The sequence below is a fragment of the Marinomonas sp. 5E14-1 genome (assembly GCF_039939215.1).
Taxonomy (GTDB): Bacteria; Pseudomonadota; Gammaproteobacteria; order Pseudomonadales; family Marinomonadaceae; genus Marinomonas.
The window spans coordinates 57,672-114,349 of record NZ_JBDXMW010000012.1; the positions used below are offsets into that span (position 1 = coordinate 57,672).

Consider the following 56,678-nt stretch of genomic DNA (forward strand, 5'->3'; position numbering starts at 1 on the left):
CTACGAGTACACGCTATTTGAGTACTCAAGCCGGTGTTGCGGTCGGCACTTTGTTTGTTCACTTTCCAGATAAACTCTCCCTAGTAAAAGATATTTTCTTCGATGAAATGGATACGGCCTTACGAGAAGCTGTTATGGCGCAAAAAGCTTGCGCTTCACCGATTGATTATTTGATTCAAACGGCCAAAATGTTGTTTGAGTTCTATGACGAATACGCTGAATTTACAAGACAAGTTTTATTGGACAGCTTGGCAAAAGGCGGCTTTCATACGAGTCAAATGATGGTGATTTCAGAAGGTATTAGTAAGCGTTTTAAGCAAGTTGGAGTAGATGAACAAACAGCCACTATTTTTAGTGACAATATGATTGCGAACTACTGGCATGTTTTATTAAACGGCGTGCCAAAAGGAGAGTTAGGCATGCATGCTATCGACCAACTAAAGCGCTTAAATTTGCCGTTTGAAATGTCTTACCGAAATGCCCTTAAGAGTCGAAAATCATCTGCTAATTAAGCTCATTGGCTTTTCGATAGAGGCCTTGATAATCAAATAAGCGTTCTGTTACCTGCCAATGCTGTTTTTGCTTTTTAGCGATAACGAAGTCTGGAGTGGGTAGGTAGGGTAAAAATCTTTCTACTTCTTCTAATGTATCGAATTGAATAGATTGGCTGCCATTGGCGATTCTTCTGCTGAACAGATCATTAAACGACTGGCGTGCCTTTTTATAGTTGAAACGAAAGGTTTCGGAAAGTGTCAGCCCATCTTCGTCGTGATAGGTTATTTTAAGGCTTTTTTCCTTCCATATTATTTCTGGTGTAATGTCTGCGCAGCGTAAGACTTTATTGTTTTTTAGATTTAATGCGCTTCTTAATAGATCATCTGGATCAATGAGCTTTTCTGCGCAATGTTGGCACTGTCGAGCGGCAATGTCATTTTCTTCATGGCAGTGTGGGCAGCGTTTAAAGCGAAAGCGATATGTACATTGTTCTTCGCCATCCGGTAAATTAATTAATCCGTGACAACGGCGGCCGAAGTGTTCAAGGATGTTTCCTTCTGCGTCCTTTCTTCCCCAAAATGTATTAGCGAAATCGCACACAGGGCAATGAACCTGCACAGCGACAGAGTCTTGAGTTGGTTTTTTCTCACCAATTTCAGGTTGAAATATGTTGTAGCCATTGTTGGTGTAATCCAATACCAAACAGTCCTTTTTTTCAGGGCTCAGTCTTAATCCTCGACCGACAATCTGCTGAAATAAGCTAATGGATTGTGTTGGTCGTAGAATGGCAATAACATCCACATGAGGTGCATCAAATCCAGTGGTCAGAACAGAAACATTAACAAGATATTTGATCTTCTTTGCTTTAAAAGACTCAATTAAAGCGTCTCTTTCTTTGAGCTTGGTTTTGCCTGTAATTAAAGCAGTTTCATCTGTCGGCAAGTAACCGACGATTTCTTTGGCGTGATCGATAGTGGCGGCAAAAATCATCACGCCTTGCCTGTTTTGACTAAGTTGAATGATTTGCTCTGTTACTGCTTGCGTGACTCTGGGGTGTTTATGTATCAACTCGTTGAGCGCAATGTCATCTGTGTTTTGTTCACCATCTAGGCTTTCGGTTAAAAGGCTAAAGTCATAATGAGCAACGGCGGCATCATAATGAATCGGTGGCGTTAAATAGCCATTTTTCACCATGTGCTGGAGCGGTAATTCAAAAATACATTTTTTGAAAATACTGTTAGTACATTGACGAGTGTAGCCATGATAGTGGTTTTGATAGATCCAACCAGAGCCTAAGCGATAAGGTGTTGCAGTCAGCCCAAGAATTTTTACGTTAGGGTTGAGAGCCCGAAAATGCTCCAGTGTTTTGTTGTATTGGCCGCTTTCTTCCATACCCACTCGATGGCACTCATCAATAATGATTAAGCTCATGGCTTCTTGGAAGTTCTCTAGATTTGCGGCGATAGATTGAATGCTGGCGAAGGTGGTTTTTTCTGTACTGCTTTTCTGGTTCAAGCCGGCAGAGAAAATTCCCGCAGAAAACCCTGTCGCTAAAAACTTGGTGTGATTTTGTTCTACTAGCTCTTTTACATGAGCAAGACAAAGAACACGGCCTTTGGCTAATCGACTCAACTCAGCAATCACTAAGCTTTTACCCGCGCCGGTAGGCAAAACAATGACGGCTGGATCGTCTGTATTACGAAAATGAGCAAGAGAGGATTCGACCGCTTGGTTTTGATAATCCCGTAATACAAAAGGCTGAGTCATAAGTGTTGAAATCTTAGTGTGTTAAATGAGGAGCTAAAGTAATATAACTGTCTTGTTAATTTTGCCCTTTTAGAAGTGATTAATCTATCTATGCCTGTCGACACTTGGTCAGTAAAAAAACTTTATATAGAAAACTCTATTCCGGTGTTTAGTCGAGAAGAGCCTTTTGCAAACCTCTTAATGGACTTGAGGACCAAAGGTTGGAGTATTCAGGATGATTTCTTTTCTGCGGATTTTACTCAGGCGTTAGTGGACGAGGCGGAAAACATTGAAAATGTTCAAATGCAGTTGGCAGGTGTTGGGCGCAAGCAAGATCACCAAATATTGCAAGACGCCCGACGTGATTACATTCAGTGGATCGACCCTGATAAACCGATCAGAACAGATTTCTTGAAAGTAATGGAAAGCTTGCGCGTGGTGTTAAATCGCTACCTTTTTATTGGCTTATTTGATTATGAAGCCCATTTTGCCCGTTATGAAAAAGGCGCTTTTTATGAGAAGCACGTGGATGCTTTCAAAGGCGAAAGTAACCGTGTTCTGTCTACTGTTTTGTATTTGAATGAAAATTGGCAAGAGGGTGATGGTGGTGAATTGGTGATTTACGATGAGCATAATCCCGACATCGAAGTCGGTCGCTTCTTTCCTAAAAAAGGTCGCTTGGCAATATTTCTAAGTGAATGCTTTTATCATGAAGTGGTTGTGGCGCATCGAACTCGGCACAGTATTGCGGGTTGGTTTCGGGTTAATAGCACGACAGGGAAAAGCCTCGATCCAGATCAGTAGACTCATGTTTTTGATCCTATGATGAAAATGGCAATTTTTATCAAAACAGCCTCGAAAAAACCATTATAAATCTCTATAATGCGCGCCTTGTTTAATTGCTCTGGTTTTACGTTCCAGATCGCATAGGAGATAGAAAATGTCGAAAGTTGTTGTTTGTGCCCTTTATAAATTTGTTGACCTGCCTAATTTTGAATCCATTCGTGAACCATTACAAAAAACGTTAGAAGATAATGGTATTCGTGGCACCTTGTTGCTTGCGAATGAAGGTATTAACGGTACCGTAGCAGGGTCCCGTGAAGGTATTGATATTTTGTTGGCTTGGTTAGACAAACAGCCTGGATTAGACAATATTGTGTCGAAAGAGTCTTACGACGAAGATATGCCTTTCTATCGAACAAAAGTTAAATTGAAGAAAGAAATCGTTACCATGGGCGTTGAAGGTATTGACCCAAAGCGTGTGGTTGGAACCTATGTGAAGCCGAAAGACTGGAACGATCTTATTTCAGACCCTGATGTGGTGTTGGTTGATACACGTAATGATTATGAAGTTCAGATTGGTACTTTTAAAAACGCAGTGAATCCAAAAACAGATACTTTTCGTGAGTTTCCTGACTACGTTAAAGAAAACATGGACCCACAGAAACAAAAGAAAGTGGCGATGTTTTGCACTGGCGGTATTCGTTGTGAAAAATCCACGGCTTACATGCTAGAGCAAGGTTTTGAAGAGGTGTATCACCTTGAAGGCGGCATTCTAAAATATTTAGAAGAAGTACCAAAAGAAAACACTATGTGGGAAGGAGAATGCTTTGTTTTTGATAATCGCGTCTCCGTTAACCACGATTTAGAAAAAGGCGAATACGACCAATGTCATGCTTGTCGTATGCCAATCACTGAAGAGGAAAAGCAAGACGAGTGTTACACACAAGGTGTGAGCTGCGTTCATTGTTTTGATAAGTTTACCGACGAGCAGCGTCAGCGTTTTATTGAACGCGAGCGCCAAGTTCAATTAGCTCGTTCCCGCGGTGAAGAACACATTGGTGCAGAAGTATTGAGTGCGGTAGAAAAGCATCGCCTAGAAAAAGTGCTGGAAAAAGAGCGCCAGCGTAAGATACGTGAAGCGGAAGCAAACTAGCCCTTAAAGAAATCGCTCGACCTTGTCGGGCGATTTTGGTTTAAATCCAAACTATTGATCTTTATAGTGAAATTTTCTTGTGGTTTCCTCCGAATACATGCTACACAAGATACGAAGAGTGGTTTCGAAATTGCTCGGACTACCGTACAATGAAAAATCGCTTTTTATTAGCCAGAATCCATCATGAGTTATCAAGTTTTAGCACGCAAATGGCGCCCGCAGACCTTCCTAGAAATGGCAGGGCAAGATCACGTACTTCAGGCGTTGGTGAATGCGTTGCGTCAACAGCGTTTGCATCACGCGTATTTATTTACTGGGACTCGTGGTGTTGGTAAAACCACCATTGCACGTATTTTTGCTAAATGCTTAAACTGTGAAACTAATGGAATCTCTCCAGAACCTTGTGGAACCTGTGACAGTTGCCGCGAAATAGTCGAAGGTCGATTTGTTGACTTGATTGAGGTTGATGCTGCTTCTCGTACCAAGGTTGAAGACACGCGAGAGTTATTGGAAAACGTTCAATACGCACCAACTCGTGGACGCTTTAAAGTGTACCTGATAGATGAGGTGCATATGTTATCTACTCACTCCTTTAATGCTTTATTAAAAACGTTAGAAGAGCCGCCAGAGCATGTTAAGTTTCTACTGGCGACCACAGATCCTCAGAAACTTCCTGTCACTATTTTGTCTCGCTGTTTGCAGTTCAATTTGAAGAATATGTCGCCGCAGCGAGTGGTGGATTATCTGCAAACGGTTCTGGCAACAGAGCAAGTGACGTTTGACCAACCCGCGTTGTGGCAAATTGGTCAGGCTGCCAATGGCAGTATGCGTGATGCGTTAAGTTTGACGGATCAAGCGATTGCTTTTGGTAATGGCAGTATTTCTGAGTCTGGCGTGACGTCCATGCTTGGCTTAGTGAACCAAACTCAAATATTGGATTTACTAGAAAGTGTAGCGTCTAAAAATGCCGAAGATGTTTTATCTCGAATCGAACAATTGGCGGATTACCAACCAGACTTTACGGCAATTTGCGGCAGCTTATTAGAGTGTTTGCACCGTGTCGCGATTGAGCAGCAAGTGCCAGGTGCGTTATTGGATCAGCTAGGGGATTTATCCCGAATCAAATCCATAGCGCAAAATGTGAGTTCTGAAGAGATACAGGTTATGTATCAAAGCTTGCTCATTGGTCGCCGTGACTTACATCTTGCTCATTCGGCTCGTGCAGGTTTTGAAATGCTTATGTTAAGGCTGATCGCATTTCGCCCTGCGCCGCCTATGACGGTCAGCCATGATATGTCGGCTGTTCCTGTTGTTAGTGCGCCCATGACGGGCGAAGCGGCTTCGACTTATTCAGAAGGACCTGAAACAAAAAACAGCGAAGCAGAAAAAAAAACAGCGCAAATTGAGGTAGGAACGCCTACTCAATTAGAAGAATCAGATGAGGCAGTTTCAGAAACTAGCAAGCCTGTTGAATTATCGTCAGAAGCTCGGCCGCCTTGGGAAGAGGCTCCTGAAGAATTGGACGTTGTAAACAGCGACTCTGAGTTAACAGAAGAATCAGAAATGTCAGTAGAGCCTGAAACGCCAGAAGTGCATGTTGAGCGTTCAGAGGAAATTGCTGAAGAAGAAATAACAAATGCTCAAAGCGAATCTTTAGGGCCGACAGAAGAACTCAACGAAGAGACGAACTCCGCTGACTTAGTTGAACGAGCGGTTCCAGAAACGGTCAAGTCTTTCGTTGTAAAAGAAGATGCGTTTGCGGAAGAGCCTCAAGATTTTGACGAGGAAGAAGCAGAAGAAAGAGCCATTGCAGATGTTGTAGACCCTTATAACCCAGCAGCGGAATTGGTTGATGCTTTAAGTGCTGATCCTCTTGAAACGATTGAAGAGGAAGTTCAACAAGAGCGCAACGGGCCTGACTTACGTCTGTCAAAAGTGCCAGATACAATAGCTCAGCCAGCATTGGGAATGCCGTTGCCAGAATTGAACCACTATAATGAGCTAACCATGAAACTCTGGTGGTTGGTGGCGCCGCGCCTACCTTTAACAGGATTGGTACAGAATATATTAATGAATTCCAGTTTAGTAGATGCAAGCGATCATGGTGTTCGTTTAGAAGTTCCACTGGAATATGGGCATATGTTGAATCAAACGCGTTACGAGCAAATTCAAGGTGCTCTGGGCGATTTCTTTGCTATGACAGTGCCTTTGATTATCGACACGGTTGAAGATACCACAGGTGTTACGGCAGAAGAGTTTGCAGCGAGTAAACGGGCAGAAGCCTTACAAGTTGCAATAGAACATTTGAATTCACACCCAGTTGTGCAGGCTTTATCGACAACGATGGGCGCACAATTGGTTTATGATACTGTAAAAGTTAAAGCTTAATTGGAGAGAAAGTTATGTTTAAAGGTGGTATGGGTAACATGATGCGCCAAGCGCAGCAGATGCAAGAAAACATGCAGAAAGCGCAAGAAGAAGTTGCCAATATGGAAGTGGAAGGCCAAGCCGGTGCCGGCCTTGTTAAAATCGTGATGACAGGTCGTCATGATGTAAAACGTGTTTCTATCGATGATTCTTTGTTCGAAGACGATAAAGAAATGTTAGAAGACCTAATCGCGGCGGCGGTAAACGATGCTGTACGCAACATTGAAGTTAGTCAGAAAGAAAAAATGGCAGCAGCAACAGCAGGTATGTCTTTGCCACCAGGCTTCAAAATGCCTTTCTAGGAGTTTGCTTTGTTTAGTCCCTTAATTAAAGAACTGATTGAATCATTACGTTGCTTGCCAGGAGTTGGGCCTAGATCAGCTCAGAAAATGGCGCTGTATTTATTAGAACGTGATCATCAAGGGGCAGACAGACTGGCAGAAGCATTACGAGAAGCGCTCGACAAAGTTGGGCGTTGCTCAAGCTGTCGTACATTGACAGAAGAAACGGAGTGTCAGATTTGTCAGGACACAGAACGAGATGCGACACGCCTTTGTATTGTTGAAACTCCTGCAGATGTCATAGCAATTGAGTCGGCAGGTAGTTTTTCAGGGCGTTATTTCGTTTTGCTAGGGCATTTGTCTCCGATTGATGGCATTGGCCCAGAAGAATTAGGCTTGGATCGCTTGGAAACTTTGGTTCAACACAACAAAGTAGAAGAAGTGATTATTGCCACCAACTCAACGGTAGAAGGTGAGGCGACTTGCCATTATATTGCTGAGAAACTAAAAACATTGAACATCAACGTGAGTCGTATTGCTCATGGCGTGCCTATGGGCGGCGAGTTGGAATACGTTGATGGCAACACTTTGGCGTTAGCGCTAGAGGGACGGAAAACACTTTAGTATGAATGATCAAGATGATGCTCTGAATATTATTTGGGTAGCGGATAACGAATCTCTATTGAGCTGGTGTGACTATTGGGCGCAACTGCCTGTTATTGCCGTTGATACTGAGTTCATTCGACGTTCCACTTATTTCCCCATTACAGGGCTTATTCAAATCAGTGAAGGCGACAAAGCTGTACTGATTGATCCTTTAAACATTGATGAGTGGGCGCCATTGAAAGCCTTGATGGTCAACCCAGATGTCATGAAAGTGTTCCATGCTTGTTCCGAAGATTTAGATGTATTCGACCGTTTATTAGGCGTTTTACCCATGCCTTTTTACGACACGCAAATCGGTGAAGCCTATGCGAGCGGTCAATGGTCTTTGAGTTATGTGAAGCTAATTTATGAATATTTACAGATTGAAGTAGCGAAAGATGAAACTCGTTCTGACTGGACTCAACGCCCATTAACCGATGCTCAAAAGCGTTACGCTGCTTTGGATGTTGTGTATTTAGCCAAGGTTTACCCTTTGCAAGTTGCTCGTTTACAAGAGAAGGATATGCTTGAGTGGGCCATTGAAGACGGTGAGTCTTTGAAATGGCAATACAAGATGAATTCTGATCCAGAACAAAATTGGTCGAACGTGAAGACAGCATGGCGTTTGTCTCCAGAAGGGCTGACTTTGTTGCGTTTGCTGTTTATCTGGCGAGATGAGCAAGCTCGAAAAGAAGACGTACCGAAAGGACAGATTCTGAAAGATCGCACATTATGGTCGTTGTCTAAAATTTTGCCGACTCACCATAAAGCCATTTCGGAAGCGGAAGAGCTAACTGGACGACAGCATCGTTTATATGGCGATGTTATTTTGCAAAATGTTGCTTTGGTAAAAGAGCTGTCAGAAGACGAATACCAATTGTCATTGGAAATGCCTTTGCCTTCTCAAACGGGCGAGTTAAGCAAAAAGGTTAAAGCCTTCGTTCGTGAGCGAGCAGCAGAATTACAAATCGCGCCAGAAGCAATGCTGAAGCGCAAATTACTAGATCCTTTGGTTCGTCATTTATTTGATGGTAGTGCAATGGATTGGACTAATCCGGCAATGACAGGCTGGCGTCGGGATACAATTATCAATCCAATATTAGAACAATTTAAAAAGCCCTAACATGGTGTAAGCCACCTAGAGTAAATTATGAAACAGCATTTAATAGTAGAAGTTTTTCGTTCTTCAAAGCATGACGGAATGTATCTATACGTTGAAAAAAAGGTCGGTTTGACAGATATCCCAGAAGATTTGATGGCACGCTTTGGAAAAGGCGTAAGCGCCATGACCATGCTGTTGACTAGCGAAAGTAAGCTTGCACGAACGACACCAGAAAAAGTTACTGAGGCGATTCGCGAAAAAGGTTTCTATTTGCAAATGCCTCCAGCGAAAGACGACTACTTGCTAGACTTGTATAAAACACCCACAGAATCTGTTTACTAACAGTACTTGCTAAAAACGATGGTTATTAGACATTATGATTGCAAAGCATTTTGAGCCTTTTTGGAAAACTACACTACTGGAGAATATGTCTCCAGATGAGTGGGAATCCATTTGTGATGGCTGCGGGAAGTGTTGTTTACAAAAGCTACAAGATGATGAAACAGACGAGATTTTCTATACTACACTTTCTTGTCATCAGTTAGACGTTGGCGCGAGTCAGTGTAAAGTGTATGAGACTCGTCAGTCTAAAGTGCCGGGTTGTATTACACTGACGCCAGATAAAATTGACGAATTTCAGTGGTTGCCCGATACCTGCAGCTACCGAGTTTTACATGAAACGAAAGAGTTACCGAACTGGCATCCTTTGGTTGTTGGTAACGGCAAAGAAATGCTTCGCCAAGGTTTAACTGTTCAGCATTACGCAGTGAATGAAAATACGGTCGAAGAAGAGGAGTGGGACACCTATATTATAAAATGGGTTCATGGCATGCCGGAGCCTTATGATCTAACCTAAATCAACAATGGTCACTAATGTCAGCAAAGTAGTTCAAGGAGTTCGCAAACGTGAAGTGGTTGAAAGTAAATACTGTGTTGTTTTTCTCTGCGGCCTTATTGTTTTGGGCTCCCATCAGTCAGGCTGATACGCAATTCCGTGTTATTGTTGATGCTTCTGGCAGTATGCTAATCAGTGATCCAGACAAACTTACCTCAGAAGCCTTACGCCTTATTTCCAACCTTGCTCCCGAAAAAAAAGCCACACTGGGAATTTGGCTATTTGGCGAAGTTCCTCGTGTTTTATTACCTGAATCTGTTGTCAACAAAAACACCAAAGCGAAACTGGCCAGCTATGTTGATAGTTATGTGACGCAAGACGTTCAAACTGACTTAGAAGCCATTATCAAAGAGTTGTTAGAAACACCAAGCAACAACGACCTTGAGCCAAGCTTTAATCAGCATTGGATTCTTGTGACAGACGGTATGGTGGATATCAGCCTTGATGATGCGATAAACCAAGCGTCTCGTAATCGTATTTTAAATGAACTAACCAGTGCGCTAGAGTCGCAAGGAATTCATCTTCATACTATTTCCATGACAGGCTATACGGACAAAGAACTGCTCGAAACACTTTCTCTCAAAACAGACGCAACGCACACGGAAGTAGCGATTCCTGAAGATTTATTAGACACATTCGACCGTATTTTTACGCAAGCAGCGCCTTCTGATGAGTTGCCATTCGATGGTAATCGTTTCCTTGTAGACGATGCGATTGAAGAGTTAACACTGGTTGTCTTCCACGAATATGGCATGCAGCCTCATATCTTGAAACCCAATGATCAGATTCTGTCTTTGGTAAATGGAGATGACACCTCGGTTGCCGTGTCCAATCATTATACTTTGATCACCATTACTGAACCTGATTCGGGAGAATGGCAAATCAGTAATGTGGATTTAGAGCGAAGTAGTATTCGAGTTATTACTGATTTGAGCGCACAAGTAACCAAAGTGGCTCCGGTGGTTTTTCAAAATGAGCCTATTTATTCCACAGTAGGGTTATTTCAAGACAATATATTGATTCAAGACGAAGACATATTGAATTTGCTAAGCGTTAAGCAAACTCTGTCGCGTCTAAATGGAGAAAACAAAGATGTCGTTTTTTCTAATGCTATTCCTAAAAGAAACAGCCAGTTTAAACAGAGTATCGAAGGCATTCGTGAGGCCGGAAACTATGAGTTAACCACTAAAATTGACGGAAAAACTTTTTCTCGTCAATTGACTCAATACTTTTCAGTTCATCCTGGAATTGAGTTTGAAGGCATGAATTCAGGCAGTAATTTGGTGACTTTTTCAGCAAAACCGGTGAATTTGAAGCTCAATGTGATGCGCTCCAATGTTCAGATCGAATTTACTGACGAGAGTGGTGTGATACAAACAGAGCTCATGCCGTTGATTGGCCAAGGATACTGGGAAAAAGTAGTGCCGGTTGCAGAAGACCAACATGCTAAAGTCAGAGCCAGATTGATCGGTGTGACACAAACAGGAATGCGTTTTGATTATTGGACGCCTTATTGGCATTTTGACCGAGAAGGAGAAAACGCTGCGACGGTTCAATTAGGAGACGAAGCGCTACAAGGCCTTTTAGTGACGCCTGTGCCGTCTTCTAATCGAGATGTTATGCCAATTCTTGTTCCACCTGAGATTACTGTTGTGAATGAAGTGAAAGTGGAAGGCGAAACAGAACCAACATTGCCAGATACGAATAATGAGATCACAGGAGAATTAGAAAGCGAACTAACGCAGGAAGAAGCTGGTGGATTATCCACAACAGAGTGGATGATGTATGCTGCCTTGAACTTAGGTGCCATAGTTATTATTGGTGGCGGTATTTTCTTGTACCGACTCGCGAAGAAAAATAAATCAAAAAAAGGCGATGAAGTAAACAATGTGTGAGTTATTAGGCATGAGTGCGAATGTGCCAACGGATATATGTTTTAGTTTTTCAGGGTTACGCGCGCGAGGAGGCCGAACAGGGCCGCATAAAGATGGCTGGGGAATGGCCATGTATCGTGATGGCGATGTGTGGTCAGTACACGACCCAAGACCAAGCGCTGATTCAGACATGGCAGAAATCATAAGCAGCACTTCATTAAAGTGCGATATTGTTATTAGTCACATCCGTCAAGCCAATGTTGGCGGTGTCTGCTTACTGAATACACATCCGTTTAGTCGATTGTTGTGGGGTAAAACATGGTCTTACGCTCATAACGGACAATTGGAAAATGCGGACGCATTACCAATCGCTCAACATCACCCGCTTGGCAGCACAGATTCAGAGCGAGCTTTTTGCTGGATCATAGAGCAACTGCAATCACGATTTGGTGAAAATGAACCTTCTCTAGAAATGCTCTCTGGTGCTTTATCTGAACTCGCGTTGCAACTGAAAGCTCGTGGCGTCTTCAATATGATGCTGTCCGATGGCGACAAATTATATTGCTTCTGCACCACCAAACTTCATTGGATTACCCGCCGAGCACCCTTTAAAAAAGCGACCTTATCGGACGAAGATGTCATCATCGACTTCAAAGAAGTCACTACAGACAAAGATGTCGTCACTGTCATTGCGACACAACCTCTAACCCAAGATGAAAAATGGGAACAAATGGAAGAAGGGGAGCTTTGCGTTTTCGACGGCGGGGAAGTTATCTGCCAGATTAAAGCGGAGCTTTGATTGCTCCTTTTCCATTTCTCAAAGGGAATATTTAGGAAAATGTCAGACTCCGGTTTTGAAAATATGTAAACGCGTATGTGTGCCATTTAAAGAAGCCATTTTGTGCAAACTGTAGAAAATAAGCTGCGCTTCCTCTTTTAAATAAAGACGAGGTTGGTCAAAGCTCATGAATGAATTGATCATCTCGATTAAGAGCGAATCTATTTAGAATCACCTGCGTATTGTAATTGGTAGAATAGGGTACAATTCTTCGAAATCGGATCAATGAGAATTGTTCTGCTTATTTGTGTCCTTCATTATGAAATAGACTGTTTTAAATTTTTTAAGGTATTTTCAAATTATGACTAGCAATCATGAATCAGTAGACGCTTCTAACTCAGTTGAAGATAGCTGCTGCAGTAACTCTAGTTGCTGCGCCCCTGTTGCTCCTGTTAAACGTGACCAACCAAAAATTGGCCGTAACGATCCTTGCATTTGCGGCAACGGTAAAAAATACAAAAAATGCTGTGGCAAGAGCGCCTAGCTAGCTGCTTTTAGCCCTTCTTTTTGCTTCATAAAAAGAAGGGCTTTATTCTACATTGCAGAAGACAATGACACTCCCGCCTTTATTTATAACTCCCCCCTGTAGGGAACGATTTTAAACAAGTTGTCATGCCTTTTGGCTCTGAAAGTATTATAGAAAAAGGCACGAACAGCGCATTTATCCGAACAAACCTTGATGATTATCTGCAAGAGAGAAGCATCTCGGAGGTCGTCATTGTGGAGGTGATAACAAATAACTCTGTCGAAGCGATCGCGAGAATGTCAGGTAATTTGGGTTATGAAACCTTTGTTGTTTCTGATGCTACTTGTACTTTTGATATGAAAGACTTTAGAGGTCAATTACAAACAGCGGAAACGGTTCACAATATGTCCCTTTCGAATCTACAAGGTGAGTATGCTTATATATTAAAGAGTGAAGAAGTCCTGAAGCGAATAATAAGTGGAGAGTATCAATGTACAAAGACATCATAGACTTCTGGTTTTCTGAGCTGGAGCCAAAGCACTGGTGGCAAAAAGACACTGCATTTGATGACATGATCCAAAGTCGTTTTGGTTCACTTCATGAGCAGGCCAAAGCCGGAGAGCTTTTTAGTTGGCGAGAGACAGCATTGGGTAGTCTTGCTGAAGTCATTATTCTCGATCAATTTACACGAAACATTTATCGGGATAAGTCGGAGTCCTTTGCATGTGATGCTTTAGGTTTGGCATTGGCTCAGTTTGCTATCTCGAAAGGCTTTGATACAGGGTTGGCTACAGTGGAGCGGAGCTTCTTATACATGCCCTTTATGCACAGTGAATCAAAATTGATTCATATGGAGGCCGTGACGCTGTTTGAATCATTGGGTAATGCAAGTAATTTAGAATTTGAACACAAACACAAGGTTATCATCGATAGGTTCGGTCGCTACCCTCATCGAAATGCGATTTTAGGGCGGCTATCAACACCAGAAGAAGTTGAATTTCTCAAGCAAGAAGGTTCAAGCTTTTGAGTTCATTAAGTTGCTTTTGTCGTTTTTATCACGCTTCGATTGCTGTTATCCTAGCGCCATTATTGATGTAACAGAGTAGATAGAATGATTAATGATAACGATGTGATACTGACACTCGAAGAACTTGAAGCTTTTTTACGTGTCATTGAGATGGGCACTTTAGGATTGGAAAACGTTGCAGGTGTTGCCTTAGCAAGAAGTAACAGCGATGGCCGTCCGTTTGTTGCCGTTTTAGATGATAAGCAGCAATTAGTATTGGGGCGTTGGGTAACAGAAGAAGTATTCGAGAACGGCAAAGACATGGTTCGTTACGGTACAAAGAAAATCCATTAAGCAAAAGGCTTTTACTCTTTTGCTTACAGCAAAAAATCCCGCTTAAGCTTTTGCCTAAGCGGGATTTTTGTATGTCATAAAAAGCTTTACTGAACCAGTTCGTTGTCCGTAAACTCACCTTCGAAAAGCGCAGTAGACAAATAGCGTTCACCTGAATCTGGTAATACGACGACGATTTTCTTACCTTTAAAATCGGCTTCTTGGCTTAAACGCTCTGCCGCAACAACCGCCGCACCACAAGAAATACCGCACAAGATACCTTCTTCTCGCATCAAGCGTTTTGCCATGGCGATAGCGTCTTCATTGGAGACTTGTTCAACACGGTCAACGATAGACAAATCTAGGTTTTTAGGGATGAATCCTGCACCTATGCCTTGGATTTTATGAGGCGCTGGTGTTGGATCTTCACCACTCATTGTTTGTGTAATAACAGGCGAGGTGGTTGGTTCTACCGCAACACTTGTGATGGCTTTGCCTTGTGTGTTTTTAATGTAACGACTTACGCCAGTAATGGTTCCGCCTGTTCCTACGCCAGCTACTAAAACATCAATTTCACCATTTGTGTCCTTCCAAATTTCTGGACCAGTGGTTTTTTCATGAATTTCTGGGTTTGCTGCGTTTTCAAACTGCTGAAGGTGTACGAAGTTGTCGTCTTGAGCAATTTCTTCTGCTTTCGCAATAGCGCCTTTCATGCCTTTTGCTGGCTCAGTCAAAACAATATTGGCGCCAAGTGCTTTCATGACTTGGCGACGTTCAATACTCATGCTAGATGGCATAGTAATGGTAATTGGGTAACCGCGAGACGCAGCAACGAAACATAAGGCAATGCCTGTGTTACCACTTGATGCTTCAACAATGGATTTGCCTTTGGTTAAAATGCCTTTCTTTTCAGCGTCCCAAACCATGTTTGCACCGATACGGCATTTCACAGAAAAGGCTGGGTTACGCGATTCTAGTTTCGCCCAGATGTTGCCATTACCGATGCGGTTTAAACGTACTAAAGGCGTATTGCCAATGGTAAGAGAGTTATCTTCAAATACTTGGTTAGACATACCACTTCCTTTTTTATTGGTCGTTGAATGATTGCTGCCGATGGTCGCAGCATATTGGTTTCACTATAACCTCTTGATGGGGATTAATGTTAGAATTTCCAACTATATAGATAGAAGCGACGCGCGACGCTAAGTTATTAAGCCATGCTTGTATAAAACGCAGCACTTATAAGTGAAAGTGCTCAGCGACGTAAGCGCCCAATTAGATAGGATACCTTTTTAGATACTATGGAAAATCATGCAGTGATGACTCGTGATCGTCATCTTATTGTCCGTAAAAAAGCCCAGTTAGCGAAGCGTCAAAAAGACGGTTTACCCAGCGATCGTATGGCGAATGAATTGTCTGCTATGACGGAAAAGTCGAATGCTTTATATCAAGCCAGATTGACTTGTTTACCGAAAGTCACTTATGACGAAAGTTTACCGGTTGCAGCTCGTGCTGATGAAATTATCAAGGCGATTCAAGATAACCAAGTTGTCATTATTGCGGGTGAAACAGGTTCTGGTAAAACCACTCAATTACCTAAAATGTGTCTACAAGCAGGGCGCGGTATTGCAGGTGTAATTGGTCATACTCAACCAAGACGGATTGCTGCACGCAGTGTGGCAGAGCGCATTAGTGACGAGTTGCAAGTGAAGCTTGGAGAACAAGTCGGTTTTCAAGTGCGTTTTAATGATGAGAGTAATGAAGAAACGCTCATCAAATTAATGACGGACGGTATTCTTCTCGCAGAAATTCAACAAGATAAGTTTTTATACAAATACGACACCATCATCATAGATGAAGCTCACGAACGCAGCTTAAACATCGATTTCTTGTTAGGGTATTTAAAGCAAGTATTGGCGGCTCGCCCTGATTTAAAGGTGATTGTGACGTCTGCAACCATCGACGTTGAGCGTTTTTCCGAACACTTTAATAACGCCTCAATTATTGAGGTTTCTGGTCGAACTTACCCTGTTGAAATCCGTTACCAGCCTTTATTGAGTAAGTCTGATTCCGAAGAGTTAGATGAAGACCAAAGTATGGAGCAGGGTGTGCTTGATGCGGTTGAGCTCTTGATAGCCGAAGAGCGACAATCTGGTTATCGCGGCGCGGGTGATATTTTGGTGTTTTTGCCGGGTGAACGAGAGATTCGAGAAACCGCCGAGATTTTACGCCGAGCCGAATTGCGTTCTACTGAAGTGTTGCCTTTGTACGCAAGATTAAGTACCAGCGAGCAGCAACGAATTTTTAAATCACATGGCGGGCGCCGAATTGTTTTATCAACGAACGTCGCGGAAACCTCTTTAACGGTTCCGGGCATTCGTTATGTGATTGATCCCGGTTTGGCGCGAATTAGCCGCTACAGTGTGCGTTCAAAGGTTCAGCAATTACCGATTGAAAAAGTCAGTCAAGCCAGTGCTAACCAAAGGGCTGGGCGATGTGGTCGTGTTGCCGATGGTATTTGTATTCGTCTTTATGATGAGGCGGATTTTGAAAGCCGACCAGAATTTACGGACCCAGAAATATTCCGCACTAATTTGGCGTCGGTTATTCTGCAAATGGCGAACTTGAAACTCGGTGCTGTTGAGAAATTTCCTTTTGTTGAAATGCCAGAAAAACGCATGATCAACGATGGTTATCGTGCTTTGACGGAATTGGGGGCTTTATTTAAAGATCGTTTAACGCCCATTGGTCGCCAGCTTGCTAAGTTGCCGATTGACCCAAAATTAGGACGGATCTTGATCGCAGCGGAAAAGCACAGTGTTTTAAAAGAAGTGGCGGTTATTGTCAGTGCTTTATCGGTTCCTGACCCAAGGGAGCGTCCGCAAGATAAGAAAACCCAGTCAGATCAAGCTCATGCCGTAGACAAAGACGAAGACTCGGATTTCGCGGTTTTCTTGAATTTGTGGGAGCGTTTTGAGGCTCAGCGTCAAGCTTTGTCCCAGAATCAACTTCGCCAATATTGCCGCAAGCAGTTTTTGAATTTCATGCGAATGCGAGAATGGCGCGACATTCATCGACAAATCATGATTGCTTGCAAACAACTTGGCTTTAAAGAAGTACAGCACGAAGAACGTCACTATGAAGCGATTCACCGATCTTTGTTAGCAGGTTTGTTTACGCAAGTGGCGAACAAAATGGAAGACAGCAAAGAAATGTTAGGCTGTCGCTCTCGTAAGCTATCTATCTTCCCCGGTTCTATGCTGTTCAAAAAGCCGCCTCAGTGGATTATGGCGGCAGAATTAGTAGAAACCAGTAAGCTTTATGCACGAGTCACGGCACGAATCGATCCGGCTTGGATCGAAGAATACGCTGCGCCTTTTGTGAAACGTCAATACTTTGATCCGCATTTTGAGCGTAACCAAGGTCGAATCATGGCGAGCGAGCAAGTGTCGCTTTATGGTTTGGTGATTGTGGCTAAGCGCCGAATTGATTATGGCCATGTTAACCCAGAAGAAGCTCGTGAAATATTCATTCGTTCTGGTCTGGTGGAAGGCGAATTACGGACTAAACTGGCTTTCTATCGCAAGAATAAAGCCTTGGTGGAAACACTGGAAACGCAAGAAGCCAAATTGCGTACGCGAGATATTTTAGTTGATGATGAAGTCGTGTTTGCCTTCTATGATAAGCGTTTGCCAGCGGATGTTCGTAATCTAAAAAGCTTAGAATATTTTGTTAAAAAGTCTCCCGACGCTTTAGTGATGACGCGGGAAGATTTAATCAACCAAGATGTGAATGTTGATGACGTGGCGTTTCCAGACTCCTTTGGTTTGAATGGTGTGGCGCTGCCGATTGATTATAAATTTGACCCTGGTAAAACAACCGATGGCGCGACATTGAAAGTGCCGGTTGGTTTGCTAAGACAGCTAAGTTTGGAAGATTTAGGTTGGGCGGTTCCTGGTTTTATTAAAGAAAGATGTGAAGCCTTGTTGCGCTCCTTGCCGAAAGCTTTGCGCCGTCGTTTTGTGCCGATTCCGCAGTTTGTTGACCGTGTTTACCCGAACCTCTCTAAAGACAAAGGGGATTTGTTAGAACAGTTCAGCTTACAAATTAAACGTGAAACCTTGATTGATATTCCATTGAATGAATGGAATGCGGAGAAATTGGATTCCCATCTTACTTTGAATTTAGAAGTGGTGGATGAGCGCGGGAAAATTCTTGGTGTGGGGAAAGACCTTGGGCAACTACAGAATCAGTTTAGTGATCTGGTTGAAGAGAGCTTTGCTAAGTTTGGTACTAAGCAGCATGAGCAAGAAGACTTAACTGCTTGGCCAGATCAAGACATCCCAGAGCGTCAAGAAATTAAGCAAGCGGGCATTAAAGTGACGGCGTTTCCAGCGTTAGTCGCGGATGGTGAGAAGGTTTCATTGAAAATGTTTGATGACCAAAATACCGCCATCGAAACCCACAGAAAAGGTGTGATTACTTTATTGAAGTTAACGCTTAATAAAGAAATGCGTTATTTGCAAAAAAATCTGCCGCACCTTAAAGAGTCTATGTTGATTTTTGCTCCCATCGGCAAGAAAGAACTTTTATTAGAAGACTTGTTGAATGCCATTTTAGACAAAGTGTTTTTAGATGGACGTGCTTTACCGAGGACAAAAGCTGAGTTTGAGCAAAGTGTCTCGGCCCATAAACCGAACCTGATTAGCGTAGCGAATGAGATGGCAGAGCAGCTTTATCGTGTGTTGACGTCTTATCAAGGTGTGGCGAAGAAAATGAAGGGAAGTATTCCACTACCTTGGACTCGAATTTACGGAGACATCAAACTTCAACTAGGTGAGCTGATTTACCCCGGTTTTATCGGTAATACGCCAATTTTTTGGCTTGGACAATTGCCCCGCTACTTCAAAGGAATTGAGGTGCGTTTAGAGCGTTTTCAAAATCATTTGAACAAAGAGAACGCTTATGTGTCTGAATTAGAAGGCCTTTGGCAAGCCTATATAAGACAGAAGAAAGCCCATGACGAGAAAACACTATACGACCCAGAATTAGTGAAGTACCGTTGGATGCTAGAAGAATATCGTATTTCTTTGTTTGCTCAATCTGTTGGTACATTAGAGCCTATTTCTGATAAGCGACTTTCTAAGCAGTGGCAAGAAGTGAAAAAATTGGTTTGATTTGTTGAGTGCGAAGTACTTCAAATCTGATGCTATGTGGCAAATGATGAATTAAGGGCAGTGGAATGTTTAAAGTAATAGGTTCTGTATTTTTGAGTTTTTTGTTGATGTTTTGTCAGCCGAACTTTGCTGCTTCGGAAGAAGATCCATGGGAAGGCTTCAACCGTGCCATGTTCACCTTTAACGATACTCTTGATGGTGCGATATTAAAGCCAGTTGCACAGGGTTATAAGGCTGTGACGCCAACGCCTGCCCAAAAAGGGATTACGAACTTCTTCTCGAATTTGGGAGAGATTAGCAATATCGTTAATAACTTGTTGCAAGGTAAATGGGATGGCACAGCGTCTTCTACTTGGCGCTTTGTGATTAATAGCACGGCTGGCTGGTTTGGTATTTTTGATGTGGCCAGCGAACTAGGCTTGAAAGAATACAATGAGGATTTTGGCCAGACTTTAGGTTACTGGGGTGTTTCGTCTGGACCTTATTTGGTTTTGCCATTCTTAGGGCCTTCAACATTGCGTGATGGCGCCGGTTTAGTAGTGGATTACACGGCCTATGATGACGGTGAAGAGCTGTTTTTAGATTTAACTTATAAAGAATATCTTGCTACTTTAGCGTTAGACGTTGTTCAAACTCGTGCACGTTTGCTAAGTGCTGAGTCATTAATTTTTGGTGATCGATATACCTTTATTCGAGATGTGTATTTACAGACCCGAGCTTTTGAAGTGTATGACGGCAATGTACCAGCAAAGCAAAACCAATCAACGGATGAAAGCGTTGATGATAGTTGGGGAGACGATAGCTGGGGCGATGACTCTTGGGAAGACGATGCTGGTGGAAGTTGGGCTGAGTAAGCCAATTTCAAAGCGGTGCAATTGATTGTGAAAAAGGGCCTTCTCTCAATAATGAAAGTAGGCCTCTTTTAGCTCTTTTGTTTTGGGTTCTTTTCTAAGTAAAAGCTACTTCAAAGACGCATGACTTGCTAAGGTGATCTTTAAAAGTTTCCCTGAATCTGTTCCGATATAAAGTGCACCTTCAGAATCCTGTGCAATAGAGCGAAGGCGCTCTGCTAAGTTTTCTAAGTAACGTGTTTCTGTCGTTTCACCATTTTCGGCAATTTTTACTTTATTCAAATGTCTTAATGCCAACGCCGTCGATAGAAAATCTCCATTCCAATTGGAAAACAGCATGCCTTGGTATCGAAGCAAACTACTTGGTGCGATAGAAGGAATAAACACTTTAGCTGGATTGTCTATGCCGTCTTTTGTTGTGCCTTCACCAATGCTCTCTGAGCTAGAATATTCCTTGCCATAAGACACTATTGGCCAACCATAATTCGCCGCTGGACGAATTAGGTTTATTTCATCACCGCCTTTCGGGCCATGCTCATTTGACCAAAGAGTTTGTGTGCTTTGGTCATAAAATAAACCTTGAGGGTTTCTGTGACCATAGCTCCATATCTCATTTTTGATATTAGCATGAGAGACAAATGGATTGTCTGCCGGTACTTGTCCATTTAAATTCAAACGAAGAATAGCGCCAGCGTGATTGGTTAAGTCTTGTGCGTTTTCTCGCACGCCTCTGTCACCGATAGAGAAAAACACATGGCCTTTGTCATCAAAAGCAATACGGCCGCCGTAATGCCTTGTAAATGGTGATGCGGATTCTGTTACCAGCAAATCTTCCCATTGTCTTAAGCCATTGTTCGATAAAATGGCTCTGGCTAATGTTGTTCGAGCGCCTTCGTTAGAAGGTTTAGCATAGGTGAAATACAACCAAGCCTGATTGTTAAAATCAGGCGATATAGCGACATCTAATAAACCTCCTTGACCTTTATTATCAACACTTGGTAGACCCGTAAGACGTTGTTTATTGCCTGTGCTTAAATTTACTCGATAAGCCTCACCTTTTTGTATGGTGATAATGGCTTCTTGAGCATTAAGTAGTGCAATACCCCATGGCGTGCCATCAAATTGCGTTACTTGTTTAATATTCAGTGAATCGTCAACAATGACAGCATTTGAGGCGTTAGCATTTAGCACCATGAAGCTTGCTAAAAATAGTACCCAAATTTTCATATGGCGACCTCTCCCGCGAATGTTTGTCTAGTATAGCGAAAAACACATAGGAAATAGGGCGTGGTAAAAGACTTCCTCTGCAATTGCAGATTGCTTACCTAGTTGAATGAAGTGTTCATGATGGTGGTCTGAAGTGCCTCAAATAAGCAAAAATTTGCTGTTTGTTTTTAGCCTATAAAGCATTCATTTTGCTTAACGTCACGCGTGACCACGACATTGGCACCAATAATGGCATTATCTTGTATGGTGATGCCAGGTAAAATTTTAGCGCCGCCACCAATCCAAACATTGTTGCCAATGTTAATCGGTTTTGCGGAGCAAGTGCCTGTTACACGTTGTTCTGCTTCTCTTGGGTGATCTACAGTATAAAAATGCACGCCAGGGCCGATTAGAACATTGTCGCCAATATGAATATCAGCACTGTCTAAAAAGACACAATGAAAATTAATATAAACATTCTCACCAAGGTGAATTTGAGAGCCATAATCACACTGGAAACCTGGCTCTATAACGAGGCTACCAAATTGCGCGAAGAGTCTTGTGATATGGCGTAAGTTGCCTTTGCTGGGATGGGCGTTAAATTTGGCACAGGCAAGGCGAGCCGCTTCTCTGCGCAAACGAAGGTCGGTGTCGATGCCATTGAAAGGCTCGCCAGAAACCATCTTTTCAAATTCAATCATGTCAGTTCCTATTGCTTAAATAAGACTCTCAAGTAAAAAAGCTCAAATAAAAAACGCGGTTCATTTTAAGTGAACCGCGTTCTCTAAATAGCCTGTTTATTATGCAAACGAAGCTTATAACATAGAAGCCAAAGTCACTTCTAACTTACGCTGATCAACAGCAAAGTTACGAATACCTTCAGACAGTTTCTCAGTTGCCATCGCGTCTTCATTCATTGCCCAACGAAAGGCAGCTTCTGTGATTGCCGCTGGTGCTGGTTTGATGTCAGTCGCAGGAACCAGTTTGCGTTCTAGCTTGCCTTCGTCTTTCTTCAATTCCTCAAGTAAGTTCGGGCTAATGGTTAAACGATCACAACCTGCAAGTTGTTCGATCTCACCAATGTTACGGAAGCTCGCGCCCATAACAACTGTATTGTAGCCGTGTTCTTTGTAGTAGTTGTAAATCTCAGTCACAGAAACCACACCTGGGTCGGTTTCAGCCGTATACTCTTCGCCAGTGGATTTCTTGTACCAATCAAGAATACGACCAACAAAAGGCGAGATAAGATAAACACCCGCTTCAGCACAAGCTTGCGCTTGAGCGAAAGAGAACAATAACGTTAGGTTACAGTTGATGCCTTCTTTTTCCAGCTCTTCAGCGGCTTTGATGCCTTCCCAAGTAGAAGCGGCTTTGATCAATACACGGTCACGCGAGACGCCTGCTTCTTCATACAAAGCGATCAGCTTACGCGCTTTTGCCAACGTAGCGTCTTTATCAAAAGATAAACGAGCATCCACTTCTGTAGAAATACGGCCTGGTACGTATTTAAGGATTTCAGTACCAACAATAACGGCAAGTTTGTCGCCAGCGTCTAGAATTTGTTGTTCTTTGTCGTTACTTTGCGTTTTTGCCCAAGCAACGGCTTGCTCTAGAAAAGGAGCGTATTCAGGGATTTGAGCCGCTTTCAACATCAAAGATGGATTGGTTGTTGCATCTTCTGGTAAAAAATCTTTGATTGCTGTGATATCACCTGTATCGGCCACAATGGTCGTGAATTCTTTTAACTGAGATAACTTATTACTCATTGTCTTATCCTTTGTGTTGATGATGTTTGACCAAATCAATGGCTTCTAATAATACATTAATTGTAGCATCAGCTTTATGACCTTTTTCAGACAAATATCGACGAAATTGCTTTCCGCCAGCGATTCCTTGAAAAATGCCTAAAATATGTCGAGTCAGATGCAAAAGGCGTTCGCCTTCGTTCAGTTTGCGTTCCACATAAGGAACAAATGCTTCTAACGCTTGGTAGCGATCTGTTACCAAAGGTTGACCATGAAATAACGCTTCATCAACTTGGCTTAATAGCCAAGGGTTATGGTAAGCCTCGCGACCAACCATCACGCCGTCGATCTTGGTTAATTGTTCTTGGCTTTCTTCTATGGTCTTTATGCCGCCATTTATAATGATTTCAAGGTCTGGAAAGTCCTGTTTTAGTTGATGTACATAATGATACTTCAACGGTGGTACTTCTCGGTTTTCCTTCGGGCTCAAACCTTGCAAAATGGCATTGCGCGCATGAACAATGAAAGTTGTCACGCCTGTTGTGGCGATTTCACCTACAAAGTCACGGACAAAATCATAAGACTCTTCATCGTCCAAACCTATTCGATGCTTAATAGTCACTGGTAAATCACAAGCATCTTGCATGGCTTTCATGGCATCTTTGACTTTATTAGGATGCGCCATCAAACAAGCACCAATCAAGCTGTTTTGCACTCGATCACTTGGGCAACCCGCATTTAAGTTTACTTCGTCAAAACCTGCTTGCTCGGCCATTTTTGCGCACTTGCCCAGATCATTTGCATCAGAACCGCCAAGTTGCAAAGCAATAGGGTGCTCACAGTCATCGTAGCGTAAAAAACGTTCTGGATGATTGCCATGTAACAAAGCACCTGACGTCACCATTTCAGAGTAGAGGAGAGTGTTTTTAGTTAAGGTACGAGCGAATACGCGATAATCAGATGTCGTCCAATCCATCATCGGAGCAATGGAGAAGCGTCTATCTACAGAATCGCTTGATTTTAAAGGGGTTGGGTTGTTTTCTATGACTTTATTATCTGTCATTAAATTGGTCTTTTATAGTCGAAAATACAGTTGAAAAATAATCGCTTAAGTATGCCATAAAAGCCTAGGGATTCTAAGTGGTGACGCTCGTTACTTGAGAAAGAAAAAGTAACTTCCCAGAGTTTGCTTAATGCCCCTTCAAGTATAGATCTAGATATTTCTAGTATCTGACATGTATATCAATTAATTATATGGTGAATATGCAGTGAGCATATAAAAATGTATACAAAAATACGCAATCTAAAATACAATGCACCTTTTCATGTTATGGATAGCGAGAGGTGACTATGTTACGGATTCTTAATGATTGTAGTTTAAGTGCGGTAGTCGCTGGTTTTGTTGCCGTTCTTGTAGGTTTTGCGAGTTCTGTTGCGATTGTCTTTCAAGCCGCCCAATCTGCAGGAGCAGATGCTAATGTCATTGTTTCTTGGATCATGGCACTCGGTTTTGGTATGGGAGCCACCTGTCTCTTTCTTTCCTTGTGGTATCGCGCCCCTGTTATTACTGCTTGGTCTACGCCGGGTGCTGCTTTATTGGCGACAAGCTTAGGTTCTATAAGTTATGCCGAAGCACTTGGTGTTTTTGTGTTTGCAGGTGTTCTCACTTTATTGACTGGTCTCTCTGGCTTCTTTGACAAAATGATGCGCTTAGTGCCGCTTCCTATTGCTTGCGCCATGTTGGCTGGAGTGTTGTTTCAATTTGGGTTGTCTGTTTTCGATGCTATGGGCAGTCATGTATTTCTGGTCGGAATAATGTTGATGACTTATTTAGTATGTAAGCGACTCATGCCTCGTTATGCCGTTCTTTTTGTTTTAGCAGCAGGTGTGTCATTTGTTGTAGCGGAATCAAATGGTCGTCTTTATGCTGATATTCCTTTTGAGTTAGGTGCCTTGGTTTGGGTTTGGCCTGAGTGGAATGTGAGTGCGTTAATTGGCATTGGTTTGCCTTTGTATATTGTCACCATGACGTCACAAAATGTTCCAGGCGTTGCTGTTATGCGCAGTAGTGGTTATCAAACTCCTGTTTCGCCTTTGATTAGCTGGACTGGCGTGGCGTCAATTGTTTTAGCGCCATTGGGTGGTTTTGCCTTTAATTTAGCGGCCATTACGGCGGCTATTTGTTCTGGTGAAGAATGTCACAAAGATCCAGAGCGTCGTTATGTGGCAGGATTGTCAGCAGGTGTTTTCTATCTAGTTGCAGGATTGGCCAGCTCTTCTGTTGTCGCTTTGTTTGCTATTTTTCCAGCGGCAATGGTTGCGGCTTTAGCCGGTATTGCTTTACTTGGAACGATAGGTATGAATTTGAAAAACGCAATGGTGGATGATGGGAACAGAGAAGCTGCTTTAATTGCATTTCTTGTGACAGTTTCAGGTGTTTCATTTTTGGGTATTGCTTCCGCGTTTTGGGGGATTGTGTTTGGTGTTATTTGCTTGCTGATTTCAAACATAAAGGCCAAGTAGCCAGTTTGCTTATGAATATTAAAGAGGCGATTAAAGAAGACATACTCAATAATCAATTACCTAGAGGTGTTCCTCTGCGTCAGGTTGAGTTGTCAGAGCGATATAAGGTGAGTCGAATTCCGGTTCGTGATGCGCTTTTATCATTAAAGGCAGAAGGGTGGTTATCAGCTCATGGGAAAGCGGGCGTTATGGTTCCTGAGTTTCGATGGGAAGAAGCGGAAGATCTTTATTTGATGAGGTCAAGGTTAGAATGTCTTCTGTTTGAAATGGCCTTTGACCGCATTGGTGAAACGGAATTGAAAGCGGCTAGGCTTATTTTGTCGGAGCTAAACCAAGAAAGCTTATCTCTTATCCAGTATGGAGAGATGAATTGGCATTTTCATAGTGTATTGTATCAAGCGGCAAACAGGGGGGCGTTGCATCAGGTTGTTGAAGGGTTAAATGAAAAAGTTATTCGTTATCTCGGTTTTCAATATGGGCCTTTAGGATACCGAGTTGAAAGTGAGCAGCAGCACGAAGAGTTGTTATGGCTTATAGAACAAAATGATAAACAGGGGGCGTTGATTTTTTTGCAGCAGCATATAGAAGAAGCAGGGAAGCTATTAACTGAATATCTAAAGAGCCAAGCTTCTCAATAAGAAGAGCTGGTTAAATTCTTTAGGATAAGGCTGCTTTTTATTTCAACAATAATACTAACCTAACATCGCGATGTTTGCTTTTTGTTTGTTACGTTCAGAGCAAAGAGATACGTTTTCTCTATCAGTCCTATCTTTATTTCGATTGCCTCAATCCTTGTTCTTCTTTACCGTTGTTTTCATATTGTTTTAACGATCTGAAGGGAGTTCTATGAACCAAGTATTGAATACCTTACAACCCAGTGCGATTTGGCGACATTTTCAAACCCTATGCAATACTCCAAGACCGTCTTATTACGAGGCACAGTTGAGAGATCATCTTATTCAATGGGCGACGTCATTAGGGTTAGAAACCTATGTTGACCCCGCTGGAAACCTTTTGATTCGTAAAGCCGCATCGAAAGGCATGGAGGACAGGGAAACCGTTGTCCTGCAAGGCCACTTGGATATGGTGGCGCAAAAAGATGCCGATGTGGATCATGATTTCACCAAAGATCCAATCGTGACTCAGGTTGTCGATGGTTGGGTTCATGCGACTGGCACAACGCTAGGCGCAGACAATGGTATCGGTGTTGCGGCAGCGATGGCGGTATTGGAATCGACCGACTTGCCTCACGGGGCTATTGAAGCGCTTTTTACCATAGAGGAAGAAACCAGTTTACGTGGTGCTTTACAGTTAGAAGAAGGTCTATTAAAAGGGAAAATCTTACTGAATTTAGACTCCGAAGATCGTGGCGATGTATACATAGGTTGTGCCGGTGGTGTTGATATCAATATAGAAAAACATTACAAGGCGCTGCCTGTGGTGGGTAACAAAACAGCCTTTAAGATTGTTGTTTCTGGTTTGCGTGGTGGTCATTCTGGCTTGGATATTCACAAAGGCCGTGCGAGCGCGAATGTTTTGTTGATCCGTTTATTGAATCTGCTCAAAGAAGAGTGTGATTTTGGGCTGAGTGGTTTTGCTGGTGGTACTTTGCGTAATGCTATTTCTCGTGATGCCAGCGCGACTATTAATGTAAATTCTGCGGACGAAAGCAAGTTATTTGCCTTTGTTACTGAATTTGAGAGACGCACTCAGACTGAATTTGTTAGTACTGAACCTAAGTTGCTGGTTTCTCTTATCCCTTCAGAAGTGGATTCTGAATTGGAAGCCGATGCTAAAGAGGCTCTGTTGAATGCTATTTACTGCGCACCTCATGGTGTACATAGAATGAGCGCAGATTTGGACGGTGTGACAGAGACATCTTGTAACCTTGGCGTGATTAACCTTAAGAATTCCAAAGAAGGCGAGAAAGTATTTGACGCTTGTTTACTGGTACGTTCTTTGGTGGGTTCTGCGATTGAACATCTTGCTCATGTGGCGAAATCGGCTTTTTCATTGATTCATGCGGATGTGAATTTAGAAAATGGTTATCCGGGGTGGAGACCAGACCCAAATGCGGGGTTGCTCAAGCATTTCCTTGATGTTCATAAAGACGTGATGGGACAAGAAGCCAATGTGAAAGTGATCCATGCAGGGTTAGAGTGCGGCATTATTGGAGCGAAATACGCTGGTATGGAAATGGTGTCTTTTGGCCCTAACATCAGAGGTGCGCATTCACCGACGGAACGTATGGAGATTGATTCTGTAGGAGATTTCTGGCGACTGCTCGTGGCGTTGCTGGCGTCAACACCGAAGGCGGTTTAGAGTTCATTGATCACAAGTTTGTCAATGGCATCCAATGAAAAAGGGAGCAGATAATATGGCTCCCTTTTTAATGTTTTCTATTGTTACTTAGGTGTCGTTATTGAGAGAGAATAATATCCGTAATGCCTTCTGCAGATAGGATCTCAATCCAATAACCGTCTGGGTCTTTGATAAAAGCCAATCCTTTCATTGAGCCATCGTCTGGTTTTTTCACAAATTCCACATCGTACTTGGCAAAGCGTTCACTGGCTGCATACACGTCTGGTACGCTAATGCCGATATGTCCAAAGCCACGAGGGTCTTCATTACCACTGTGATAACCTGGGAAATTGTCGTCTTTCTCGCTGCCCCAGTTATGAGTCAACTCAATCAAGGCAGGACGACGGAAAACCCATTCGGTTTTAGTTTTATCGTCGCCTTCTGGTATTTCGTTTTCATAGCCTAAAAAGTAAAGCGTAAATTGCATCGCTGGAAAATCGTATTTGCCCAACAGCTTCATACCTAACACTTTTTGATAAAACTCTAATGACACTGCTGGATCTTTAATGCGTAACATGGTTTGTTGCATTACATAGCCTTCAGTGGCTTGAGATATTTCTTCTTGGGATTCGTTATAGCTAGACATCGTACAATCCTTGATGAAAGTGAATAAACTCTAAATAGAGATGCATTGAATAGTGTGCTCTATGGTAATCATCTATAGCCTGAATTTAAACATCCTAATGTAGTTTTAAAGGCGGCTCGATGATCAGAGTATGGCATAATATCAACATCATAATTTGATTAGGTTGAGGTAATGGGCTCTCACGAATTGACGGTGAAATTAGATGCGGATGTATTCGCTGCAGAAACAGGAGACAATTTGCTGTCGTCTCTGTTGTCTCAGGGTGCGGATGTCCGTTACGGCTGCCGAGCGGGGGCCTGTGGTGCATGTCGTCTTTATGATCTGAATAACTGTGAATCCCTTTTATCCTGCCAAACATCGATATTCTCTGATATGGCGTTAAGTACACAAACGCCAGCCGCTTCTGCTGTATTTTCTGTCTTGGCTTTGAATTCGCTGGATGACTCTAATATTGAAATAACGCTATTAGGTCCAAGTGATGACTCCTTTGGTGATCGAGTGTTCGTATCTGCATCTCAAGAATACGACTCTAAAGCACAAAATTTTGTTGAATGCATGGTATTAAATCAAGCCGGTGCGCCGCTTAAAGTGATTCTACAGAAAGGTGCGTTTTCTAAGGATGAGTGGCAAAAAATAACAGCGCTGGTCATTAATGACTCATTAGGGGTTCAGACTTTATCAGGCGTAAGAAAAGGGCGCCTGCTTTATGAAATGGACTTGAGTGCTTTTCCTGTTTTGATTGTGTCTTCTTCTGATAATGGTGTGTTTGAGTCTTATTGGCGTGAGGTTCTGGGAGAAATTTCTACTCAAAAAAAGGCGTTTTTTAAACTTACTTCTGGAAGTTTAGGTCACCCATTAGAAGATGAGGTATTCATTACTTTCCTAAATGAGATTGTTGCTGAATCAGGCACGTCATTACATATTATTTATCATGGTCAAAACCTACCCGAAAAGGATTGGGAGCAAGCGCTTCGTCCTTTTAGAATCCGAACCTCACAATTATATTTTGTTCGTTAGCTTTTGCCCGCGCTTGCATAACAAATACTGCTTTGGAGAGTATTGATGAAAATCCTACACACCTCAGATTGGCATCTTGGTCAGCATTTTATGGGGAAGTCCCGCCGTGATGAGCATAGAGCTTTTATCGATTGGTTGTTGGTGCTAGTGGGCAAAGAAAATATTGATGCGGTGATTGTGGCTGGCGATATTTTTGATACTGGCTCACCACCAAGTTATGCCCGTGAGATGTATCACCAGCTTGTGTTAGATATGAAGGCACGAGCGTGTCAGCTAGTCATTGTGGCTGGAAATCATGATTCTGTAAGTATGCTCAATGAATCTAAAAGCCTCCTGTCTTATCTAGATACCCAGGTTTCCAGCCAAGCTAACCTTGATGATATTGAAGCCCATGTTATTCCATTGATGAACAAGCAAGGCGAAATCGCTGCTTGGGTTTGTGCTGTGCCTTACCTTCGTCCTAAAGATGTGATGAAGAGTCTGTCTGGTCAATCAGAGCAAGATAAAAAAATCGGGTTGATGCAACACATAAGTGATTTTTATCAACAAGTTTACCTGCTTGCTAGAGAGAAGAATAAAACATTAAAAATGCCTGTGCCGATTATCGGAACGGGCCATCTTACTGCGATGGGAGGGCAAGCCAGTGAATCGGTTCGTGACCTTTATGTGGGAACGTTAGAAGCGTTGCCGACGTCTGTATTTCCTGCCTTTGATTATCTTGCCCTTGGGCATATTCACCGAGCGCAGGCGATTACCAAAGATGGTCGCTTTCGCTATAGTGGCTCGCCAATTCCATTAAGTTTTGACGAATTAGGGCGAGAAAAAACGCTTGTGATTCTTGATACGGATTTATTTGTAGAAGAGTTGGAGGAGAAAGAACTTCCTGTAATGGGAGACCTTTTCGCTAGTGGGCCTGAAGAAAACAAGATAGAGCCGATTAAATTAGTGAATATTCCTATGTTCCAGCCAATGGCGAGCCTTAAAGGAAGTTTAAAAGAGGTGACAAAGCAGCTTAATGAAAAAGGTCTTGTAGAAGGCGTAAAGCCAGGTCAGACGCTTTGGTTAGAGGTGACTATCATTGCGGATGATTATTTGAGTGATGTGCAGAAGCGCATAATGGAAGTGATCGACGATAAACCGATTGAACTGCTGCGAGTGATGCGAAAGAGTACTTTGGAAAAAAGGGCTGATGTTTTTGAATCTCGCCAAACTTTGTCTGAGTTAACCGTTGGTGATGTTTTTGAGAAAAGCCTGCAAACTAATTTGGACATTGAACAGGAAGATGCGAAGACTCTGACAAAACTATTTCATGTTTGTCTTGCTGAAATGGAAGAGTCTCAAAATGGGTTATCTGACGATGTCGAAGCGATTGAAAACGCGCATTCAGAAAAAACAAACAAGAACAGTGAAGAAAACGATGAAAGCCATGAAGAGGAGCAAGAATGAAAATTTGTAAGCTTCGACTCAAAAATCTAAATTCATTGAAAGGTGAGTGGGAAATTGATTTTACCAAAGCGCCTTTTGATGACGCTGGTGTGTTTGCCATTGTTGGGCCAACAGGCGCTGGTAAGTCTACCTTGCTCGATGCGATATGTTTGGCTTTGTATCATGAAACACCGCGATTGAAAGTCTCGCCTAGTCAAAATGAGTTGATGACGCGTCATACGGCAGAGTGCCTTGCGGAAGTGGAATTTGAAATAAAAGGTAAAGGCTATCGAGCTTTTTGGGGACAGCGTCGTGCGCGAGGCAGCAGCGATGGCAAATTGCAACCAATGACATGCGAATTGTGTGAGCGTGACGGCACGATTATCACTACTAAAATCAATGAGAAAATCGATAGAATCGCAGAAATTACAGGCTTGGATTTTTCTCGTTTCACTAAATCTATGTTGCTGGCGCAAGGTGGATTCTCTGCTTTCCTAAATGCTTCAGCGAACGATCGTGCAGAATTATTGGAAGAACTTACCGGTACAGAAATTTATGGACAGGTTTCTAAATGGGTTTTTGAAAAGCACAAAACTGAAAAGGTAAAAATCACCCAATTAGAAGCCATTAATGCCCAGCGAAAGTTACTGAATAATGATGAAGTTGATGCTTTGGTTCAACAAGAAAGAAAATATGAAGAGCAGGATAAAGCGCTTGCTCATAGCTTAAAGCAGCATCAGCAAAGTTTAGAGTGGCGTCAAACAGAATCTCATCTGACGAAACAATTGACACAAACTAAACAGCAAAGCTTGGATGCTATTGCTGCGCTAGAAAACTTTCAGCCTAAATTGGTTTTATTGAATAAAGCTGAAACGGCCAATAATTTACAGTCTCAATATGACGAACTGACGAAAATGGTCAAGCGAACAACTGAGCTTGAACAAGAAAAAGCAGCAGCGCTTCAACAGAAAACTGAGCAAGCCGCGACTGCTGAGGCACTTGAAGGGCAAATGAAAGCCTCTAAATTGGCGTATGATGAGCAGACTCAACAATGGGAGAAGCTGAATAACGAAGTAACTAATGTTATTCAGCCTTTGGTTTCTCGCCGTGAAAATATTAATGAGCAGTTAATTGGCGTTAGCAAACGTCACGAAGAGCTTAATCAAAAGCATCAATCTAGTTCAAAAGAATTGGAAGTTTTAAAAGGAAAGCTTAAACAGGGTCAATTACTCTGTCAGAAAAGTGAAGCTAGCTTGTCAGAATGGCAAGCACCTGAGCAAATTGAAGCACAGTTATCGAACTGGCAATACCAACAAGATTCTATTCAGGCGCAAGATCAAGTTCTAACGAGTTTGGCGGCTGATATTGGGGCATCAAAAAACGCATTAGACGCTGCACTGAAAAGCTTTGCTGCCAGTAAAGATCAAAAAGAACAACAGAGCAACCTTGTCGCTAATTTGGATCAACAGCGGAAAAATATCCTTGAAGATTATTTACGTCTTTCCTCCGGCCGTGAATTGAATGAATGGCAAGAATATGTTCGTGAACGGGATTCAAGGCAACAAAAAGTGCAAGAGCTTGTTCAACAATATCAAGTGTATCAAGCGAAGCAAATTGAACTTGGTAATCTTAATAGCGCGATTCAAGCGTTAGAAAATAAAGTTCTTCAACAAGAAGAGCAGCTTTTACAACAGCGAAAAGCCTATAAAGAGAAAAGCCATCATTGTTTAGATCTTGCCAAACTGGTGGATGCTGAGCGCCATATTATTGCACTAAATACATTAAGAGAAAGTTTAACTGAGCAAGATTATTGTCCTTTGTGTGGCTCTATCGAGCACGATTTAGATCATGCCTTGCATCAAGCAACTAATGTTGAAAATCAGCAAAGATTGGACGCTCTACAAGCGGAATTGGAAGTGCTTAAGCAATCTGGTTTGGCGTTAAAGTCTGACCAGAAAGTATCCGATAGCGAAAAAGAAATGCGTCTCGAACAAAGACAATCCTTAATGGCAGCCTTGGCAGATTTAGAAGCTTCTCTGTTTGCGTTATTAAATCATTTGGCAATTGATGCGGGCGAAGTGCTTGAAGAAACAACCATCAAAGCGACAATGGAAACAGTGCAAAAAGATTGGACTCAAGTGACTGAAACCAACAAGGTTGTTTTGGAAAAGCATCAGCAGCGCTTGGTTTTAGAAGAAGAGTTTAATAATGCGACAGCGGAGTTGCAGAAGATAGAATTACAACTTCAGCAGCAAGAATCTCAAGGCCGATTGCTTCGTCAGACTTTTGAGAGCAAGTTGGATGAGCAGCACAAAATCACTCAAGAAAAAGATCGAGTTGCTCAATCCTTAATGGCTTCCATTCAATCTGCTGGTGTTCCAGAAAAATATCTCGTATCACCTTTGAGTGATTCTTTGTTGGCATTACAGACTTCTTTGCAGTCATGGAGAATGGCCAAGAACAATCTTGATGTTCAGCGCCAGCACGTTGACCAGTTAGGTTATGAAACCACGTCGTTAGAATCACGTGTGAGTGACAATTCTGCAGAGCTAGAGCAAATACAAGTTCAATTAACGGATTTGAAAAATGAACTGGCAACGATTGATACGAGTCTTTTTGAAAAATTAGGAGAGAAAACACTTACTCAATATCGTTCTGACGCTCAGGCGTCTTTAGAGTCCAGTCGATCAGCATTAGAGTCTATTTCAAAGCAGTACGAACAGATTCAGAAAACATTGGCTGCATCAGAAGCGACTTTGAAAGCGCTTGATAAATCGTTGCAAGCTCTAAAAGCTGAATTGGAAATGGCAGAGTCTGCTTGGCAAGGTGTGCTTAAAGAGAAAGGTTTTGAGGGTGTTTCATCCTGGAAGATGGCGTGTTTATCTCACGATGAGCTTATTACTTTGCAGCAGACTTATAGTGAGTTAAAAGATGTAAACACGCGACAAGCTGCATTGTTAAAGCAGGCGGAAATTTCTATAGCGTCACACATTAATAACAAATCCATAAGTGATGTAATAGACACAAACTCTCTTGAAGAGTTATCTGTGCTGGTTGAGCAATTAGAAAATCAACGACAATTGCTCAATCGCAATTGGGGGGAAGTGGCGAATAAAATTGAAGAGGAAAAGCAACGTCGAGAGCAAGCAAAAGCGTCTGTAGAAGAATTGCGAATTTTGCGGGAAGCAGTGGTTCATCTTGAACGATTAAATCATTTGATAGGTTCTGCGGATGGTGCGAAATTCCGACGTTTTGCGCAAAGCCTGACTTTGGATCATTTGGTGTATTTGGCAAATCAGCATCTGAATGTGTTACATCGTCGTTATCAGCTGAAAAGGCAGGAAGAGGCTTTGTCATTGTCTGTGGTGGATACTTGGCAAGCAAATGCATCCCGCGACACAAAAACCTTGTCTGGCGGAGAATCTTTCTTGGTGAGCTTGGCGTTAGCGTTGGCTCTTTCTGATTTGGTTTCCCATAAAACCAGCATCGATTCTTTGTTCTTGGATGAAGGGTTTGGCACTTTAGACAGCGAAACATTAGAGTCTGCTTTAGATGCTTTGGATAACTTACACTCTTCAGGGAAAACCATTGGAATCATCAGCCATATTAGTGCATTAAAAGAACGTATTCCTGTGCAAATTAAGCTGACGAAACAAAGTGGCTTAGGCGTGAGTCGTTTAGCACCTGAATTTATTGTACATTCAGAGGGGTAGACGTCATTTTTACAATGGTTTTTTATGGTGCAAAAGTTTTCCCCAGATTAATGGGAACAAGTATGTAAGTAAGTTGTAAAAAATTAAATAAATCAAATGGTTAAAGTTACGTTTATTATTGAGCATTATACGTTATTCTTGGCACTATTAGAGAGCAAGAGCAATATTTGAGAGAGTGTAAAAACTCTGTTTTGGTATCTTTCTTTAATCATTCAGCTTGATAGAATAGATTTTTGTATGCTTATCAAGACGATTCGTGTCTTTTATACGAATTAGCCGTACTAAAGAATTAAAAAAAGGACTGTTTACATGACAGACTCATGCTTCCAACTCAAAGGAAGTGTTGTTACGACAATATTGTTAGAAGTTCAGACATTTTCGCTAGATGACATTACTTTTCAGCTAAAGAAAAAAATTGAACAGGTGCCACACTTTTTTAATCAGGCGCCTATCATTATTGATATTTCGAAAATGAAGCGCGGTATTACCCTAGACGAATTTGAAGCTTTAATTCGCTCGGTGAGTGCTCTTGGACTTGGGGTTATCGGTTGGCGTTGTCATCCTGAAAGCTTACCTGTGTGGAAAGGCTCAGTTAGCATTCCATTATTGCCTGCCAGTAAAGCGCGGGCGATACAAACAGTGCCAGAGATAAAAGAAGAAGTAAGTCCAGATGTTGTTGTAAAAACAGTTGTGGAGGAGCGTTTAGTACCTCAAGCGACCAAGGTCATTACTAAGCCAATTCGTTCTGGTCAGCAAGTTTATGCAGAAGGTGATTTAATTATTTTAGCACAAGTCAGTGCTGGGGCAGAGGTTTTGGCTGATGGCAACATTCATGTTTATGGCCCATTGCGAGGTCGAGCTTTGGCTGGTGTAAAAGGAGATAGAGAAGCGCGAATTTTTTGTAAGAGTATGGAGGCTGAACTGGTTTCAATCGCAGGCAATTTTATGTTGAGCGATGCGTTACAAGATATTGTTTGGAAAGATAGCGCTCAAGTGCTATTAGTTGACGATAGCTTGGAAGTTACACCGCTTTAGTATTTATTAGATTATTTTGATGTACTCTTTTTGGGGTTATCGGGGGATATAACATTGGCAAAGATTATAGTGGTCACCTCAGGAAAAGGGGGGGTCGGCAAGACAACATCCAGTGCAGCAATTGGTACTGGTATTGCGTTGAAAGGGCATAAAACCGTCATTATCGATTTTGATGTAGGCTTGCGAAACCTTGATTTAATCATGGGGTGTGAGCGTCGTGTGGTTTATGATTTTGTAAACGTAATCAACAAGGAAGCAACTTTAACGCAAGCTCTGATTAAGGATAAACGCACTAAGGATTTGTATATCCTTCCGGCGTCTCAGACTCGTGATAAAGATGCCTTAACAATTGAAGGTGTTCAGGAAGTCTTGGAAGAGCTTTCTAAAGAGTTTGATTACATCATCTGTGATTCGCCAGCAGGAATCGAAAAAGGTGCTCAAATGGCCTTGTATTTTGCTGATGCAGCGATTGTCGTGACAAACCCTGAAGTGTCATCTGTTCGTGACTCTGACCGTATTCTTGGTATCTTGCAAAGTAAGTCTAAACGAGCAGAAGAAGGTGCTGAGCCAATCGAAGAGTTCTTATTATTGACTCGTTATCATCCTGAGCGTGTTGAGCTAGGTGAGATGTTGAGCGTTTCTGATGTTGAAGATATTTTAGCGATTCCTTTGTTAGGTGTGATTCCTGAATCGGAAGCCGTGCTTAAGGCATCGAATCAAGGTGCTCCTGTTATTTTGGATACAGAATCTGAAGCGGGTCAAGCGTATATGGATGCAGTAGACCGTCTGATGGGTGAAGAGCGTCCTTTGCGCTTTTTGACTGTTCAGAAGAAAGGTTTTATAAAACGTTTGTTAGGAGGTTAGAGTGGGCATTTTTGATTACTTTAAAAGTAAAAATACACCTAGTTCAGCTTCTGTGGCAAAAGACCGTTTGCAAATCATTGTGGCTCACGAGCGTACTAAGCGACATCAACCTGATTACTTACCTCAGATGCAACAAGAGATTATTGATGTTATCCGTAAGTACGTGCAAATTGGCAGTGAAGATGTCCAAATACAGCTTGATAATACCGATGATTGTTCGGTGCTAGAGTTAAATGTTACCTTGCCAGATCAAAATTAAATTTTTTGTCTTGCACTGAGAAAGCGCCTTACTATTTTCTTGATTTGGATCTAGTTAGGTGCTTTTTTTACGTCTAAGTTAATGAGAATAGTTGTCAGCGTTTTACTCATATTCAGCGTGGGTGTATTATTCGACGACTTATTTATTTGATGGCTAAAATACAATGCTACGCTTTTTTCTTGGTGTGATTGCCGTTTCTCTATTTCTTTCTGCATGCAGTGAACCTAAGCAGGTTCCTTCTCAACCTAAAGCAGCTAAGGTTACCCACGAGCTTCCGATTCCACTTACAGACCCTAAAGCATTATTGGGTTCTCAACTGTTCTTTGATACAAACTTATCAAAGGAACGTAATCAATCTTGTGCAACCTGCCATGATATTGCGAATGGCTTTGTCGATAAAAGAAACGATGTTTTTTCTGGTGCGGTTTCATTGGGTAGTGATGGTCAATCGGTAGGAACTCGTAATACACCGACGGCAGCTTATGCGGCTTTTTCCCCACCATTTCATCGTATGAAAGATGGTGAATATCGTGGTGGTCAATTTTTAGACGGCCGGTCGTCTGATTTAGTGGAGCAAGCACAAGGCCCGTTTTTGAATCCACTGGAAATGGCGCTGCCTAATGGCGCTGCTGTTGTTGATAGAGTAAAAGAAAATCAGCGATATGTGTCATTGTTTAATGACTTATATGGTGATGGAATTTTAGAAGATTCTGAGAAAGGTTATGTGGCCATTGCCGATGCGCTTGCTACTTTTGAAAAAACAGCTCTATTTATGCCTTTTGATTCAAAATACGATCGTGTGTTACGTGGCGAGGATAAATTTACACCAGAAGAAGAGTTGGGTAAGACATTATTCTTCTCTCAGCAGTTTACGAATTGCAATGCTTGTCATCAATTAAACCCTTCACCATTTTATGATCAAGAAACCTTTACAAACTTTGAGTATAGCAACATAGGTGTGCCTGCCAATGTGTCTTTAACTGCCCACCATAATGGTTTAATTGATCAAGGATTGTTGGATCATCCAGAGATTACAGACCCATCTCAAGCAGGGAAGTTCAAAGTACCTTCCTTGAGGAATGTCGCGGTCACTGGGCCCTACATGCATAACGGTGTGTTTCAGGATTTACGTACAGTTGTTCTATTTTACGATAAATACAACAATCCAACTCGTACCATTAATCCTGAAACGGGTAAGCCGTGGGGTGAACCTGAGGTGGCGGAAAATATAGACTTTGCAGATTTGGAAGTGGGTCCAGCTTTACCAGATCAAAGAGTGGATGCCATTGTTGCTTTCTTGAAAACATTAACAGACAAGCGTTACGAACCTTTGTTGGAATCGAAACCTTAAAGCTAAGATCCTCATTGTTTTCATTGATAAAACTGGCTTGATGACGAAAATTTTATTACATTGATCCTTTGGTTTATTTTGTGGTGCTTTTAATGTGCTGCTTAAATATAAAGGACATAAATGATGAAATATTCGCCACTTGGTCGGACAGGCTTAGAGGTTTCTCGAGTTTGTTTGGGCACCATGACATGGGGTACTCAAAATAATCAGGCTGATGCTGATGTTCAAATTGAATATGCCTTAGCAAACGGTATTAATTTCTTTGATACCGCCGAAATGTATTCTGTTCCACCGACTCCTGAATCCTATGGAAAAACAGAAACCATCATTGGTGACTGGCTATCTCGTAATCCGTCTCGTCGTGAAGAATTTATACTGGCAACGAAAATTGCTGGGCCAGGTTTGCCTTATATTAGAGGCGGCGGCCCGATTACAGGAGAATCTGTGATTGCGGCGGTGGAGACATCGTTACAACGGTTGAAAACAGATTACATCGATTTGTATCAATTACATTGGCCGAACCGTACATCGCCTCATTTTGCGAAGCATTTTCCTGGACATATTTCTTTCAGCGACGTGGATAGAGAAGCGCATTCTGCTCAGATGCTTGAGATTTTGCAAGCTATTGAGACGTGCATTAAAGCAGGTAAAATTCGCCATTTTGGTTTGTCTGATGATAGTACCTGGGGAATTAATGAATACATTCGTTTAAGTGATAAATATGACTTACCAAGAGTAGCTTCGATTCAAAATGAGTTTAGCTTATTGCATGCGAAAGATTGGCCGTACTTGATTGAAAATTGCGTTCATGAAGACGTTGCCTATTTACCTTGGTCACCTTTAGCTGCGGGTGCGCTAACAGGGAAGTATCTTGGTGGGGCTCGCCCTGAAGGCAGTCGTTGGAGCTTTGCACAGCGCAATGGGCTGTTCCGCGATACTCAACAAGTAGAGAGAGCGGTTGCTGGATATGTTGATGTTGCTAAGAAACATGGCTTGAGTGCGGCTCAGATGGCTTTGGCTTGGTGTGATCAAGTTGATGGTGTAAGTTCAACTATTATTGGTGCGACTTCATTGGAACAGCTGAAAGAAGATATGAGTGCTTTTGACTTGGCTTTGTCTGATGTGGTCCTGTCAGATATTATGGCAATCTTTAGAGAATATCCGGTCCCATTTTAACCAGCTTTCGTCTGTTTGAAAGGGTGCTTTGAGGGCGCCCTTTTTTATGTATTTGAAACATAAAAAGGCCCGATATATTCTCATGCATCAGGCCTTTTAAAAGAAATTAGTGTTTAAAAAATTACTTTTTCTCTAATTCTTTCTTTTCTTTAACTGCAGCAATTACTGTCTCTGCTACATTGGAAGGACATGGTAGGTAGTGAGAGAACTCCATTGAGAACTGACCACGGCCGGATGTCATTGTACGTAGTGTACTGATGTAACCAAACATTTCAGAAAGAGGAACGTCTGCTTTAATGCGAACGCCAGTTACGCCTTTTTCTTGGTCTTTGATCATACCACGACGACGGTTAAGGTCACCGATAACATCACCAACGTGATCATCAGGAGTAAACACATCAACCTTCATGATAGGTTCGATTAGCTGAGCGCCTGCTTTTGGAATTGACTGACGGAATGCGCCTTTCGCTGCAATCTCAAAGGCAACAGCAGAGGAGTCAACTGCGTGGAAGCCACCGTCAAACAACTCAACTTCTACATCCAATACTGGGAAGCCAGCAAGAACACCTTCGTCCATCATAGACTTAAAGCCTTTCTCAACAGCAGGGAAGAATTCTTTTGGTACGTTACCACCCACAACTGAAGAAGAGAAAGTGAAACCAGAACCTGGCTCGCCTGGTTTGATGCGGTAGTCGATTTTACCGAACTGACCAGAACCACCAGACTGTTTCTTGTGCGTGTAAGTATCTTCGATTTCTTTCGTGATCGTTTCACGGTAAGCAACCTGAGGCTGACCTACAACAAGGTCTACACCGTAAGTACGCTTCAAGATATCTACTTTGATATCTAGGTGAAGCTCACCCATACCTTTAAGGATGGTTTCGCCAGAATCTTGGTCAGTTTCAACACGGAATGTTGGATCTTCTGCAACCATTTTACCGATAGCAATACCCATTTTCTCGTTACCACCTTTATCTTTAGGTGTAACAGAAATAGAGATTACAGGCTCTGGGAATACCATTGCTTCAAGAGTACATGGGTTCTTAGTGTCACAAAGAGTGTGACCTGTTTGAACGTTTTTCATGCCAACGATTGCTAAGATGTCACCAGCTTGAGCAGAGTTGATTTCTTTACGGTCATCAGCTTGCATCTCAACCATACGGCCAACACGCTCAGTTTTACCTGTGAAGCTGTTAAGGATAGTGTCACCTTTGTTGATCTTACCAGAGTAAACGCGTACGAAAGTCAAAGCACCGAAACGGTCATCCATGATTTTAAATGCAAGGGCACGGAATGGCTCGCTAGCGTCAACGATTGCTTTCTCGCCGTTTGGATTACCTTCTTCGTCAGTAAGATCCTGTGGGATAACATCAGTTGGGCTTGGTAGGTAATCAACTACAGCGTCAAGAAGAAGCTGCATACCTTTGTTTTTGAAAGCCGAACCACAATATGTTGGGAAGAAAGCAAGATCACGAGTACCAGTACGGATACAACGTTTGATATCTTCGATAGAAGGCTCTTCACCTTCCATGTATGCCATCATTAGGTCGTCGTCTTGCTCAACAGCAGTTTCAACCAGTTTCTCACGGTATTCTTCTACCTGATCAACCATGTCTGCTGGAACATCTTCAATTTTGTAGTTTTCTGGTTGGCCAGAATCATCCCATACATAAGCTTTGCGGCTTAGTAGGTCTACAACGCCAACGAACTCATCTTCAGTGCCGATAGGTAATACCATGATAAGAGGAGTAGCACCTAGTACATCTTCAACTTGCTTAGTTACACGGTAGAAGCTAGCACCTAGACGGTCTAGTTTATTTACGAAGATCAGACGAGCAACGCCAGATTCGTTTGCGTAGCGCCAGTTAGTTTCTGATTGTGGCTCAACACCACCAGAACCACAGAATACACCAACACCACCGTCAAGAACTTTAAGGGAACGGTATACTTCTACTGTGAAGTCAACGTGTCCTGGTGTGTCTATAACGTTGAAGCGATGATCTTTCCAGAAACAACTTACTGCTGCAGACTGGATGGTAATACCACGTTCAGCTTCTTGTTCCATGAAGTCTGTTGTAGATTCACCTTCATGTACTTCACCGATTTTGTGGATAATACCGGTTAGTTTAAGAATACGTTCTGTAGTAGTAGTTTTACCCGCGTCAACGTGAGCAAAAATACCGATGTTTCTGTATTTTGATAAGTCAGCCATTACATTACTCTAAATAATTGAGGACGAAATTTGCGCGCTATTATACAAGGCTTTTTACATTTTTGGCCAAGTATTTCGCGCTATTCTATTATATTTTATAGGATTAAAGAAAGGGGGCTGTGAAAAGCATTCTAGAAATAACGCATAAATGTTTTTTTGGTGTCAAAAACAGAGCAAATGAAAGGCTAAAACTTTTTGTATTGAGTGTTTTTTCTAGTGGTGCACTCGTTTTTTAGGTGAATAAAGAAGGTTGGGTTTAAGGGAGAGCTTGAATCTCTTTAATTATTGGATTATTTATAATTAAAGAGATTTAAGCTTACATTATGTGCGTTCTTCTTACCAAGAGCCTGTACTAGCTTTTTTGCGGCGTAAGGATGGTAATAAGATACCTAAGAATAGTCCGCCAAAGAGTGTTCCAGCGCCAATAATAAACCATTTTTGATCATTGGATTTTTGTAGTTGATTTGCTTGTGCCACTGCAGCATCAGTACGTTGTTTTAGGCTGGCCATTTCGTACCTAATGGTTTCATTTTTAGATACAATCTCTTTTGCTTTTTCTGAGATATCTGCAAGGTCTCTGAGTTCTTTTTCCAATGCGCTGCTGTCACTTTTTAGTTGGGTGTTCTCTTGGATGAGCTCTTGAATTTTTTGTTGACTTGCTTTGAGCGTGTTTGCAATGTCGTTTCTGCTTTCCGTAATTTGATTAACTTGGCTCTCTAGGGCGCTCATTTTATCTCTAGTTGCTGTATCTTCACTAAGGAAGTAATCTGCTACCCAGCCTTCCTTGCCACTAGGGGTGCGAACTTTACTGTAGCCTTCGCTTCTTTCGAGAATTTCTAATGGTGTTCCACTTCTTAATCCTCTTTCTACTGCTCTTGTGCTGTTATCGAGCCCTTCTCGAATGGCAACAAATTGAATGTCAGAGACATATGTAGTTTCAGCGTAAATAGAGGTAGAGAGTAGTAGGCCAGCTAATAGGCTAGTGACACATTTTCTAGACACATTAAGTTCCTTCAGTAAATCAATCACTTTGAGTTATTCAGTAACGATAATCAGGAGTGATGCAATACGCAATAGAAAAAGGCCATTGTAATGGCCTTTTATGGATATTTTATTGTAAAGCTTTTGCTTTGTGGATCGGAGTAAATTGCTTATCGACGCAAGAAAATAGGTCGTGGATCAGCAACGTCGCCTTGGTAAGCGACAGAGAAAGGGCGATGTAAATCTAACGCCTTTTCTAAATCTACACCTTCGTTAAACTGGAAGCTGTTGAACCCAACTCTTAAAAGATAACCAAGTTGATCCGGGATGAAGTTACCTAAGGCTCTAATCTCACCTTGGTAATTCAATCTCTCTTTTAAAAGGCGTGCGTAGCTGAAGCCGCGGCCATCCGCAAACGCTGGAAAATTGATGCCAATTACTTCAAATTGATCTAGATTGATGTCGCTTAAGCATTCCACGCCGTCGCCAGCGTCAAGCCAAATGCCTGAAATTGAGCCAATTGTGTCTTTTTCAGCTAGCCATTTTTGCACAGAAACGATACCGTTTGATACCACTTCTTGTTCATTGCTATCTAACCAAACATAAGCATTGTCGATGATTTCACCGTTTTTAATTAGCTTTGGCATAAGCGGCCTCTTTAAATGGTGTGATGCCAATACGGCGATAAGTGTCGATGAAGCGCTCGTCTTCTGAACGGTTACTGACATAAACATCCATTAGCTTTTGAATAACATCGCTAATTTCTTCTTGAGCAAATGAAGGTCCTAAAATTTTACCTATACTGGCATCGTGCCCAGAAGCACCACCAATTGAAACTTGGTAGAACTCTTCGCCTTTTTTATCCACCCCCAGGATGCCTAGATTACCAACGTGATGGTGACCACAAGCATTCATACAGCCTGAAATATTAAGGTCAATTTCACCTAGGTCATAAAGGTAATCTAAATCGTTAAACGTGTCTTGGATTTGTGCTGCAACCGGGATGGACTTCGCATTAGCAAGAGCACAGAAGTCGCCGCCAGGGCAACAAATCATGTCAGTTAACAAGCCTAAGGTCGGAGTTGCGAAGCCTGCTTCTTTCGCAGCATCCCACAATTCGGCAAGTTGATCTTGACGAACATCCGATAGCACTAAGTTTTGTTCATGACTGACTCTTAGTTCACCGAAGCTAAACTTATCAGCAAGATCCGCAGCTTTTTGCATTTGATCTGCTGTTGCATCGCCTGGTGCTTGGCCTACTTTTTTTAGTGTGAGAGTAACAATACGATAGCCTGCTTTTTTATGAGCAAAAGTATTGCGTTCATACCAGCGAGCATAACCAGCACTGTTAGATAGCTTGCTTGTTAGGCTGGAAGGGTTGTTTTCTAAGTTTTCGTATGCAGGTTCAGAGAAGAAGCTTGCTAAACGATCGAACTCAGCCATAGGAACCGTGCTTTCTGTTCCTTTTAGGTGGGCCCATTCAGCATCGACACGCTTACGGAATTCATCAATACCCAATGCTTTCACTAAGATTTTAATGCGAGCTTTGTACTTGTTTTGACGGTTTCCTGTTTGATTATAAACACGAAGGATGGCGTCTAGGTAAGTCAATAAGTCTTGGCGAGGTATAAATTCGCAAATCGTTACACCAACCATTGGTGTACGGCCTAAGCCACCACCAACGATTACTTTGAAACCAATTTCACCCGCGTCGTTTTTCTTAATGTGCAAACCAATGTCGTGAACTTGTGTTGCAGCTCGGTCCGCAGATTCTGTTGCGTTCACAGCGATTTTGAATTTACGCGGTAAGAAAGCAAATTCTGGATGGAATGTAGACCATTGGCGAATTAGCTCACAGTAAGGGCGAGGGTCAACTACTTCATCAGCAATCACGCCAGCATATTGGTCAGTTGTGGTGTTACGAATACAGTTACCACTGGTTTGTACGGCATGCATTTGTACTTCAGCTAGCTCTGCTAGGATATCTGGCACATCTTCTAGTTTAGGCCAGTTCAATTGCAAATTCTGACGTGTACTAAAGTGACCGTATGATCTGTCATATCGGCAGCTGATGTCAGCTAGTTTGCGTAATTGGGTGCTAGAAAGCATGCCATAAGGAATAGCGATACGTAACATTGGTGCGTAGCGCTGAACATACAATCCATTTTGAAGGCGCAAAGGCAAAAATGCTTCTTCACTTAATTCTTTCGCAAGATAACGACGTGTTTGGTCGCGAAATTGAGCGACACGTTCTTCAACAAGCTGTTGGTCTATGGCGTCATATTGATACATAGTTAGGAACCGTGATTGATAAATTTTGATGGGAGTATATTAGCAAACATCCTTTATACTAAAAATGAATATTTACCTATATCTTTAGCGGTTTTTCTAATAAGGCTTATTGAGGTGAAGAGTTATCAATTGGCTTTTTAAATAAAGGAAAAATACCTTAGTTTTTTACTTGGTCTTTGGAATTATTGGGCATCTGCGGTAATATATAGGTATCAATCGTTATATAGATTTAGAAAGGGTTATTATGAATATTACAATTACGGATGGTGCCCAAGAATATTTGTCTTCATTACTAGAAAAGCAAGGAGTAGAAGGGATTGCTGTGCGAATCTTTATTCAGCAACCGGGTACGCCTTACGCTGAAACTTGTCTTGCTTATTGCAGACCTGATGAAGTAAATGAAACAGATGAAATTTTAAATTTACCTAAGCTGAAAGTTTATATAGAAAAAATGTCTGTAAACTTCTTAGATGAAGCTTTCGTTGATTATGCAACAGAAAAAATGGGTGGTCAGCTAACCATTAAGGCCCCAAATGCTAAGATGCCTAAGGTAACAGCGGATAGCCCAATTGAAGATCAAATTAACTATGTATTGTATTCAGAAATTAACCCAGGCTTGGCTGCGCACGGTGGCGAAGTAAGTTTGGTTGAGGTGGTTGATGGCGAAGTCGCAGTACTGAAATTTGGCGGTGGTTGCCAAGGTTGTAGTGCCGTTGATTTGACTTTGAAAGAAGGTGTTGAGAAAACGCTAATTGAGAAAGTGCCAGGCCTTACGGCTGTTAAAGATTCTACTGATCATACCGTGACAGATAACGCTTTCATGTAATATCTGGCTATACATTGCATGGTTGAAGTAAAAAAAAGGGTGATCGATTTCTCGATTACCCTTTTTTATTGAAAATAGAAGGTTTATGAACGTTGACGTTTTGGAAGGACGTCACGTAAGGCGTTCGCCATAGTAGTCAATGACTTCTCAGTTGCTTCCCAGTCAATGCAAGCATCAGTGATAGACACACCATATTCCAAGTCTTTCAGATTGGCTGGTACTTTTTGGTTGCCCCAGCCAATGTTGCTTTCAATCATTAAGCCCATGATAGAGTTGTTGCCATCAAGAATTTGCTGTGTTGAATCTTCTGCGACAGTGACTTGTTTTTCTGGTTTCTTGTTCGAGTTTTCGTGAGAGCAATCGACCATGATGTTGTGCTTCAAGTTTGCTGCGGTTAATGCTTTTTCACTTAATGCAATGTTAGCGGCGTCATAGTTTGGTAAGCCATTGCCACCACGTAGAACAAGATGACCGTATGCATTTCCTTTTGTGTTAACGATGCTGACTTGACCAACTTCATTAATACCAAGGAAAGAGTGAGGGTGAGAAACAGATTGCATGGCATTAACAGCAACTGTCATTGAGCCATCTGTGCCGTTTTTGAATCCGACAGGACCAGAAAGGCCAGAAGCCATTTCACGGTGAGTTTGTGATTCAGTTGTACGGGCGCCAATGGCAGACCAGCTGATTAAGTCCTGAATGTATTGTGGTGAAATTGGATCCAAGGCTTCTGTTGCTAAAGGAAGGCCAAGCTCAGCTAAATCAATCAATAATTTGCGGCCAACGCGAATGCCTTTATCAATATCGAATGTACCGTCTAGGTTTGGATCGTTGATCAAACCTTTCCAACCAACAGTAGTACGAGGCTTCTCAAAGTAAGCGCGCATAATAATATAAAGAGTATCGTCTAATTCAACCGCCAATTTTTTTAGGCGTTTTGCATAATCAAGTGCTGCTGCCGGGTCATGGATAGAGCATGGGCCAATAACAATTGCTAGGCGGTGATCTTTGCCATCCATGATGTTTTTGATTATCTCACGGGATTCTGCAACATGGCTGCTAATGCTATCGCTAACGGGCAGCTCAGCTTTCAAGTCACTTGGTGTAACCAAGGAAGTAAAAGAGGCAATATTTAAGTCTTCAAGACGTGCGTTACTCATTGAGGTTTTTCCTGTTTATCGCTTTTATTTGTAGCGGCTTACAATATCGTGTTTTTCGCTGTGAATGAACCGTAATTGGTCAGTTTTTTGGCTTTTTAGAAAAAAAGATACTTAACACCAAAAGCAAAAAGGGTAGTTGCAAGTACGGGTTGTAAAATACGGTTCGACACATAGCTCGCAATACGTGTTCCTACATAAATAGTAGGTATAGATCCAATCAATAAAGCAGCAAGCAGAGTGTAATCCACATTGCCTAAGAACAGATGCCCTATACCAGCAACCAGCGTAAGAGGAACGGCGTGAGCTAGGTCAGTTCCGACAATGTTTTTTGCTCGCATCACGGGGAATAAAATCATCATAATGGCTGTGCCTAATGCGCCAGCACCGACAGAAGTAAGTGTTACTAAAGCACCTAGAGCGATACCGCATACAAAAATGATTTTTGAGCTTTGTTGTGTGCTGAAGTCAAAGTTCAGTGTTTTAGTGAGCTTGGATCGAAACAAGATCACAATGGCAGTCATGACAAGCATTAACCCTAAAAGGCCAGTTAATATTTCTTGATAGTGATCTGGCTTCTCAAATTTTGACAAAGCCCATATGGTAATAAAAGATGCCGGAATGCTTCCTGCAGCCATTGCAAAGACAATTCTCCAATTTACATTGCCTCGTTTAGCGTGCATAACAACGCCTGTGCTTTTAGCTATGCCTGCATACATTAAATCTGTACCGATGGCGATATGAGGAGGAAAGCCGAATAGCAAAAGTAGGGGCGTCATCAAAGAGCCACCTCCAACACCAGTAATGCCCACTGCTAAACCGACAGCTGCACCAGCAAAAATGTACCAAAGAAAATCCATTCGAAAACCATATAGAAGTTATTTAAGCTGGCAACATTAGAGGTTTTTTACTATTCTATAAAGTAATATTTTATTATGTTTTTAACTCTTTTTAGAATAAGGCAGACGATGAAACTACAACAGCTTAGGTATATATGGGAAGTCGCGCGTCACGATTTAAATGTCTCGGCGACAGCGCAAAGCTTATACACCTCGCAACCAGGTGTTAGTAAGCAGGTTCGTCTGTTGGAAGATGAATTGGGTGTTGAGGTCTTTGCGCGTAGTGGAAAGCATTTAACGCATATAACACCAGCGGGTGAAAAAATCATTGAGTTGGCTGGTGAAGTGTTGAATCAAACGCAAAACATTAAGCGTGTTGCAAAAGAGTTTAGCGATGAGCGCAAAGGTTCTCTTGATATCGCCACCACTCACACTCAAGCGAGATATGCTTTACCTAAAGTAATAAACCAGTTTATTGAAGGTTATCCAGATGTGACTTTGCACATGCATCAAGGTACGCCGATGCAAATTGCAGAAATGTCGAATGATGGTGTTGTGGATTTTGCGATTGCCACTGAAGCGCTAGAGCAGTTTGGTAATTTGGTTATGTTGCCTTGCTATACGTGGAATCGATCTGTAGTTGTGCCAAAAAATCACCCTTTGGCGAAAACGGAAAAACTCACTCTAGAAGCTTTGGCTGAATATCCGATAGTGACTTATGTATTTGGTTTTACGGGGCGTTCACAGTTGGATCAAGCCTTCCAGGATGCTGACTTAAACCCTAACGTGGTTTTCACTGCTGCCGATTCTGATGTGATCAAAACCTATGTTCGTCTGGGGCTAGGTGTCGGTATTGTTGCTTCTATGGCTTATGATAAAGAGCAAGATTCAGATTTAGTTGCCTTAGATGCATCGCATTTATTTGAGGACAGCTGTACGAAGATAGGGATTCGGAATAACACTTTTATCCGTGGCTACATGTACAAGTTTATTGAATCTTTCGCACCTCATCTAACAAAAGACTTAGTTGTGGCAGCAATGGAAGCGCCTAATCGTCATGATGTTGAGTTATTGTTTAAAGATATTGAGTTGCCTAGATACTAAGCGTTTTATCGCTATTTAACTTCAAGATATTGGTGAATAAAAACTACGAGTCCAAAAGGATCGTAGTTTTATTCGAGAAAAAAGAATTATTTCTTAAGTTTAAGTGCCATTTCTGCAATGCGTTGACCTTGAGCTTTGCATAAGGCTTTTTCTTCTTCTGAAAGACCAACTTCACTGGTGCCATTTGCTAAATGGCTTGCACCATAAGGCGTTCCACCTGTGGTGGTGCTAATCAGTTCTTTATGCTTATAGGGTAGTCCGACCCAAACCATGCCATGATGCAAGAGAGGTGTCATCATGCTATGTAGGCATTGTTCTTGACCACCATGCATGGTGCTTGCGCTGGTAAAACCGCAGGCAGGTTTGTCTATCAGTTGTCCTGTAAGCCACAGTGTTGAGGTTTGGTCGATGAAATGCTTCAAAGGCGCAGCCATGCTACCAAAGTAAGATGGAGAGCCGATGGCAAGGCCAGAGCAGTTAGATAGTTCCTCTAATGTGCAGTATGGAGCGCCTTCGTCTGGTAGTTCTGGTTGTGCAGTCTGAGTTGTTTCGGCGACATCAGAAACTTGGCGAATTTTTACTTCTATATTGCTTACTTTATTGGCGCCTCTGGCAATGTGTTTGGCCATTTCGGCAATGGAACCATGGCGACTATAGAATAAAATCAATACGTAAGGTGATTCACTCATTTGAATAATTCCAAAACATTTTCTGGAGGTCGGCCGAGTTTGGCTTGATCATTATGAATGACAATAGGGCGCTCAATCAGTTTTGGGTTCTGGTGCATGGCTTGAAGTTGTTCTTCGTCGCTGGAGTCTTTGCTGAGTCCAAGTTCTTTGTAGAGGGCTTCTTTTGTTCTCATTAACTCTAGAGGCGACATATCAAGCAAATTTAGAATGCATTTAAGTTCGTCAACACTTGGTGGTTCTTGAAGATAGAGGCGAACATCAGGTTGAATGTTGTGCTCTTCTAATAGTTGTAGAGTTTGACGGGATTTAGAGCATCGCGGGTTATGGTAAATAGTGGTCATATTGGCTTCCTATTTATTGTGGCTTTGTCCGCTTACGAAGGGAATAAATGAGCGTTATAGAAATTTGCTCAAGCCAGCCTCAATTTATGAGGTGGCTCGAGTAAAATAGTGCTGCTTATTTTTTGTTTAAGATGAAGTCGATAGAGTTAGCAATCGTAACGTCTTCGTTTTCACCTTGAGCACGGTTTTTGTATTCGAGTGTGCCGTTAGCTAAGCCTTTATCGCCGACAACAAGGCGATGTGGAATACCAAGCAGCTCGCAATCAGCGAATTTCACACCAGGACGTTCTTTGCGGTCATCAAGTAATACATCGAAGCCTTTTGCTTTTAGCTCAGAATATAGGCGATCACATTCGTTGCGGACTGCTTCGGATTTATCGTAATTCATGGCAACAATCACAACATCAAAAGGCGTGATGCTTTCTGGCCACAAGATACCTTTCTCATCAAAATTTTGCTCAATGGCTGCAGCAACAATGCGAGAAACACCGATTCCGTAGCATCCCATGTGCATTACTTGAGCTTTACCGTTTTCATCTAGCACGGTTGCTTTTAAGGCTTCTGCATACTGTTGGCCTAATTGGAAAATGTGACCGACTTCGATGCCGCGTTTGATGACGATTGTACCTTTGCCATCTGGAGATGGATCACCTTCGACAACGTTTCGCAAATCGGCTGTTTCAAAATCTGGGCAGTCTCTTTCCCAATTTAAACCAGTTAAGTGATAGTCATCTTTATTTGCGCCGGCACAGAAGTCAGACATAACGGCTGCTGAGCGGTCAGCAATGATGCGGATACCTTTCTCTTTTAAGTCTTTAGGGCCAATTGAGCCAGGTGCGCAACCAATCTTGTTGATGATGTCAGCTTCATCGGCAAATTCAAAAGGAGAAACAATGCCTTCAAGCTTTTCTACTTTCAATTCATTGATGTTGTGGTCGCCGCGCAATACAAGAGCAACAATGGTTGCTTGCTCGTTTTCATCTAGACCTTTCACTAGCATGGTTTTCACTGTTTGAGTGACATCTAGTTTAAGGAATTCAGCAACTTGCTGGATTGTCTTGCAGTCCGGTGTTAAGACTTCGGTCAATTCTTGTGTTGGTATGTCGGCTTTTGATTTTAAGCAAACTGCCTCTGCAAGTTCTACGTTGGCTGCGAAATCAGAAGCATCACTAAATGCAATGTCATCTTCACCAGAGTCTGCAAGTACATGGAATTCATGTGAGTACGCGCCGCCGATGCTGCCTGTATCTGCAAGTACTGGACGGTAGTCTAGACCGATTCGATCGAATACGTTGCAATAGGCTTTATGCATTACCTCGTAGGTCTCATGCAATGACTCTTCATTAACATGGAATGAATAAGCGTCTTTCATGCAGAACTCGCGAGAGCGCATAACGCCAAAACGTGGGCGAACTTCATCGCGGAACTTTGTTTGAATCTGGAAGAAGTTCATTGGTAGTTGCTTGTAGCTAGTCAGTTCATTGCGAGCAAGATCTGTGATGACTTCTTCGTGAGTTGGTCCAAGGCAATAATCGCGACCATGACGATCCTGCAGACGGAGTAATTCTGCGCCGTATTTCTGCCAGCGGCCAGTCTCTTGCCATAATTCAGCTGGTTGAACACCTGGCATCATGACTTCAAGTGAGCCTGCTTTTTCCATTTCTTCACGGACAATGTTCTCGACTTTACGAAGTACTTTTAGTCCTGTTGGTAGCCAAGTGTATAAGCCTTTGGAAAGCTGGCGAATCATGCCGGCACGAACCATAAGCTGGTGACTGGTTACGACGGCATCGGTTGGAGCATCACGTAGGGTGGAAAATAAATAATTGCTTGCGCGCATGATAGTGTAGTCTATTTTTTAGGTTGTATGATTAGCCAGCGAATTTTTCTTCGTGTTGACCTTTGGTATTAACAGTAATGGCAAAGATTCCGCCAGCTTTGGGGAATTCTTTTAATTCTTCTTCTGTTTGGGCTGATCGACATGTGGTTACAAATAAGGTGCTCATGTCTTTGCCGCCAAATGCTACCATAGTTGGGTAGGTCGCAGGTACGGGATATTCTTCTAAAATATTTCCTTCAGGGCTTATTTTTACGACGCGTTGACCTTGGTATAAAGCAGACCAGTAGTTTCCTTCAGCATCCACTGCGGCACCATCTGGGCGACCATTGCCGCGAGGAAATTCAATGAAGACTCGTTTATTTGTTGCTGAGCCTGTTTCAAGGTCGTAATCAAATTGATAAACCACGTGATTCGGCGTATCGGAATAGTACATGGTTTTATTATCTGGAGAGAAAGCGAGTCCGTTTGAGGTCCAGGCGGCTTGGTCAATAAGCCTTTCTTGGCCTTGGTTGAACTGATGTAGCGCGCCTTTAAATGCATCTTTTGGTGAATACATTGTTCCGGCAAGAAAGCGACCTTTCGCGTCACAACGGCCGTCATTAAAGCGTGTTGTTTTTTGGTTGTATGTAGCGAGCCAGTAAGTTTCTAATGGGGCTTCGAAGGCGGAGAATGTGTAAACACCTGATCGGAATGCAGCAATAAACCCACCATTTTTGCTCAAAGAGAAACAGCCTATTTCTTCATCAAAGGTGCGTGATTTCAATGTTTCTGATTGAATGTTGTAGGCATGTAGCTTAAAGGAATCGATATCAACAAAATATAGAGTTTGAGTTGTTTCGTCCCAGCGTGGGCATTCAGCTAATTTCGCTTGTGCATCCAAGACACATTGCATTGTTGTCATGCGAGCTCCAAGTCTCTCAGTGATTTTTAAATTGAGGGTGCTATAGTGCTTATGAAAGCCTTTTTTGTAAAGTGAGAATGTATAAAGATGTTTGAGTTAGATCCAGTTTTAAAGCGCGATTCTGTGTTGGTTGGGTGTTTTCCATTGTGCCAGTTGAGGTTGATGAATGATGCTCAGTTCCCTTGGTTTATTTTAATTCCCCAGCGTAACCGCATTACTGAGATTTATCAGCTTGTTGAGGAAGATCGTCAGCGATTAATGGCTGAGAGTTGTTTGCTTTCAGAAGTTTTGCATGATGCTTTTTCTGCGACTAAGCTAAATGTTGCCGCCCTCGGCAATCAGGTGCCTCAATTACATCTTCATCATATAGTGCGTTACTCAACTGATTTGTGTTGGCCAGGGCCTATGTGGGGTAAGTTGCCTGCTGTTGAGTATACGGAAGAAAACTTGGCCAAGACTTTGCATGAGGTTCGATCATTACTCAATGATGATTTGGTTTCATTAGGTGACGGCGCTGATCTTTACTATTGAAATAAGCTTAAGATTGGTATTCTATTAGGATGATATTTAGTCAATTTGGAAAGTCTGTTTTATGAGCGTACGCAGAAGGAAGAAGGCTATACAGAAGGTTGTTAAATTGCTGAATTTAGCAACGTCGACCAACTCGAGTGAATCTACTGTGGCGCTACGTCACGCAGAGTCTTTAATCAGGCAATATCAAATAGCTCAGCGAGAGTTGCCGATTCTTCAACTGTGCGACAGTTCTATGCTTTATCGTGTTAGTTGGGGGGGCGCAGCTCCTCGATTCGCTAAGCAAGCTTCCGTGCAGACTCCTTGCGAACCTTCTGTTTACCAGCGCCGCTTTAGTGAAAAAAATAATGATCCAAGTCGAGCTTATGAATCTGCTCGAACGATTCTCGATGATCTTGAAGAGCTCGATGATCTTGAAGAAAGTGTTGATGATTTATTTGAAAGCGAATTAGGCGATTCAGAAATAGAGAGTGAGTTAGGTGTGAATTCTGAAGTGGACTTGACGAGTAGTGAAAGTGTGGGGAATGAAGCGGTTTTGGACGACGAAGAAGTTGTAAGTGAATGTGCGGCAGAAACCGGTGATGAGGCTGATACGATAAATTATTCGTCATCTGGTGATAATGTCATTAATGCAACAGGTGTTTTTCGTTCAAATAATGCTGAATTCACAGAAACCTTAAAAACACAATACGCTGCTAGCGATCCGAATATCCCCTTTGTGGAGGATGGTTACTGGTCCAAGGTTTATGAGAAGCTTGCTGGCTTTGATGAGGTGAAAGTTCAATCTTATATTGAGTCGCTTGATACTCAGCGTTCTCTGGCTCAAGAGAATCTACAATCTAAAAAACAGAAGCGGTATGAGCATGAGCAGGATGAAGTTCAAGAGAGGGCTGAGCGAGCAAGGATTGAACAGAGTTTTGAAGAGGCAATAGAAAGAGCGTTTCAAGCAAGAGCAAAATCATATGAAGCGTGGGAGACGCGCTGTACTAGTGTTCGTATGGCTTGCTTGCGAGATGAGCAAGAAGCAGTTCAGGGTTATGATGCGATCACTCAAGATTTAGAAAAAGCGAAAGAGTCACTTCAGCAGCATTTGCAGCGTAAAGAGGATTATCGTGCGGCGAAAATTATGCATGAACTGCGTCGAGAGTTGGCGTTGGCTGTTTCTGTTGGTGATGAAGCTATGTCTTCTTATGAGAAAGTAATTAATATCATGGGTGAAAATGGTCTTTCTCTTAAAGACTTGGAATTCTCCGATATTAAAAACAAAAGTTTGTTTATTCGGTTGCTGGAGAGAGAGTCGGCGCTTATCGAGGATGTACTGGAGCGTGAAGAGCACACAGAGAAGATGCTAGATAAGTTTTTGGTGTCCAGCTCATCGAAAAAAGATGCTAGACCATCTGAAAACCCAATTCAACGAATTCAGCGATTGCTTATTGCTGCGAGTGAGGGTGGGCAGTTTGAAACTCAGAAGAGTTTAGAGCAGGTTATTTATTTGATGGATTCGAATGGAGTTGGTGTCAGAGATATTGGCTACGGCTTTATTAAAAAATACTCTGTTTTTATTCGTCTAATTAATTGGGAGGCGGAGCGTATTTCATCTTTGTCTGAGCGAGAAAAGTTTACAGCTGAAATTTTGGAAGAGTATATTCAGCATTCTGTGCAGAAGCCTAAATCTGATAGCCATGAGCAAAAAATGAGCCGCTAATACTTAATCAAATCATTTCTTTTTCCTATATGCCTCCTATTCATTTGATTGATAGGGGGTATATTTTGTTAAAAATCACCTTAATACTTCCTTTGCTTGCTTGCATCTTTTACCATTTCCTATTCAAGATAATCATAATCCTCAGCAGGAGAGAAGCATGAGCATTATTAAAGAGAATGATTTGATTGATAGTGTCGCAGACGCACTGCAATTTATTTCATATTACCATCCGCTAGACTTCGTTAATGCCGTACATGACGCATATGAAAGAGAGGAGAGTAAAGCAGCCAAGGATGCTATGGCGCAAATTCTCATCAACTCAAGAATGTGTGCCGAAGGTAAACGCCCTATTTGCCAGGATACGGGTATCGTGACTGTTTTTGTTAAAGTCGGCATGAATGTTCAATGGGAAAGTAGCAAAAGTGTTACTGACATGATTAACGAAGGTGTACGTCGTGCTTATCTTCATCCTGATAATGTGTTGCGCGCCTCAATCTTAGATGATCCTGCTGGTGGCCGTAAAAATACCAAAGACAATACCCCAGCGGTGATTCATATGGAGATTGTTCCTGGTGACACCGTAGAGGTGCATGTGGCTGCAAAAGGTGGCGGTTCAGAGAACAAATCTAAACTTGCTATGTTGAACCCATCTGATGACATCGTTGAATGGGTTAAAAAAACAGTACCAATAATGGGCGCGGGCTGGTGTCCACCAGGTATGTTAGGTATCGGTATTGGTGGAACGGCAGAGAAAGCCATGGTCATGGCAAAAGAATCTCTGATGGAGCCTATTGATATTCATGAACTGAAAGAACGTGGGCCGCAAAATCGAGTAGAAGAGTTGCGTTTAGCGATCTTTGAAGAAGTGAATAATTTAGGGATTGGCGCGCAGGGTCTTGGTGGTTTAACCACGGTGTTAGATGTCAAAATCATGGATTACCCAACACACGCAGCGTCTTTGCCAGTGGCTATGATCCCTAACTGTGCAGCAACACGTCATGCGCATTTTGTATTGGATGGTTCCGGCCCTGCAGACTTAGTTCCACCATCATTGGATGATTGGCCAGAAATTACTTGGGAAGTGGGTGAAAGTGTTCGTCGAGTCAATTTAAACGAAATTACCCCAGAGCAAGTAAAGGAATGGCAACCAGGTGAAACCATTCTACTGAATGGCAAAATGCTAACTGGTCGCGATGCCGCGCATAAGAAAATGGTAGAAATGCTGGCGAATGGTGAAGAGCTACCAGTTGATCTAAAAGGACGTTTTATTTATTACGTTGGTCCTGTGGATCCAGTTAGAGATGAAGCCGTTGGTCCAGCCGGTCCAACAACGGCGACTCGTATGGATAAGTTTACTCGTACCATTTTAGATGAAACAGGCTTACTTGGTATGATAGGCAAATCTGAGCGTGGGCCAATTGCTATAGAAGCGATTAAAGAGTTCGGTGCTGTTTATCTGATGGCTGTTGGTGGTGCTGCGTATTTGGTTTCAAAAGCAATCAAAAAAGCAGATGTGATTGCTTTCCCAGAACTTGGGATGGAGGCTATTTACGAATTCGACGTTGTGGATATGCCAGTAACTGTTGCTGTTGATTCTGAAGGAACATCAGTTCACATTACAGGCCCAGCGGAATGGAAAGCTCGCATAGAAGAGCAAGCCCTGGAAATTAAATAAGCAAATTTGCTGGAAGAAATGATCTAAGAAGGCTGCAATATAAAATGTGGCCTTTTTTTGTTTTTCGCTAGAGAAAGTGTTGCATCATAATATTTAATCTGTATCATACGTTCCTCGGTCAGGAGATGTGCCTGATTTTGCTCTTTAAGAATTTAAACAGATAATTTGTGTGGGCGCTCGCTGGAGACTTCAGAAGACCATTGCATTGCTATTTTTAGTGTGTATTTGGTCAAAAAAATTGAAGTCTTACGA

Annotated in this window: 49 protein-coding genes and 1 pseudogene (1 of these 50 only partly in view); 33 read left to right on the forward strand and 17 right to left on the reverse strand. The window is 42.2% G+C overall.

The window, feature by feature from the left end:
- Nucleotides 1–512, forward strand: the 3' portion of a protein-coding gene (locus tag ABFY09_RS11740) for a TetR/AcrR family transcriptional regulator (protein ID WP_347984507.1). Its footprint begins 88 nt before the window's first position; the window shows 512 of its 600 coding nt (coding positions 89–600); its start codon lies off the left edge, out of view; it ends in the stop codon at nucleotides 510–512.
- Here the strand turns inward: ABFY09_RS11740 and ABFY09_RS11745 are convergent.
- Nucleotides 505–2,262, reverse strand: a complete 1,758-nt coding sequence (locus ABFY09_RS11745; protein WP_347984508.1) for a DEAD/DEAH box helicase — start codon at nucleotides 2,260–2,262, stop codon at nucleotides 505–507. The two genes, ABFY09_RS11740 and ABFY09_RS11745, sit on opposite strands and share 8 nt — an antisense overlap.
- 90 nt (nucleotides 2,263–2,352) lie before the next feature.
- Between ABFY09_RS11745 and ABFY09_RS11750 the strand changes: the two genes are divergently transcribed.
- The 14 genes and pseudogenes from ABFY09_RS11750 to ABFY09_RS11815 all read left to right on the forward strand — a co-directional run bounded on the left by ABFY09_RS11750 (nucleotide 2,353) and on the right by ABFY09_RS11815 (nucleotide 14,065).
- Nucleotides 2,353–3,045 (forward strand): 2OG-Fe(II) oxygenase, encoded by a 693-nt coding sequence (locus ABFY09_RS11750; RefSeq protein WP_347984509.1) that lies wholly within the window; start codon nucleotides 2,353–2,355, stop codon nucleotides 3,043–3,045.
- 136 nt (nucleotides 3,046–3,181) lie between these two features.
- Nucleotides 3,182–4,177: a rhodanese-related sulfurtransferase gene (locus ABFY09_RS11755; RefSeq protein WP_347984510.1), complete on the forward strand. Its 996-nt coding sequence runs from the start codon at nucleotides 3,182–3,184 to the stop codon at nucleotides 4,175–4,177.
- 183 nt (nucleotides 4,178–4,360) lie between these two features.
- The gene (dnaX, locus tag ABFY09_RS11760; RefSeq protein WP_347984511.1) at nucleotides 4,361–6,565 is read left to right on the forward strand and encodes a DNA polymerase III subunit gamma/tau; all 2,205 of its coding nucleotides are present in this window, start codon (nucleotides 4,361–4,363) and stop codon (nucleotides 6,563–6,565) included.
- A gap of 14 nt (nucleotides 6,566–6,579) precedes the next feature.
- Entirely contained in the window at nucleotides 6,580–6,906 is a 327-nt protein-coding gene (locus ABFY09_RS11765; protein ID WP_347984512.1) for a YbaB/EbfC family nucleoid-associated protein, read from the forward strand.
- Nucleotides 6,907–6,915: 9 nt separating this feature from the next.
- Nucleotides 6,916–7,509 (forward strand): recombination mediator RecR, encoded by a 594-nt coding sequence (recR, locus tag ABFY09_RS11770; RefSeq protein ID WP_347984513.1) that lies wholly within the window; start codon nucleotides 6,916–6,918, stop codon nucleotides 7,507–7,509.
- 1 nt (nucleotide 7,510) lies between these two features.
- Nucleotides 7,511–8,653: a ribonuclease D gene (rnd, locus tag ABFY09_RS11775; protein ID WP_347984514.1), complete on the forward strand. Its 1,143-nt coding sequence runs from the start codon at nucleotides 7,511–7,513 to the stop codon at nucleotides 8,651–8,653.
- A 27-nt stretch (nucleotides 8,654–8,680) separates the two neighbouring features.
- A complete protein-coding gene (locus ABFY09_RS11780) occupies nucleotides 8,681–8,974 on the forward strand; it encodes a YcgL domain-containing protein (protein ID WP_347984515.1) in 294 nt (97 codons plus the stop codon).
- Nucleotides 8,975–9,008: 34 nt separating this feature from the next.
- A complete protein-coding gene (locus ABFY09_RS11785) occupies nucleotides 9,009–9,488 on the forward strand; it encodes a YcgN family cysteine cluster protein (RefSeq protein WP_347984516.1) in 480 nt (159 codons plus the stop codon).
- Between the two features lie 50 nt (nucleotides 9,489–9,538).
- The gene (locus tag ABFY09_RS11790) at nucleotides 9,539–11,422 is read left to right on the forward strand and encodes a vWA domain-containing protein (RefSeq protein ID WP_347984517.1); all 1,884 of its coding nucleotides are present in this window, start codon (nucleotides 9,539–9,541) and stop codon (nucleotides 11,420–11,422) included.
- A complete protein-coding gene (locus tag ABFY09_RS11795) occupies nucleotides 11,415–12,200 on the forward strand; it encodes a class II glutamine amidotransferase (RefSeq protein WP_347984518.1) in 786 nt (261 codons plus the stop codon). The genes ABFY09_RS11790 and ABFY09_RS11795 overlap by 8 nt, the downstream gene beginning before the upstream one ends.
- A gap of 340 nt (nucleotides 12,201–12,540) precedes the next feature.
- Nucleotides 12,541–12,723, forward strand: coding sequence for an SEC-C metal-binding domain-containing protein (locus ABFY09_RS11800; RefSeq protein WP_347984519.1), 183 nt, complete (start codon nucleotides 12,541–12,543; stop codon nucleotides 12,721–12,723).
- A gap of 116 nt (nucleotides 12,724–12,839) precedes the next feature.
- Nucleotides 12,840–13,214, forward strand: a pseudogene (locus tag ABFY09_RS11805) (isochorismatase family protein); the annotation flags it as partial.
- A complete protein-coding gene (locus tag ABFY09_RS11810; RefSeq protein ID WP_347984520.1) occupies nucleotides 13,196–13,732 on the forward strand; it encodes a DUF924 family protein in 537 nt (178 codons plus the stop codon). The pseudogene ABFY09_RS11805 and the gene ABFY09_RS11810, both read left to right, overlap by 19 nt.
- A gap of 84 nt (nucleotides 13,733–13,816) precedes the next feature.
- Nucleotides 13,817–14,065 carry a hypothetical protein gene (locus tag ABFY09_RS11815; RefSeq protein ID WP_347984521.1) on the forward strand — a complete coding sequence of 83 codons (249 nt, stop codon included), beginning with the start codon at nucleotides 13,817–13,819 and terminating at the stop codon, nucleotides 14,063–14,065.
- 86 nt (nucleotides 14,066–14,151) lie between these two features.
- On the opposite strand, the gene cysK is transcribed toward ABFY09_RS11815, so the two are convergent.
- Nucleotides 14,152–15,117: a cysteine synthase A gene (gene cysK / locus ABFY09_RS11820; protein ID WP_347984522.1), complete on the reverse strand. Its 966-nt coding sequence runs from the start codon at nucleotides 15,115–15,117 to the stop codon at nucleotides 14,152–14,154.
- 246 nt (nucleotides 15,118–15,363) lie between these two features.
- Between cysK and hrpA the strand changes: the two genes are divergently transcribed.
- On the forward strand, nucleotides 15,364–19,221 hold the full coding sequence (gene hrpA, locus ABFY09_RS11825) for an ATP-dependent RNA helicase HrpA (RefSeq protein WP_347984556.1): 3,858 nt from the start codon (nucleotides 15,364–15,366) through the stop codon (nucleotides 19,219–19,221).
- A 65-nt stretch (nucleotides 19,222–19,286) separates the two neighbouring features.
- Nucleotides 19,287–20,075 (forward strand): VacJ family lipoprotein, encoded by a 789-nt coding sequence (locus ABFY09_RS11830; RefSeq protein ID WP_347984523.1) that lies wholly within the window; start codon nucleotides 19,287–19,289, stop codon nucleotides 20,073–20,075.
- Nucleotides 20,076–20,180: 105 nt separating this feature from the next.
- On the opposite strand, the gene ABFY09_RS11835 is transcribed toward ABFY09_RS11830, so the two are convergent.
- The 4 genes from ABFY09_RS11835 to dusA all read right to left on the reverse strand — a co-directional run bounded on the left by ABFY09_RS11835 (nucleotide 20,181) and on the right by dusA (nucleotide 24,086).
- Nucleotides 20,181–21,299, reverse strand: a complete 1,119-nt coding sequence (locus ABFY09_RS11835) for a PQQ-dependent sugar dehydrogenase (RefSeq protein ID WP_347984524.1) — start codon at nucleotides 21,297–21,299, stop codon at nucleotides 20,181–20,183.
- Between the two features lie 167 nt (nucleotides 21,300–21,466).
- Nucleotides 21,467–21,979, reverse strand: coding sequence for a sugar O-acetyltransferase (locus ABFY09_RS11840; protein WP_347984525.1), 513 nt, complete (start codon nucleotides 21,977–21,979; stop codon nucleotides 21,467–21,469).
- Between the two features lie 114 nt (nucleotides 21,980–22,093).
- The gene (gene tal / locus ABFY09_RS11845) at nucleotides 22,094–23,044 is read right to left on the reverse strand and encodes a transaldolase (protein ID WP_347984526.1); all 951 of its coding nucleotides are present in this window, start codon (nucleotides 23,042–23,044) and stop codon (nucleotides 22,094–22,096) included.
- Between the two features lie 4 nt (nucleotides 23,045–23,048).
- Entirely contained in the window at nucleotides 23,049–24,086 is a 1,038-nt protein-coding gene (dusA, locus tag ABFY09_RS11850; RefSeq protein WP_347984527.1) for a tRNA dihydrouridine(20/20a) synthase DusA, read from the reverse strand.
- Between the two features lie 287 nt (nucleotides 24,087–24,373).
- Between dusA and ABFY09_RS11855 the strand changes: the two genes are divergently transcribed.
- From ABFY09_RS11855 to ABFY09_RS11865, 3 genes are all read left to right on the forward strand, one after another.
- Nucleotides 24,374–25,546: a benzoate/H(+) symporter BenE family transporter gene (locus ABFY09_RS11855; RefSeq protein WP_347984528.1), complete on the forward strand. Its 1,173-nt coding sequence runs from the start codon at nucleotides 24,374–24,376 to the stop codon at nucleotides 25,544–25,546.
- 11 nt (nucleotides 25,547–25,557) lie between these two features.
- Nucleotides 25,558–26,184: a GntR family transcriptional regulator gene (locus ABFY09_RS11860; protein ID WP_347984529.1), complete on the forward strand. Its 627-nt coding sequence runs from the start codon at nucleotides 25,558–25,560 to the stop codon at nucleotides 26,182–26,184.
- A gap of 208 nt (nucleotides 26,185–26,392) precedes the next feature.
- Nucleotides 26,393–27,868, forward strand: a complete 1,476-nt coding sequence (locus ABFY09_RS11865; protein ID WP_347984530.1) for an aminoacyl-histidine dipeptidase — start codon at nucleotides 26,393–26,395, stop codon at nucleotides 27,866–27,868.
- A gap of 97 nt (nucleotides 27,869–27,965) precedes the next feature.
- On the opposite strand, the gene gloA is transcribed toward ABFY09_RS11865, so the two are convergent.
- Nucleotides 27,966–28,493 carry a lactoylglutathione lyase gene (gloA, locus tag ABFY09_RS11870; protein WP_347984531.1) on the reverse strand — a complete coding sequence of 176 codons (528 nt, stop codon included), beginning with the start codon at nucleotides 28,491–28,493 and terminating at the stop codon, nucleotides 27,966–27,968.
- Nucleotides 28,494–28,664: 171 nt separating this feature from the next.
- Here gloA and ABFY09_RS11875 point away from each other — a divergent pair, with 171 nt between their 5' ends.
- The 8 genes from ABFY09_RS11875 (at nucleotide 28,665) to ABFY09_RS11910 (ending at nucleotide 39,333) form a co-directional block, all read left to right on the forward strand.
- Nucleotides 28,665–29,510, forward strand: coding sequence for a 2Fe-2S iron-sulfur cluster binding domain-containing protein (locus tag ABFY09_RS11875; protein WP_347984532.1), 846 nt, complete (start codon nucleotides 28,665–28,667; stop codon nucleotides 29,508–29,510).
- A gap of 45 nt (nucleotides 29,511–29,555) precedes the next feature.
- Complete coding sequence (locus ABFY09_RS11880) at nucleotides 29,556–30,956, forward strand: exonuclease SbcCD subunit D C-terminal domain-containing protein (protein ID WP_347984533.1); 1,401 nt, start codon at nucleotides 29,556–29,558, stop codon at nucleotides 30,954–30,956.
- Nucleotides 30,953–34,648: an AAA family ATPase gene (locus ABFY09_RS11885; RefSeq protein WP_347984534.1), complete on the forward strand. Its 3,696-nt coding sequence runs from the start codon at nucleotides 30,953–30,955 to the stop codon at nucleotides 34,646–34,648. The genes ABFY09_RS11880 and ABFY09_RS11885 overlap by 4 nt, the downstream gene beginning before the upstream one ends.
- Nucleotides 34,649–34,957: 309 nt before the next feature.
- The gene (gene minC / locus ABFY09_RS11890; protein ID WP_347984535.1) at nucleotides 34,958–35,683 is read left to right on the forward strand and encodes a septum site-determining protein MinC; all 726 of its coding nucleotides are present in this window, start codon (nucleotides 34,958–34,960) and stop codon (nucleotides 35,681–35,683) included.
- Nucleotides 35,684–35,737: 54 nt separating this feature from the next.
- Entirely contained in the window at nucleotides 35,738–36,547 is an 810-nt protein-coding gene (gene minD / locus ABFY09_RS11895; protein ID WP_347984536.1) for a septum site-determining protein MinD, read from the forward strand.
- Nucleotide 36,548: 1 nt separating this feature from the next.
- Nucleotides 36,549–36,806 (forward strand): cell division topological specificity factor MinE, encoded by a 258-nt coding sequence (minE, locus tag ABFY09_RS11900; RefSeq protein ID WP_347984537.1) that lies wholly within the window; start codon nucleotides 36,549–36,551, stop codon nucleotides 36,804–36,806.
- A gap of 163 nt (nucleotides 36,807–36,969) precedes the next feature.
- Nucleotides 36,970–38,157 carry a cytochrome c peroxidase gene (locus ABFY09_RS11905; RefSeq protein WP_347984538.1) on the forward strand — a complete coding sequence of 396 codons (1,188 nt, stop codon included), beginning with the start codon at nucleotides 36,970–36,972 and terminating at the stop codon, nucleotides 38,155–38,157.
- 120 nt (nucleotides 38,158–38,277) lie between these two features.
- Nucleotides 38,278–39,333 (forward strand): aldo/keto reductase, encoded by a 1,056-nt coding sequence (locus ABFY09_RS11910; RefSeq protein WP_347984539.1) that lies wholly within the window; start codon nucleotides 38,278–38,280, stop codon nucleotides 39,331–39,333.
- Between the two features lie 121 nt (nucleotides 39,334–39,454).
- On the opposite strand, the gene fusA is transcribed toward ABFY09_RS11910, so the two are convergent.
- From fusA to ABFY09_RS11930, 4 genes are all read right to left on the reverse strand, one after another.
- A complete protein-coding gene (gene fusA / locus ABFY09_RS11915) occupies nucleotides 39,455–41,545 on the reverse strand; it encodes an elongation factor G (RefSeq protein WP_347984540.1) in 2,091 nt (696 codons plus the stop codon).
- 336 nt (nucleotides 41,546–41,881) lie between these two features.
- Nucleotides 41,882–42,547, reverse strand: coding sequence for a TIGR04211 family SH3 domain-containing protein (locus ABFY09_RS11920; RefSeq protein ID WP_347984541.1), 666 nt, complete (start codon nucleotides 42,545–42,547; stop codon nucleotides 41,882–41,884).
- 149 nt (nucleotides 42,548–42,696) lie between these two features.
- Nucleotides 42,697–43,173, reverse strand: coding sequence for a DUF934 domain-containing protein (locus ABFY09_RS11925; RefSeq protein ID WP_347984542.1), 477 nt, complete (start codon nucleotides 43,171–43,173; stop codon nucleotides 42,697–42,699).
- The gene (locus tag ABFY09_RS11930; protein WP_347984543.1) at nucleotides 43,157–44,818 is read right to left on the reverse strand and encodes a nitrite/sulfite reductase; all 1,662 of its coding nucleotides are present in this window, start codon (nucleotides 44,816–44,818) and stop codon (nucleotides 43,157–43,159) included. The genes ABFY09_RS11925 and ABFY09_RS11930 overlap by 17 nt, the downstream gene beginning before the upstream one ends.
- A 244-nt stretch (nucleotides 44,819–45,062) precedes the next feature.
- Between ABFY09_RS11930 and nfuA the strand changes: the two genes are divergently transcribed.
- A complete protein-coding gene (gene nfuA / locus ABFY09_RS11935; protein WP_347984544.1) occupies nucleotides 45,063–45,644 on the forward strand; it encodes a Fe-S biogenesis protein NfuA in 582 nt (193 codons plus the stop codon).
- Between the two features lie 83 nt (nucleotides 45,645–45,727).
- Here the strand turns inward: nfuA and ABFY09_RS11940 are convergent, their stop codons facing one another.
- On the reverse strand, nucleotides 45,728–46,804 hold the full coding sequence (locus ABFY09_RS11940) for a 3-deoxy-7-phosphoheptulonate synthase (protein ID WP_347984545.1): 1,077 nt from the start codon (nucleotides 46,802–46,804) through the stop codon (nucleotides 45,728–45,730).
- A gap of 95 nt (nucleotides 46,805–46,899) precedes the next feature.
- Nucleotides 46,900–47,661 (reverse strand): sulfite exporter TauE/SafE family protein, encoded by a 762-nt coding sequence (locus tag ABFY09_RS11945; RefSeq protein ID WP_347984546.1) that lies wholly within the window; start codon nucleotides 47,659–47,661, stop codon nucleotides 46,900–46,902.
- 108 nt (nucleotides 47,662–47,769) lie between these two features.
- On the opposite strand from ABFY09_RS11945, the gene cysB reads away from it, so the two are divergent.
- Nucleotides 47,770–48,744 (forward strand): HTH-type transcriptional regulator CysB, encoded by a 975-nt coding sequence (cysB, locus tag ABFY09_RS11950; RefSeq protein ID WP_347984547.1) that lies wholly within the window; start codon nucleotides 47,770–47,772, stop codon nucleotides 48,742–48,744.
- Nucleotides 48,745–48,830: 86 nt separating this feature from the next.
- On the opposite strand, the gene wrbA is transcribed toward cysB, so the two are convergent.
- The 4 genes from wrbA to ABFY09_RS11970 all read right to left on the reverse strand — a co-directional run bounded on the left by wrbA (nucleotide 48,831) and on the right by ABFY09_RS11970 (nucleotide 52,515).
- On the reverse strand, nucleotides 48,831–49,433 hold the full coding sequence (wrbA, locus tag ABFY09_RS11955) for an NAD(P)H:quinone oxidoreductase (protein ID WP_347984548.1): 603 nt from the start codon (nucleotides 49,431–49,433) through the stop codon (nucleotides 48,831–48,833).
- Nucleotides 49,430–49,774, reverse strand: coding sequence for an arsenate reductase (glutaredoxin) (gene arsC, locus ABFY09_RS11960; protein ID WP_347984549.1), 345 nt, complete (start codon nucleotides 49,772–49,774; stop codon nucleotides 49,430–49,432). Before arsC ends, wrbA begins: the two co-directional genes overlap by 4 nt.
- Before the next feature lie 115 nt (nucleotides 49,775–49,889).
- Nucleotides 49,890–51,614: a proline--tRNA ligase gene (locus ABFY09_RS11965; protein WP_347984550.1), complete on the reverse strand. Its 1,725-nt coding sequence runs from the start codon at nucleotides 51,612–51,614 to the stop codon at nucleotides 49,890–49,892.
- Nucleotides 51,615–51,645: 31 nt separating this feature from the next.
- A complete protein-coding gene (locus tag ABFY09_RS11970; RefSeq protein ID WP_347984551.1) occupies nucleotides 51,646–52,515 on the reverse strand; it encodes an SMP-30/gluconolactonase/LRE family protein in 870 nt (289 codons plus the stop codon).
- An 87-nt stretch (nucleotides 52,516–52,602) separates the two neighbouring features.
- Here ABFY09_RS11970 and ABFY09_RS11975 point away from each other — a divergent pair, with 87 nt between their 5' ends.
- The 3 genes from ABFY09_RS11975 to ABFY09_RS11985 all read left to right on the forward strand — a co-directional run bounded on the left by ABFY09_RS11975 (nucleotide 52,603) and on the right by ABFY09_RS11985 (nucleotide 56,426).
- Nucleotides 52,603–53,046, forward strand: coding sequence for an HIT domain-containing protein (locus tag ABFY09_RS11975; protein ID WP_347984552.1), 444 nt, complete (start codon nucleotides 52,603–52,605; stop codon nucleotides 53,044–53,046).
- Nucleotides 53,047–53,107: 61 nt separating this feature from the next.
- Nucleotides 53,108–54,751: a DUF2786 domain-containing protein gene (locus ABFY09_RS11980; RefSeq protein ID WP_347984553.1), complete on the forward strand. Its 1,644-nt coding sequence runs from the start codon at nucleotides 53,108–53,110 to the stop codon at nucleotides 54,749–54,751.
- Nucleotides 54,752–54,908: 157 nt separating this feature from the next.
- Nucleotides 54,909–56,426 (forward strand): fumarate hydratase, encoded by a 1,518-nt coding sequence (locus ABFY09_RS11985; protein WP_347984554.1) that lies wholly within the window; start codon nucleotides 54,909–54,911, stop codon nucleotides 56,424–56,426.
- Nucleotides 56,427–56,678 lie beyond the last annotated feature (252 nt).

Excerpts from the sequence above, each read along its gene's own strand:
- wrbA (WP_347984548.1), bottom strand. The coding sequence starts at position 49,433 with ATGAGTGAATCACCTTACGTATTGATTTTATTCTATAGTCGCCATGGT.
- ABFY09_RS11780 (WP_347984515.1), top strand. The coding sequence starts at position 8,681 with ATGAAACAGCATTTAATAGTAGAAGTTTTTCGTTCTTCAAAGCATGAC.
- ABFY09_RS11810 (WP_347984520.1), top strand. The coding sequence starts at position 13,196 with ATGTACAAAGACATCATAGACTTCTGGTTTTCTGAGCTGGAGCCAAAG.
- ABFY09_RS11905 (WP_347984538.1), top strand. The coding sequence starts at position 36,970 with ATGCTACGCTTTTTTCTTGGTGTGATTGCCGTTTCTCTATTTCTTTCT.
- ABFY09_RS11875 (WP_347984532.1), top strand. The coding sequence starts at position 28,665 with ATGGGCTCTCACGAATTGACGGTGAAATTAGATGCGGATGTATTCGCT.
- ABFY09_RS11750 (WP_347984509.1), top strand. The coding sequence starts at position 2,353 with ATGCCTGTCGACACTTGGTCAGTAAAAAAACTTTATATAGAAAACTCT.
- ABFY09_RS11830 (WP_347984523.1), top strand. The coding sequence starts at position 19,287 with ATGTTTAAAGTAATAGGTTCTGTATTTTTGAGTTTTTTGTTGATGTTT.
- fusA (WP_347984540.1), bottom strand. The coding sequence starts at position 41,545 with ATGGCTGACTTATCAAAATACAGAAACATCGGTATTTTTGCTCACGTT.
- ABFY09_RS11835 (WP_347984524.1), bottom strand. The coding sequence starts at position 21,299 with ATGAAAATTTGGGTACTATTTTTAGCAAGCTTCATGGTGCTAAATGCT.
- dusA (WP_347984527.1), bottom strand. The coding sequence starts at position 24,086 with ATGACAGATAATAAAGTCATAGAAAACAACCCAACCCCTTTAAAATCA.
- ABFY09_RS11925 (WP_347984542.1), bottom strand. The coding sequence starts at position 43,173 with ATGCCAAAGCTAATTAAAAACGGTGAAATCATCGACAATGCTTATGTT.
- ABFY09_RS11980 (WP_347984553.1), top strand. The coding sequence starts at position 53,108 with ATGAGCGTACGCAGAAGGAAGAAGGCTATACAGAAGGTTGTTAAATTG.
- gloA (WP_347984531.1), bottom strand. The coding sequence starts at position 28,493 with ATGTCTAGCTATAACGAATCCCAAGAAGAAATATCTCAAGCCACTGAA.
- ABFY09_RS11880 (WP_347984533.1), top strand. The coding sequence starts at position 29,556 with ATGAAAATCCTACACACCTCAGATTGGCATCTTGGTCAGCATTTTATG.
- ABFY09_RS11945 (WP_347984546.1), bottom strand. The coding sequence starts at position 47,661 with ATGGATTTTCTTTGGTACATTTTTGCTGGTGCAGCTGTCGGTTTAGCA.
- ABFY09_RS11930 (WP_347984543.1), bottom strand. The coding sequence starts at position 44,818 with ATGTATCAATATGACGCCATAGACCAACAGCTTGTTGAAGAACGTGTC.
- ABFY09_RS11865 (WP_347984530.1), top strand. The coding sequence starts at position 26,393 with ATGAACCAAGTATTGAATACCTTACAACCCAGTGCGATTTGGCGACAT.
- ABFY09_RS11940 (WP_347984545.1), bottom strand. The coding sequence starts at position 46,804 with ATGAGTAACGCACGTCTTGAAGACTTAAATATTGCCTCTTTTACTTCC.
- tal (WP_347984526.1), bottom strand. The coding sequence starts at position 23,044 with ATGAGTAATAAGTTATCTCAGTTAAAAGAATTCACGACCATTGTGGCC.
- ABFY09_RS11970 (WP_347984551.1), bottom strand. The coding sequence starts at position 52,515 with ATGACAACAATGCAATGTGTCTTGGATGCACAAGCGAAATTAGCTGAA.
- ABFY09_RS11815 (WP_347984521.1), top strand. The coding sequence starts at position 13,817 with ATGATTAATGATAACGATGTGATACTGACACTCGAAGAACTTGAAGCT.
- ABFY09_RS11745 (WP_347984508.1), bottom strand. The coding sequence starts at position 2,262 with ATGACTCAGCCTTTTGTATTACGGGATTATCAAAACCAAGCGGTCGAA.
- ABFY09_RS11840 (WP_347984525.1), bottom strand. The coding sequence starts at position 21,979 with ATGATTGAATTTGAAAAGATGGTTTCTGGCGAGCCTTTCAATGGCATC.
- ABFY09_RS11885 (WP_347984534.1), top strand. The coding sequence starts at position 30,953 with ATGAAAATTTGTAAGCTTCGACTCAAAAATCTAAATTCATTGAAAGGT.
- arsC (WP_347984549.1), bottom strand. The coding sequence starts at position 49,774 with ATGACCACTATTTACCATAACCCGCGATGCTCTAAATCCCGTCAAACT.
- ABFY09_RS11860 (WP_347984529.1), top strand. The coding sequence starts at position 25,558 with ATGAATATTAAAGAGGCGATTAAAGAAGACATACTCAATAATCAATTA.
- ABFY09_RS11755 (WP_347984510.1), top strand. The coding sequence starts at position 3,182 with ATGTCGAAAGTTGTTGTTTGTGCCCTTTATAAATTTGTTGACCTGCCT.
- nfuA (WP_347984544.1), top strand. The coding sequence starts at position 45,063 with ATGAATATTACAATTACGGATGGTGCCCAAGAATATTTGTCTTCATTA.
- ABFY09_RS11975 (WP_347984552.1), top strand. The coding sequence starts at position 52,603 with ATGTTTGAGTTAGATCCAGTTTTAAAGCGCGATTCTGTGTTGGTTGGG.
- hrpA (WP_347984556.1), top strand. The coding sequence starts at position 15,364 with ATGACTCGTGATCGTCATCTTATTGTCCGTAAAAAAGCCCAGTTAGCG.
- ABFY09_RS11965 (WP_347984550.1), bottom strand. The coding sequence starts at position 51,614 with ATGCGCGCAAGCAATTATTTATTTTCCACCCTACGTGATGCTCCAACC.
- ABFY09_RS11765 (WP_347984512.1), top strand. The coding sequence starts at position 6,580 with ATGTTTAAAGGTGGTATGGGTAACATGATGCGCCAAGCGCAGCAGATG.
- ABFY09_RS11800 (WP_347984519.1), top strand. The coding sequence starts at position 12,541 with ATGACTAGCAATCATGAATCAGTAGACGCTTCTAACTCAGTTGAAGAT.
- ABFY09_RS11795 (WP_347984518.1), top strand. The coding sequence starts at position 11,415 with ATGTGTGAGTTATTAGGCATGAGTGCGAATGTGCCAACGGATATATGT.
- ABFY09_RS11855 (WP_347984528.1), top strand. The coding sequence starts at position 24,374 with ATGTTACGGATTCTTAATGATTGTAGTTTAAGTGCGGTAGTCGCTGGT.
- ABFY09_RS11785 (WP_347984516.1), top strand. The coding sequence starts at position 9,009 with ATGATTGCAAAGCATTTTGAGCCTTTTTGGAAAACTACACTACTGGAG.
- cysK (WP_347984522.1), bottom strand. The coding sequence starts at position 15,117 with ATGTCTAACCAAGTATTTGAAGATAACTCTCTTACCATTGGCAATACG.
- minC (WP_347984535.1), top strand. The coding sequence starts at position 34,958 with ATGACAGACTCATGCTTCCAACTCAAAGGAAGTGTTGTTACGACAATA.
- ABFY09_RS11985 (WP_347984554.1), top strand. The coding sequence starts at position 54,909 with ATGAGCATTATTAAAGAGAATGATTTGATTGATAGTGTCGCAGACGCA.
- rnd (WP_347984514.1), top strand. The coding sequence starts at position 7,511 with ATGAATGATCAAGATGATGCTCTGAATATTATTTGGGTAGCGGATAAC.
- dnaX (WP_347984511.1), top strand. The coding sequence starts at position 4,361 with ATGAGTTATCAAGTTTTAGCACGCAAATGGCGCCCGCAGACCTTCCTA.
- cysB (WP_347984547.1), top strand. The coding sequence starts at position 47,770 with ATGAAACTACAACAGCTTAGGTATATATGGGAAGTCGCGCGTCACGAT.
- ABFY09_RS11910 (WP_347984539.1), top strand. The coding sequence starts at position 38,278 with ATGATGAAATATTCGCCACTTGGTCGGACAGGCTTAGAGGTTTCTCGA.